We start from the raw sequence: 57,671 nt of genomic DNA, 5'->3' as shown, positions 1-57,671 counted from the left end.
ACCCTTGCGCCTTCGCCGGGTCTGGAACTGATATGCGCTTCACCGCCGCTCTGGCGGACGAACCCGTAGACCATGGCGAGGCCAAGGCCCGCACCGCCATGGTCGCCCCGCGTGGTGAAATAGGGCTCGAACGCCTTGTCCACGGCCTCCGGCGTCATGCCGATGCCCTCGTCGGTGACGGTGATCACCAGCGTATCTTTTCCAGAGGCGGCCTCGATCGAAATCAGGCCGCCATCGGGCATGGCGGCTGCGGCATTGAGGCATAGATTGAGAATGGATTGCTCGAAGAGGGCAGGGTCCAGCGGTATCGAGGGAAGATTGTCATCGGTATCAAGCGCGATCCGGCATTTGGGGCCGACGGCGATTTCCAGAATATCGGCCATGCCCCGCAGCAGGCTTGCGACATTGATGACGCTTGGGTGGATCGGCTGCTGGCTGCCGATGGTGAGCATGCTGGTGGCCAGAGACCGGCCGCGGTCTGCCGCCTTGCGGATACGGGCGATGTGCCGCTTCTGGCGATCGTTGAAACCGGCTTCCCGTTCCAGAAGGCCGAGGCTGCCGGTGATGATGCCGATCATGTTGCCCATTTCATGGCTGAGCTGGTGGGTCATGCGCATAATGCCATCAAGCCGTTGGGCCTTCACGGCTTCCGCTTCCTGACGGTCGAGAGCGGTCACATCGCGGGCGAGCAGCACGATGCCGCCATCCGGCTGGCGTGACATCGAGACTTCGATCACCCGCTGATCGTCAGTGCGATGGCGCACGACTGCGCGGTCGAGCAACTCCCCCGGCTCTGTATCGAAGGGCAGTAGAGCCGGGTCGATTTCCGGGATAGGTTCGACAAACCGGCGAAGCGGCAGTTTTCGCGACGAGCCGGAGCGTCCGACGAGTTCGATGATGCGGCGGTTCATGGTGATTGGTCTGCCAGCCGGATCGAACAGCGCTATTCCCTCATTCATGTTGCGGAAGGTCGAGCGGATGGTGCGGGCCGCCGCTTCCGCCGTGCGCCTGAGGCGCGAGACGCGATCGACGCTGTCGTGGAAGGCGCGGAATGCATCGAGCAGCCGGATCAACTCCGTCTCGGGACCCGTATAGGAGGGCGGCCCGACGTCCTTTTCCCCCTTGGCGAGGGCATTCATGCCGTTGGAGAGCGTCACGATCCCGCGCGAGACACGCATCACTGAGCGGATCGAGAAGATTGCCACGATGAGAACCAGAAGGGAGGCCACGGCGACAATGATCAGTAGCCGGTTGAGAGCATCGGAGGTCGAGATCAGGTCTTCGTTCAGGCTTCGCGCAACAGCGTCACCCTGGGTTTCGGTCACATGGGAAAGATCGCGCGAGACGGTGTGAAGCCGGGAGACAGAGGCGCGGATCGCGAACATTTCCAGAAGGTAACGGCTCTGGGCCTCGAATACCCGCTCATAGGGCCGCAGTTCGGCGACAGGCAGGCGCTCGCCCGGATAACCCTGCTGGCGCGCCGTTGTTTCCGCCACGTAGCGGCGGCGCAGTTCGCCAAGCTGGAAAAGGCTGTCGGATGCGGATGCGGCCTGCACGATGCCGTTCATTCTTCGACGCAGTTCCGGATCGAGGATGCCCTGACCGGTGGCGATTTCGCCGAGCGCTGCTGCCGCTTCCGCCTTGTGCCCCTGCGCCGCGTCGGCATCCTTTGCGAGATCCAGTGTCTGCGCCCTGATAAGCTGGAGCAGTTCAACGATACGCTCGCTCGCAAAACCGCGTGCGGCCCGTTCGCCGCTGTCTGGACCCGTCATCTGCAACAGCAGGTCGACCTGCTGGACCACGGAGCGGCTTTCGCTGGAAACGCGATAGGGCGAGGCGGCATTCATCAGAAACGGGGCGCTGGAGACGAGATCGGAGACCTGCCGCGAGACCAGTGAGGCCTTGGCGAGACTGGAAAAGGCCTGCAAGCCGTAGGCTGCCATTTCATCGCGGGCGCGCTGCAGGCCGTAAATGGCGATGGCGGAAAGGCTGAAGACGAGGATGCAGGTAAAGACGATCGCAAAGGGCAGGCGAAAGGCGATGGAGGAAAGGAAGGAGCGGCTGATCACGGGGAAAGCTCGCCCTCATCGGTATGCAGGACATAACCCTTGCCGCGTCGCGTCTTGATGTGACGTGGAAGATCCGGGTTACGCTCGATCTTGCGCCTGAGCCGCAGCACCAGCACGTCGACATTTCGGTCGATATAACGGTCGCTTTCCGAACCCAGCCTGTCGAGAATCTGGGAGCGGCTGACGGGCTGGTTGGGTGTTTCTGCGAGAATTTCCAGAAGTGCGAATTCGGCACTGGTAAGCGTGCGGCTGCGGTCAGCGAGGCAGACGGCGCGGCGCGCATCGAGATCGATCGCCCAGTCGCCGAGGCGCAGCGCTGTGCGGCCGTGGTCCCGCTCGCTGTCCTTGTCCTGTTTCAGCGACGGGATTGTTCGCCGCAGGACGGCTTTGATCCGCGCCGTGAGTTCGATCGGTTCGAAGGGTTTGACCACATAATCATCGGCGGCGGTTTCAAGACCGAGTACCCTATCGGCAGCACTGCCGGCGGCGGTGACCATGACGATACCGATGTCGATCTGGCTGCGCAGCCGCTGGGCAAAGGTGCGCCCGGATGTGCCGGGCAGATTGTGGTCGACGAGGACGAGCTCCATCCTGTCCTTTGCCAATATCTCATCCGCCTCCTCGGCGGAGCGCGCGCAGGTGGGCAGCCAGCCCTCCGCCTCGATGAGGTCCGAGATGAGCTCGGCCATATCCGGATCGTCCTCGACGATCAGAATGCGAACCTTCTGATTAAGCACTGCATATTCCTCCCGCTGTCATCATAGGCGCGACGGCGGCGATCTTCAAAGGTTCGCTGGTTATCTCCCCTGTCATAATTGTAATAACTGTAATCTTGTTCGGCGGTGCGGTGAAAGATTGGTAACCATTCTTCGATTGCGGTGCGGGCTGGATGTGACATGCTGTTGGTGGAGACTGGAACGGGGAGGTTCCAGGCAGGGAGGCTTAATTGAAAGCATTGACCGCACTTGCGGCGAGCATGGTCCTATGGCTGTGCGGCGCAGGGCATGGCATGGCCGAGCCGAAGTTGAACGTCCTGTGCGGCGTCGACGAGGCCTGGTGTTTGACCATGAAGCGGGCTTTCGAAGCCAAGGTCGGTCTCGAGATATCAATGGTGCGGAAGAGCACCGGCGAAATCCTCGATCAGATCCGCGCCGAACGATCCCATCCCACGGTTGATGTCTGGTGGGGTGGTACCGGCGACACCCATTTGCAGGCGGGTTCGGAAGGGTTGCTGGATGAATACCGGCCCGTCCATCAGCAAGATTTGCTGCCCTGGGCGCAGAATTTCTCCGTGATGTCTGGGTCTCGGTCTGCCGGAATCTATGCCGGCGCGCTGGGTTTTGCCTATAATTCGGAACTGCTTGCGAAGAACAATCTGCCGGCGCCGACCTGCTGGAAGGACTTGGCGAAGGATGTTTATCGCGGCCATATCCTGACTGGCAATCCGAACTACTCCGGTACGGCTTTCACCATGCTGGCCACTCTCGTCCAGCTGTTTGGCGAGGAGGAGGCTTTTGGTTTCATGGCAAAGCTCAACCAGAACGTCGTGAGCTATACCAAGGTTGGTGCAGCGCCGGTCAAGGCGGCGGCGCGGGGCGAGATCTTGATCGGGATTTCCTTCATGCATGATGCCGTGACCCAGAAGATCGAGGGTTTCCCGCTTGTCATCGTCGCGCCGTGCGAGGGCACCGGTTATGAAATCGGGGCCGTCAGCATCGTCAAGGGCAATCGCAATCCTGCCCTTGCGCAAAGCTTCGTGGAATTTGCGCTGAGCCCGCAAGGGCAGGCGACCGGGGCTGCGGCCGGCCAGAACCAGGTGCCTTCCAATGCCCGGGCGACATTGCCACTGACCGCACCTGACATATCGATGATCAAGATGGTGGATTACGACTTCGCCACCTTCGGCCAGCCTGAAGAGCGAAGTCGGCTATTGAGCCGCTTCGACAGCGAAATCCACCCGACCCAGTAGGGCAGAAAACCAACATCCCAAAAGACAGCGCGCGCGCCGCAAGGTGCCGCGACCGGCAGCGCCATGTCTGCGTACTGCCAAGAATTCAGACGCAAGCTACAGGAGGATAACCATGCGACTGACAATACTTTCCACCCTGCTTTTTGCCGGTACGGCGCTCAGCGCCGTATCGGCGCAGGCGGCAGGCGAACTTAACCTGATCTGCTCGGCCGATGTCGTCATCTGCGAACAGATGAAGGGCGATTTCGAAAAGTCACACGACATCAAGGTCAATATGGTGCGCCTGTCTTCGGGCGAGACCTATGCCAAGGTGCGCGCGGAAGCCCGCAACCCGAAGACCGACATCTGGTGGGCCGGCACCGGCGATCCGCACATGCAGGCGGCATCCGAGAACCTGACGCTCGAATACAAATCGCCGATGCTGGATCAGCTGCAGGACTGGGCCGTAAAACAGGCGGAAAGCACCGGTTACAGGACTGTCGGCGTTTATGCCGGCGCGCTGGGCTGGGGCTACAACACTGAAATCTTCAAGTCCAAGGGCTACAAGGAGCCGAAGTGCTGGGCCGATCTGCTGGCGCCGGAGCTGAAGGGCGAAATCCAGATCGCCAATCCGAATTCGTCTGGCACCGCCTATACGGCGCTGGCGTCGCTCGTGCAGATCATGGGCGAGGATCAGGCGATCGACTATCTGAAGAAGCTCAACGCCAATATCTCGCAATATACCAAGTCCGGTTCGGCACCGGTCAAGGCGGCGGCGCGTGGCGAAACCGCGCTCGGCATCGTCTTCATGCATGATGCGGTGGCGCAGACGGCGGAAGGCTTCCCGGTCAAATCAATCGCGCCCTGCGAAGGCACGGGTTACGAGATCGGCTCCATGTCGATCATCAAGGGCGCCCGCAATCTCGACAATGCGAAGACCTGGTACGACTGGGCGCTGAAGCCGGAAGTGCAGTCGCGCATGAAGGACGCCAAGTCCTTCCAGCTTCCCTCCAACAAGACGGCGGAAGTGCCCAAGGAAGCGCCGAAGTTCGAAGACATCAAGCTCATCGACTACGACTTCAAGACCTATGGCGATCCGGCCAAGCGCAAGGCGCTGCTGGAACGCTGGGACCGTGAGGTTGGTGCGGTCGCGAACTGATCTGAACTCCGGCGATCGGCATCCCGGCTTTTAAAGCCGGGGTGTCCGCCACTCTTTCATCGGCATGAAATAAGCGAGGTCGGCCATGACACGTGGCAATCGCAGGCTGGACATGGTCCTGGCGCTCGGGGCTTTTGCCCTGGTCTTTCTTCCCTGGTATCGCATTGAAGGCGGCTTTTTCAGCTTTCGCTGGCTATCCGGATTTTTCTCGTCGGCCAGCAATGCGCCCGGTGTGCTGCAGATATTGTCCTATGGCAAACCATGGCTTGTCGGCGTGATTGTCTTTTTCCTCGCCGCATGCCTTGTCCGGCCTATCCGTGATCCGATGCGACGTGGCAGGCTTCTTGCGATTATCGGAGCCGTCGGACTTGTTTTCCTCGCCTTGCAGGGGCTGGCCATCGGCTTTACCGGCTGGAGCTGGACGGTGAGCGAAAACCTCTTCGGCATGCTTGCCGATGGCCAACCGTCCATGGGTGCCGGCGCCGTTGTCATGTCGTTCGTCTTCGTGCTTCTTTTTGCCTTCGGCCTTGCCGAACGCGGCGTCATGAAAGGCGATGCCTTCGTCGTCGGCGCCATTTCCGTTCTGGTTTTCCTCGTCACGGTTTTTGTCTTCTATCCGATCGGCAGCATGTTGGTTGCGTCCGTTCAGGATTTCGACGGCTCCTTCAACGCCGATGGCTTCATCCGCAATATCAAGGATCCCGGCATCTGGAGCCTCGGTTGCGTCACAGGTGAAGAGCGTTGCGGTGTTGCCTGGCGCACGCTGTTCCTCGCCCTGATGACCGCCTTCGGTTCGACCGTGCTCGGCCTTGGCTTTGCATTGATCGCCACCCGCACGCGCTTTCCCTTCAAGAAGGGCCTGCGGCTTCTGACGGTTCTGCCGATCATCACGCCGCCTTTCGTCATCGGCCTTGCTTTGACGCTGCTTTTCGGTCGCGCCGGCGTCGTCACCGAATGGCTTTCCTATCTCTTCGGTATCGAACCGGGCCGCTGGCTTTATGGCATGACCGGCATCTGGATTGCGCAGGTCCTTTCCTTCACGCCCATCTCGTTTCTGGTGCTGATCGGCGTCGTCGAAGGTGTCAGCCCGTCGATGGAAGAAGCCTCGCAGACGCTGCGTGCCGACCGCTGGCGCACCTTCTGGCGGGTGTCGCTGCCGCTGATGAAGCCCGGTCTCGCCAATGCCTTCCTGATCGGCTTCATCGAGAGCATGGCGGATTTCGGCAATCCGCTGGTGCTCGGCGGCACGCATGGTGTTCTGTCGACGGAAATCTTCTTCGCCGTTGTCGGCTCACAGAATGATCCGTCCCGCGCCGCGGTTCTGGCGATCATCCTGCTGTGCTTCACGCTTTCGGCCTTCCTTGCCCAGCGTTTCTGGCTGGCAGGCAAGAATTTCGCGACGGTGACGGGGAAGGGCGACAGCGGCGCGCATATCGCGCTTCCGCGCGGGCTGTCCATCGGCGTCCACGCCGTCGTCGTGCCATGGATGATCTTCACCATCGTTGTTTATGGCATGATCCTTGTGGGCGGTTTCGTGAAGACCTGGGGTCTCGACAATTCCCTGACCTTCGACCACTACATCCGCGCCTTTTCCGTCAGCTTCTCCAATGGCTCGATCGCCTGGACCGGTGTAGCCTGGAACTCGTTCTGGACGACCATGAAGATCGCGCTGGTTTCTGCGCCATTGACCGCTGCCGTCGGTCTTTTGACCGCCTATATCATCGTGCGGCAGAAATTTGCCGGGCGGAACCTCTTCGAATTCGCGCTTATGATGAGCTTCGCCATTCCCGGCACGGTTATCGGCGTCAGCTACATCATGGCCTTCAACCTGCCACCGGTGGAAATGACGGGCTCGGCGCTGATCCTGATCGCCTGCTTCGTGTTCCGCAACATGCCGGTCGGCGTGCGCGGCGGCATTGCGGCGATGAGCCAGCTCGACAAGAGCCTCGACGAGGCTTCGTTGACGCTGCGGGCCAATAGTTTCCGCACCATCCGCAAGGTCATTCTGCCGCTGCTCAGGCCCGCGATCACGGCCGCGCTGGTCTATTCCTTCGTCCGCGCCATCACCTCGATCAGCGCCGTCATCTTCCTCGTCAGCGCCGAATACAACATGGCGACCTCCTACATCGTCGGCCTTGTCGAGAATGGCGAATATGGGGTGGCGATCGCCTATTCCTCCATGCTGATCGTGGTGATGATCACCGTCATTACCGGCTTCCAGCTCATTGTCGGCGAGCGTCGCCTGCGGCGCGAAAACCGCGTCGCCGGCCTGCCCTCCACTTCCTCCGTTCCTCTTGCCCAGGAGAAAACCGCATGATTTCCGTAAAGCCCGGTTCCGTCACCTTCCAGAATGTCCGCAAGACCTTCGGCGCTTTCACCGCCATTCCCGACCTGTCGCTCACCATCGAGCCCGGCACGCTGGTGACGTTGCTCGGCCCCTCCGGTTGCGGCAAGACGACGACGCTGCGCATGCTGGCGGGCCTCGAACATCCGACCAACGGGCGTATCCTGATCGGCGACAAGGATGTGACCATGCTGCCCGCCAATGAGCGCGATGTCTCGATGGTCTTCCAGTCCTATGCGCTTTTCCCGCACATGACGGCGCTCGATAACGTCGCCTACGGTCTGCAATCCTCCGGGCTGCGCAAGGCAGAGGCGCGGGAAAAGGCGGAAGAGGGGTTGAAGCTTGTCGGCCTTGCCGGCATGGGGCACCGTCTTCCGGCCGAACTTTCCGGCGGCCAGCAGCAGCGTGTCGCGGTCGCCCGCGCTCTGGTGCTGGAGCCGCAGGTGCTGCTGCTGGATGAACCGCTTTCCAACCTCGATGCCCGCCTTCGCCGCCAGGTCCGCACCGAAATCCGCGAATTGCAGCAGCGGCTTGGCTTTACTGCCGTCTATGTCACGCATGATCAGGATGAGGCGCTGGCTGTTTCCGACCGGATCATCGTGATGAAGGATGGCGAGATCGCTCAGTCGGGTGCGCCACGCGATCTCTACGAAGCGCCGGCCTCCGCCTTCATCGCCGATTTCATGGGTGAGGCCAATGTCGTCAGTTGCGAGGTCATCGGCGTTGAGGGCGCCGATGCGCTGATCCGTGTCGGCGGGATCGATCATCGGGTCTCGGCCCGCAATGCCCGGCCAGGCCCGGCCAAACTCGCGGTTCGTCCCGGCTCGATTTCCATTGGACAGCCGGGCGGGCAGGGGCTGGCCGGGCGGGTGTTGCACAGCGCCTATCTCGGCGGTCACGTCGAATATGAGGTGGAAACCGATATCGGTACGCTATTCATTGTCGATCATGCCGTGGAGACCAGCCTGCCGGCGGCGAGCGACGTGACGCTGGGGTTCAGGAACCGGGGTATCGCCTTGATTCAGGCTTGATGCCGCCGGTCCCGCATTCAGGATTTCATTGCGACAGAGGCAGCTTTGGTCTGCCTCTGTGTGTCGGGAACGCCAGCCTCAAATGTCCTTTGCCAGACGAAGCGCATCGTAGATTGCCGCATGGGTATTGCGCGCGGCGACCGCATCGCCGATCCGGAAGAGCCGGTAGGCGCCATCAGGATTGCGCTCGACCGTTTGGGTGGTTCCCGCAAGCAGGGCGTCGTAGGAGATTTCGCCAAGGTTCTTCGAGCCGGGCTTGAGGTCGAAATAAAGGTCATCCAGCGGGATCGTGCCGTGGTTGACGACGATCTGGTCGACGGTCCTCGATTTTGTCACGCCGCCATAATCGCTGCCGACATGGGCGACAAGCTGATTGCCGTTTCTTTCCGCGGCTTCCAGCCGGTAGGTAACGGTGAAGGTGACATCGAGCTTTTGCAGGGAGCGCATATAGGGAACGAGGTTCATGGCCATGACTTCCGGGGCGAAGGCGCGGTCAGGCGTCATGATCTCCACTTTCGCCCCGGCCTTTGCCAGACATTCGGCGGCCTGCAGGCCGGCATGGTCGCCAGCGTCGTCGAAAACCAGCACATTCGTTCCCGGCTTGACGTCGCCGGAAATGATATCCCAGGCCGAGACCACGAGATCGTTGCCTCTGGAAAGCACATCGGTATGCGGCAAGCCGCCGGTGGCGATGATGACCACCTCTGGGTTCTCCGAGAGAACCGTGTCCGCCTCCGCCCAGTTGTTGAAGTGAAAGGTGACGCCCAGTCTTTCGCACTGGCTCATGCGCCAGTCGATGATGCTGATCATCTCACGGCGGCGTTCGCTTTGCGCCGTCAGCCGGATCTGGCCGCCGGGATTGTTGGCGGCCTCGAAAACGACGACCCCATGGCCGCGCTCGGCGCAGACGCGTGCGGCCTCGAGCCCGGCCGGCCCTGCGCCGACAATCACCACCTTCCGGCGTTCCGCCGCTTTGGGTATCTCGTGCGGCATGGTTTCCTCACGGCCCGTTGCCGCATTATGGATGCAGAAGGCGAGACCGCCCTGATAGATGCGGTCGAGACAGTAATTGGCGCCAACACAGGGGCGAATATCGTCCTCCCGTTTTTCCATGATCTTGCGCACGATATGCGGATCGGTCATGTGCGCGCGGGTCATGCCCACCATGTCCACCTTGCCGGCAGCGATGGCGTGGCGGGCGGTGGCGACATCGGGGATCTTGGCGGCGTGGAATGTCGGGAAGCTGGTCGCGGCGCGGATTTCACCGGCGAAATCGAGATGCGGCGCGTTGGCCATGCCCTGAATGGGGATGACGTCGGTCAGGCCCGGGTCGGTGTCGATATGGCCCCTGATGACATTGAGATAATCGATAAGGCCGCTGTCCTTCAACCGTCTGGCGATTTCGATGCCCTCAGCCTTTCCGGTGCCGCCCTCGAGACATTCGTCGGCTGTATAACGGACACCGAGGATGAAATCGTCGCCCACGCGTTCGCGCATCGCCCTGAAAACGTCGAGACAGAAGCGCATGCGGTTTTCAAGCGGGCCGCCATAGGGGCCGTCCAGTTCGTTGGTCAGCGGCGAGACGAACTGGTCGATCAGATGGCCATAGGCTTCCAGCTCCACACCGTCCATACCACCCGCCTTCATGCGTTCCGCGGCGTCGGCGAAGTCCTTGATGATACGCTCGATATCCCAGTCCTCGATCTTCTTCGGAAAAGCCCGATGCGCCGCTTCGCGGTGATGTGACGGCGCAAGGATCGGCAGCCAGTCGCCTTTGTCCCAGCGGGTGCGGCGGCCGAGATGCGTGAGCTGGATCATGATCGCCGCGCCCTCTTCATGCACGGCGTCGGTCATTTCCCGGATCCACGGGACGATCTCATCCTTGTAGACGAGCAGATTGTTGAAGACGGGCGGGCTGTCCCTGGAGACAGCGGCGGAGCCGGCCGTCATTGTGAGCGCAACGCCGCCCTTCGCCCGCTCCACCGTGTAGGCGCGGTAACGCCCCTTCGGCATGCCGTCCTCGGGATAAGCGGGTTCGTGCGACGTGACGATGATGCGGTTGCGCAGCGTGAGGTGTTTTAGCTGGTAGGGCTGAAGAAGGGGATCACTCGACATAGCCTGCTCCAAAAGGGTTTCTGTCCCAAGGCTAAGCGCGAATGTACACTTGTGTCAATTTACAAAACACAATTGTCTTTCTTTTTGACATGAGTGTACATCCCGCTTGTCGCGCAGAGACCAATTTGCTACGAACTCGTCATGGAAGCGACATTGAACGAAACCGGTTGGCGTGGATCGCAGGAGGGGTGGCTTGAGGCCGCCTATCAGGCTTTGCTGGAATCGGGCGTGGATTCCGTCAAAATCCTGCCATTGGCGAAAAAGCTCAATCTGTCGCGCACGAGCTTCTACTGGTTTTTCAAGGACCGGGAGGAACTGCTGGCCGCACTCGTCGCCCGCTGGCGGGAAAAAAATACCGGGAACATCGTCAGGCAGTCGGAAGCCTATGCCGAGACGTTGGCCGAAGCCATGCTGAATGTTTTCGATTGCTGGCTGGATTCCTCGCTTTTCGACAGCAGATTTGAATTTGCGGTTCGAAGCTGGGCCCTTCAGTCCGACGAGATTCTTGCGGAGGTTCGCAAGGCTGACGAGATGAGAATGGCGGCGCTTTCCCGCATGTTCGTGCGGTTCGGCCACAATGAAAACACAGCGGATGTGCGTGCCCGGACCACCTATCTGGTGCAGATCGGCTACATTTCCATGCAGTCCGAGGAAGATGTGTCGGTGCGGATGCAGAGAATTCCGGACTATATCGCCATCTATACCGGCGAGGCGCCACAGCAGCGTGAGCTTGACCGGTTTTATGCGAGGCATGGGTACCGGCCGGGTTCGTGAACCTGACGCGACGACGTCGCGAAAACACACGCAATGCCGTCGGATTGTGACAGGCAAGGTGATACAAGACGAATTGTCTGCCCGTCCTCCTGCAATGTAGCTGCAACATTAACCGAACAGTGGTGGGGGATGGCAAGGATTCATCTGGGGAACGTCATTGCGAATCTTGCTTCTTGAGGATGAACCCGAAATGGCGCGCGCGCTTCTCGAAGCCCTGCGCCGGCGCGATGTGCTTGCTGATCATGTCAGCACCATCAGCGACGCTGACGCCCTTGCGCGGGACGGGTCTTACGATGTTCTGGTTCTGGATCGCCGCCTTCCCGATGGCGAGGGGCTTAACCTCGTGGCTTCGCTTCGCCGGAGCAGACATACCGTGCCCATCCTTGTTTTGACGGCGCTCGGAGGTGTCGATCATCGTGTCGATGGGCTCGATGCCGGGGCGGATGATTATCTTGCCAAACCCTTTGCGATCGAGGAGCTGCTCGCCCGCCTCAGGGCGCTCCACAGACGCGGCCCTTCTCTTTCCGACAAATATGCGCATTTCGGAAATCTGAGCATTGACCCGCGCGCCAATGAAGTCAGCATTGCCGGCTCCATCATCGAGTTGCGGCGTCGGGAATATCTTGTTCTTGAAGCGCTGATGCGGCGTCCGAACCGCATCGTCACGCGGTCGAACCTGATCGAGGCGGTCTATACGCTCGATGACGAGATCGAGTCCAACGCTCTCGATGCGCACATTTCCCGTATCAGGAAGAAACTGGCGCAGGCGGAAGCCACGGTGGAAATAAGAGCCGTGCGCAATATCGGTTACCTCATCCGGTCGAAGACATGAAGAGAGCGCCCGATCGATCCCTGCGATGGGGGCTGATGAAGCGCCTTTTCGCATTGCAGGCATTCCTGCTCGTCCTTTTCGTCATCCTTCTCATCGGCTGGATATGGGTCATTGATCCACGGCTCGAAGGTGCGAATGAAGAGGCTGCCCGCATTGTCGCGGAGAGCGTGACAAAGGATGGAGAGGGCAGGCCGCAACTGTCGGCAACGCCGGAGCTGGCGGAGCTGAAACGGCGCTATCCAAATCTCTGGTTTGTGGTGCGCGACGCCAATGACATCGTATTGCAATATGGGGTTGTCCCGCCGCCCGCCCTGTCGGCGGTGTTTCCCCCGAGTTTTGACCGCGCACGCCTGGAGGCGGCCGGAACGCTCCGCGCCACCGTGGAAAACCGCGATACAGCCGCCGGGCGGCTTCAGTTCATTGCCGGGACGGAGGAAGGAATTCCCAACGACGGGCTGAGTATCTGGATCAATGTTCAGCTGGACCTGGAAAAGGATGCCGAGGGCTCCATCCGCTGGCTCACCGTGCTGCCGGCGCTGGGCTTCATCATTCTCATCGCCGTCGTGCCCATGCTGATCCTGACGGGTATCGCGACATTGCTCGTGACCCCGCGGGCGGTCGGGCGCTCCCTGAGCGGGCTGATGGAAACGGTGAAGCAGGCGCAGTCCATTGATTTCGAGAACCGGTCCGAGCGTATCGACCGTTCGAAAGTTCCCCTTGAAATCATCCCGCTGGTCGATGCCTTCAACGTCGCGCTGTCGAGGCTTGATGACGGGTATAATCGCCGTAACCGCTTTCTCGCCGATGCGGCGCATGAGCTCAGGACGCCGATCGCAATCGTACGCACCAGAGCCGACCTCTTGCCCGATGACGCGCTGAGCCATCAGATCAGGGCCGATATCGATCGCCTCACCCGCGTTGCGCATCAGTTGCTGGAGATGCAGGCTGTGGGTGCGGTGGAACTGCCGGCGGAGCCGCGGGATCTCAATAAACTTGTCGAGCGCATCGCAACAGACCTTGCCCCGATAGCAATGGATGCCGGATATGAATTCGATTTCGAGCCAAGCGCGGATGCGGCCATCTTTACGGTGCAGGCATCGATTATCGAGATGGCGGTCGTCAACCTCCTGCGCAATGCAATCGATCATGCGGGCGGCAGAGGCGCAATCACGATCCGGGTCGACCCGGCAGGTGCGATTGAGGTCCGTGATGAAGGGCCGGGCATCCCGGTCTCCGAACGCGAGCAGGTATTCGAGCCGTTTCATCGGATCAACACCAACTCGCCTGGAGCCGGCCTTGGGTTAAATCTGGTCCAGAAGGCAGCGGAGCTTCATTGCGGCCGTGTCTTGTTCCTCGATCTCGATCCCGGCTTTTGTGTTCGGCTCGAAATTCGCTCGATCCCCTCAAAAGGCATTGCGGCTGGCACCGTTTAGCTGATGAGATTCTCGAGTGCCCGAACGAGCTCCGATGACGAAATTACTTGCGATTTGGTTAAGGAAATTCCTCTAACTTGTTTAAATAAATAAATTATTTTGAATAATGCGCGCTCCATGCAATGCAAGCGCAATTCTCGCTGGGAAAATCCCCTTATCTGCTGAACGCATCCGCACGTCATGTCGGCCGGCGCAGCAGACAAACGGGAGCCGGTTTCCGGTTCTTCAACGCGAACTGAAACTTGGCTGCGCCGGAAGAAGGCGCATCGGTTTCGTCTGGAGTTATTCATGTCGATCATCAAGAAATCGCTTGTCGCCGCGACCGTCGCTGTTGCGGTTGCAGGCAATGCCTATTCCGCCGATCTTACGAACTATAATACGCAGCAGTCCTTCGATTATGGCAGTCAGCCGGCCTTCTCCTGGGGCGGGGCCTATGTCGGTGTGCATGGTGGCGTCGCTTCCCCGAAATTCAACCCATTGGCCAGCGGCCGCGGCCTGACGGGCGGTGTTCAGGCCGGTTATAACTTCCAGTTCGGTTCGGGCGTGGTCGGCGCGGAACTCGAAGGTTCCTATCTCGGAAATGAGGCGCGTGTGCCCAACGGCCGGTTGCGGGAGCGTTTCCGCGGCGCGGCCAAGATGAAGGCCGGCGTGGCGCTTGACCAGACGCTCATTTACGGCACTGCCGGCCTGACCACGACGAAGTTCAAGGACGGCAATGGCGTGACGGGTCCCGATGGCTGGAAACAGGGCTATCTGGTCGGGGCAGGCGTCGAACAGAGCTTCGGCGGCGGCCTGTCGGCAAAGTTTGAATATAATTATGTGAGCACAGGAAATGTGGCCACGACGACTTCAAGCGGCAGGTCGAAGACCGATGTCAGCGATCATGTCATCAAGGCCGGCCTGAACTATCGTTTCTGATCGGCCCGCCCCATGACAGGCCCTGGGAGAATTTTCAAAAGAAAACCGCCGCTTTCAGCGTGAAGGCGGCGGTAGAATAGCATGGACCGCAAAACATGCGGCGCCGGATGAAATCCGGAAATGATCATTCGCATTCAAGCGAGGGCTGCCGGAAGCTTGTTACGTACCACTCGTTGCCGGAACTGCGCGTATAGAACGTATAATAGCAATCGATGCGTTCGACATAACCTGGCGTTTCCGACACTTCATATCGCTCACCGCGCCGCGTTGTCCGCACCTCGCCACTCGATGACCCGGCAACGACCTGTGTCTTTTTCTTCCGCCATTGAAAGGCCTGCTGGCCGGGACCCAGGCTGTAAATATTGTCCGGCGGCCCATAGTCCAGCATCACGCTGGTAATCGGCGCGCCGATATAGCTTTTCATGACGGTCGAGGCGCAGGCCGTGAGCAGCATAGACGCGCCGGCGATAAGGATAATTGCTGTCGGGACTGCGAGTGATGCTCTGCTGGACATGGAAATTCCTTTCAGCTGCGGGGACATACCGCAGGGATAGGAACAGCTTGTTGCAAGTACATTGCACGGGAAGATCGTTGGGCGGGCCGTGACTGCCGATCGGTCTCAGCTGGAGAGCTAGTTCGCCGGCTATCTGTGTCAGAGGCCGGCGATGTTGCGGCCGATATGGCGCAGGATGCTTTTGAAAAGTTTTGCCTCAGTGGGATCGAGACCTTCGATGGCGGTTTTTTCGAACATGGCGGCGATAGGCATGAGTTCATCGGCCAGTTCCTCACCCTTCGGGGTGAGGGTGATGCGCACGATGCGTGCATTGTCGAGAGGCCGTTCGCGGCTAACGAGGTTGCGCCGGACCATCAGCCCCACGAGCCGGGACAGTGTGGAAATTTCCACAGACACCATGTCCGAAAGCTCGGTCAGCGTCTTGCTCTCCTGCTGCCGCAGCGTCGCCAGCACGCGGTACATCGGCAGGGTGATGTCATAGGAGGCCAGTCTCACGGAAAAGCGCTCGCCAAGCCGAACGCCCACCCAGTTGAGCAGGTAGGGTACCGAGTCGGTGAATTGATAAGACACGAGCAAATCCCCGTTTGAGAACCATTTGCGCAAATGCTGATGTGCGCCTATCGGCTGTACCGGCACAATCCATCGGTTTCAATAGCTTCGCCCCACAAGACGGGGAATGCGAGGTCCTCGTTCGCTCAATAAATGACGAAAAACATTTGCATTGACAAATGTTGCAAACGCAAATAAATAAGAACGCAGGATTTGGGAGGATCTCATGACATCAGCATTGTTTGGCCTGAGCGGCCTTGCACCCGAAGGCGTCGGCCAGAATTTTCGTTCGACGATGCGCCGTTTTCCAGCCACCGTCACCGTCATTACGGCGTGTGCTTCGGGTGATCAGCGCGACCACGGCATGACGGTGACGGCTGTCACTTCAGTCTCGATGGAGCCGCCGTCTCTGCTGGTTTGCCTGAACAATCGCACCCTGCTGCATGAATTGCTGCTGTGCCGGCCTGATTTCATCGTCAATGTGCTGACGCAGGACCAGATGGCCCTGTCGGATGCCTTTAGCGGCAAGGTGCCGCCGGAAGAGCGTTTCCGCGACGGTCAATGGCAGCGCCATGACAATGGCGTTCTCTATCTGCCGACGGCCCATGCCGCAATCGCCTGCCGCCGGGTTGCTGCCATGCCCTATGGAACCCATACCGTCTTTATCGGGCAGGTGGTTTCGGCCGATGTCAGCGAGACGACGCGGCCGCTGCTTTACGAAAACGCCCAATATTGCGCCGCAAGCCCCGCGAGCCTGCCCGCCTGATCATTGCCGCTCAGACAATTCCGGCGGGATAACCGCCGGCCAGCAACGTCCGGCCAGTAACGTCCGGAAGGAGACAATCATGAACGATATGAGCCATGCGCCGCTGCCGGCGCAAACGACCCCGCGTGTCCGCCTCGCAAGCCGCGTCGCCGGCATAGCCGATCTTTTCCGGATGAGCGCCAGACAGACGGAGGAGGCCCGGCGTGTTCCCGCAAGCCATATCGAGGCGCTGCGCGGCATTGGATATTTTGATATCGTCAAGCCTCGCGCTTTCGGTGGCAAGGGTGGAGATTTCGCCGAACTGGTCGAGGCTAATATCGAGCTTTCGGCCGCCTGTGCGTCGACCGGTTGGGTTGCCGGCCTGCTGTCGGCCCATCAATGGCTGCTGGCGATGTTTCCGGAAGAGGCGCAGGCCGATGTCTGGGGTGAAAACCCCGATGCGCTTCTGTGCGGTTCCTATGCGCCGGTGAAGATGGCGGAGCTCGCCGATGGCGGTTACCGCCTGAGCGGCAAATGGGCCTTCGCCTCCGGCTGCGAAAACGCACAATGGTCGCTCTGCGCCGCTATTCTGCCGCCGCGGGGTGAAGGAAAACCGGTTCCGGCCTTCCTGCTCGTTCCTGCCGGGCAATATGTGGTTGAAGACACCTGGCATGTGGTGGGCCTGGCCGGCACGGGTTCCAAGACGCTCGTTCTCGATGATGTCTTTATTCCCGAACACCGGGTTCTGACCTTTCCCGACGCCACCAGCGGAAAGACGCCCGGCGGGCATTATTATGCGGAGGAAGGCCTGTTCAACATGCCGCTTCTGACCGGCATTCCCTCCTGTCTCGCGGCGGCTGGCGTCGGCGCGGCCAAGGGCGCGCTTGCCGCCTATGTCGATCATGTCGGCGGCCGGGTCACACGCGGCGCGGTGGCGGGCGGCAACAATCGCATGGCCGAATTCCCGACCATCCAGCTGCGCGTTGCGGAAGCTGCGGCGAGCGTCGATGCGGCCTGCGAAATCCTGCTGCGCGATGTTGCCCGGGCACAGGCACTGGCGCAGGCTCGTGTCGAAGGTCGGGCGGAATTTACGGTGGATGACCGGCTTCTCAGCCGTCGCGGCCAGTCCTTTGCGGTGTCTCTGGCACTGCGCGCCGTGCAGGCGCTCAACGATTCCACCGGCGGCGTCGGGCTCGATCTTTCCAACCCCGTGCAGCGGGCGTGGCGGGATGCGAATGCGGTCGGTCGCCATATCAGCATGAACTGGGATGCCGTGGGTACGATGATCGGCCAGAGCATGCTCGGGCTGGAACCCAAGGGTCAATATTGATCGCCTCTCGGGCGGCACATCACACAGTGAATTCGGAGGAAACTACATGCAAGGCAAGGTCGCTCTCGAGGAGCATTTCGCAATCCCGGAAACACTTCAGGATTCGGCCGGTTTCGTGCCCGGCGACTACTGGAAGGAATTGCAGCATCGCCTGCTCGACATTCAGGATACGCGCTTGAAGCTGATGGATGCGCACGGCATCGAAACCATGATCCTGTCGCTCAATGCGCCGGCGGTGCAGGCTATTCCTGACAGGAAGAAGGCAATCGAAATCGCGCGACGGGCGAATGACTTTCTCGCCGAAGAATGCGCCAAGCGGCCGGATCGCTTCCTTGCCTTCGCAGCATTGCCTTTGCAGGACCCCGATGCGGCAACCGAGGAATTACAGCGCTGCGTCAACGATCTCGGCTTCGTCGGCGCGCTCGTCAACGGCTTCAGCCAGGAGGGCGATGGCCAGACGCCGCTTTATTACGATCTGCCACAATATCGCCCGTTCTGGGGTGAAGTCGAAAAGCTCGACGTGCCTTTCTACCTGCATCCGCGCAATCCGCTGCCGCAGGATTCGCGCATCTATGACGGCCATCCCTGGCTGCTCGGCCCCACCTGGGCTTTCGCGCAGGAAACGGCGGTCCATGCGCTGCGTCTCATGGCCTCAGGCCTGTTTGACGAATATCCGCGCCTCAACATCATTCTCGGCCATATGGGCGAGGGCCTGCCTTACATGATGTGGCGCATCGACCATCGTAATGCCTGGGTGAAGCTGCCGCCGCGTTATCCGGCCAAGCGTCGTTTCGTGGATTATTTCAACGAGAATTTCCATATCACCACCTCGGGCAATTTCCGCACCCAGACGCTGATCGACGCCATTCTGGAAATCGGTGCGGATCGCATCCTGTTTTCCACCGACTGGCCCTTCGAGAATATCGACCACGCCTCCGACTGGTTTAATGCGACCACCATTGCCGAGGCCGACCGGGTGAAGATCGGCCGCACCAATGCGCGCCGCCTGTTCAAGCTCGACGGACACTGAACCATGCAGCCTTTCGTCTATACGGCCGCTCCCGCCCGCATCGTTTTCGGCGCGGGCAGCTCGGCGGGCGTGGCGGAGGAAATCCGCCGCCTTGGCCTGTCGCGGGCACTGGTGCTTTCCACGCCGCAGCAGAAGGGTGATGCGGAGGCGCTTGCGGCCCGGCTCGGCCAGCTTGCTGCCGGTGTCTTCGGTGATGCAACCATGCATACGCCGGTCGAGGTGACGAAAAACGCGGTCGAAGCCTATCGCACCGCCGGTGCGGATTGCGTCGTGGCGCTCGGTGGCGGTTCCACCACCGGTCTCGGCAAGGCCATTGCGCTGCGCACCGATGCGGCGCAGATCGTCATCCCGACCACCTATGCCGGTTCCGAGGTGACACCCATTCTCGGCCAGACGGAAAACGGGGTGAAGACCACCATGCGCGGGCCGGAAATCCTGCCGGAAGTGGTGATTTACGATGCGGAACTGATGCTTGGGTTGCCTGTCGCCATCAGCATGACGAGCGGCCTCAACGCCATGGCCCATGCGGCGGAGGCGCTCTACGCGCGGGATCGCAATCCCATCGCCAGCCTGATGGCGGTCGAGGGGCTGCGGGCGATGATCGAGGCCCTTCCCGGCGTGAAGGTCGAGCCGCGGGATATCAAGGCGCGCGAAACCACGCTTTATGGTGCGTGGCTGTGCGGTTCGGTGCTTGGCGCCGTCGGCATGTCGCTGCATCACAAGCTTTGTCACACGCTGGGCGGCAGTCTCGACCTGCCGCATGCGGAAACCCATGCGGTGCTTCTGCCACACACCATCGCCTATGTGGAACAGGCGGTGCCGGATCTGCTCGCACCGCTCGCCGCTCTTGTCGGCGGCAGGGCAGGGGCCGGGCTTTATGATTTTGCCGCCCGGCTTGGCGCGCCGGCAAGCCTTGCGGCTCTTGGGGTCCGGTCGGACGATCTCGACCCCATGGCAGCGCTGGCGACTGCCAATCCTTACTGGTGCCCGCGGCCAATCGAAAAAACTGCGATCCGCGACCTTTTGCAACGCGCCTTCGAGGGCGCGCGGCCGGAGTAATAGGAGGAGACGATGGATATGAAGATGACCAGTGATGACGGCTACTTCGTCGAGGAGCGTTCGGCTGAAACCGTGATCGCGCGGATGCGCGATTGTGACGATCCGCGTCTGATGGAAATCATGGCGGTCGTGACGCGCAAGCTGCACGAGGCGGTGAAGGAAATTGAACCGACCGAGGAGGAGTGGATGAAGGCCATTCATTTCCTCACCGAGGTCGGCCAGATCTGCAATGAATGGCGGCAGGAATGGATCCTGTTTTCCGATATTCTCGGCGTCTCCATGCTGGTCGACGCTATCAACCATCGCAAGCCGAGCGGTGCGTCGGAATCGACCGTTCTCGGCCCCTTCCATGTGGCCGATGCGCCGGAAATGCCGATGGGTGCAAACATCTGCCTTGATGGCAAGGGCGAGGACATGGTGGTCACCGGCCGTATCCTCGATACCGGGGGAGCGCCGGTCGTCGGCGCACGTATCGATGTCTGGCAGGCCAATGACGAAGGTTTTTATGACGTGCAGCAGAAGGGCATCCAGCCCGATTTCAACCTGCGCGGCGTTTTCATCACCGGCGAGGATGGGCGCTACTGGTTCCGGGCGGCGAAGCCGAAATATTATCCTATCCCGGATGATGGCCCGGTCGGGCTGCTGCTGCGGGCCATGGGGCGGCATCCTTACCGGCCGGCGCATCTGCATTATATCGTTTCGGCCGAAGGCTTTACCACGCTCGTCACGCATATTTTCGATCCCGATGACCCCTATATCCGTTCGGATGCGGTCTTCGGCGTGAAGGAAAGTCTGCTCGCCGATTTCCAGCGGGTGGAGGATGTTAAGAAGGCGCGGGATCTGGGTTTCGTCAGCGACTGGTTCTGGTCGGTGAACCATGATTTCGTGCTCGCCCGATGAGCGGCGGGAGTAATCGACCCGGGCTTTACGTGCGTTTTGCCGAGAGCGATCCCGCTGCGGCGGTTGAGCGCGCGGCGCAGTTGAGCGCTCACAAGGCTCATCTGCGCAATGGCGAAGCCATGGCCGAAGGGTTTAGAATTCTCGCTTCCGGCCCGATGAATGCCGTCGCCGGCGGCTCATCCGCTGCACTCATCATTGCCGAGGCGCTCTCGATCGAAGACGTCATCGCCTTCAGCGATGCCGATCCATTCGTCATTCACGGTGTCTATAACCGCATTCATATTTTGAGCTGGACGCCGACACTGTCGATAATTTCCGGGCTGGAACCCGACTGAATTTCGTCGGCGCGATGTGCTTGGCATTTGTTAATATTTCATTTGCAATTTTTGCAAATGCAACATTTAATCGAAGGCGGGTGATGCCGGCGATATGTGGCTTGACAGGAGCGGGACACATATCAGGGTGGAGCACGCCGGGCACTCACGGAGGATATCGCAGGGACGGGAAGACGCTTATCCATTCCGGATGGCGCGTTCATGCGTGAAAGGGAGGAACATGTCCACGAATTATCTGAGCGCCGCGTCAGTGCGGACGAAGAACCCGGCCGGCGTTATCGCGACATGCGGCCTGATGATCATGTTTGACGGTTACGATCTCGTCGTTTATGGCGCGGTCGCACCGGCGCTCTTGAAAGAAAGCGCATGGGCGCTCAACCCCGCCATGGTTGGGCGCGCAGCCGCGCTGACGCTGGTGGGCATGCTGCTAGGCGCGCTTTTTGCCGGCACCATGGCCGATCGCATCGGCCGCCGGAAGGTGGTTCTTCTCAGCCTCGCCGGTTTTTCGGCGATGATGATCGCCTCGGCCATGACGCCGAATTTTCTCGCCTTCGAAATCACGCGCTTTTTTGCCGGTCTCGGGCTGGGCGCGCTGTTGCCGACGGTTACCGCGCTGGTGCTGGAATTTTCGCCGCCGCAGCGCAGGGCGCAGGCCAATTCCCTGTCCTTCCTCGGTTATCTTATCGGCGGCATTATCTCTGGCGTCATGGGCATCCTCCTTCTGGAGACCTATGGCTGGCGGCCTTTGATGCTGATAGGCGGTCTGCCGCTTGTTCTTCTGCCGATCTTCATGCGGTTTCTGCCGGAATCGCCGGAATGGCTGGCAAGCAAGGGCCGGCAGGCGGAGGCTGACGGCATTTGCGACAGCTACGGTTTGCAACGCATCGCGCCGCATTCGAAAATTCAAAAGGGCGGTGTCGGCGCGCTGTTCTCGGAAGGCCGGCTGCTCTCTACGCTGAATGCCTGGGGCATCCACTTCTGCTCGCTGCTTCTCACCTTCGGCATGGTCAACTGGCTGCCCACCATCATGAACAGGATGGGTTATGACATCAGTTCGGCGCTCAGCTTTTCCGTCATGCTCAATGTCGGGGCCGCGATCGGTATTCTCATCGGCGGGCGATTTGCTGACAAGGGCAACGTCAAGGTGGTCGTGGCGATCCTGTTTGCCATCGGCGCCGCCTCGATCTTTGCCCTGACGGTGAACAAGGGTCCGCTTCTTTATGCCTTCGTCGCCCTTGCGGGTGCGGGCACCATCGGAACCCAGATTCTCGCCAATGTTCTGGTGGGGCGGCTTTATCCCGTCCATATTCGCGGCACGGGTCTCGGCTTTTCGCTGGCGGTCGGGCGGCTCGGCGGCATTGCCGGCCCGATGATCGGCGGCCTCGTGCTGCAGCGAGGTCTGGCGCCCGAGTGGAATTTCTACATTTTCGGGTCGGTCGCACTCGTGGGGCTGATGCTGACGGTATTGACCCTGCTTTACCGCACCTCCGGTGACGCGCGGGTTTGATGAATGAAACGGCTGGCCGCGGAGGACTGAAATCCGCGGCCGGAGCATTTCCGGCAAAGCTGCGGAGCGGTTTTACGCCCGGAGAATGCTAGAAAACTCTAACTCATCATGCCTTACGGGAAACCGGTGCGATCGTCGCCATCTGCTGCAACGTCCGTTCGTTCGTGCGTTTGGCCCGTGCCAGCGCATCGTCGCGATCTTCCGGCAGCGTATAGGTCATATAGGAAAGCGACGTTTCGAGGTCGTTATTGTTGTGTCCGAGAATGGCGGCGAAATAGCTGTTCTTGGTCACATGCGGCGGCGCGAAATTGTGAAAGGCCACCTCGGCATAGAGATGCCGAAGGCCATACGGCTTGGGAAGCTCTTCCTTCGGCCAGAGATCCTCGAACAGGTTAAAGACCGTATCCCTGAGCAGCAGGCGGGTTTCCGACGAAAAATCATCGATCGACATGCCATGCCACAATTTTCCCTGCCCGCTTTCGCGTAGGCGCTTATAGGCAGCCAGAATGGTTTCCGAGCGGGCAAGCACCGGGATTTCATAGGTCACCCCGAATTTCGTTCCCTCACCCTGCTTCGTCTTGGCCTGACCGTTGAACAGGAGGCTCCATTTGGAAACGCCCTTGCCATAGGGGGCAGGTGAAAATTCCGCCTGGGTAAAGACCTCATAGGGGCGGCGTCCGGTCATGCCGATCAGGCCGATGCCGATCATCAGGGGATCGGCCGACAGGAGTTTATCGGCGCAGATCTTCAGAACCTGCCGATAATTCTCGAAGGTAATCAGTGCGCCGTGCTTTCTGGCGATCTTCTCCATCTTCACCCGGCGCGCATCGTCATACATCGCGGCATCGCCGGTGGCGATCTTCAACATCGGGTGATCGTCGCCGAAGGCCTCGCGGATGGCGTTACGATATTTGGTGATATAGGAGATGATCGTGGTCTGGGCTCTGCCCTTCATGGTGCTGATTTCAGCATTCCACAGGGTCTGCATCTCGTCTTTCGTTCCCATGCCATTCATCGCCGAAATGAAATCCGCGATGCGCAGAAGAACGGTCGGCTTGCGGCCGGCGGTATTGAATTCCGCCCGCTCGATTTTTTCGACAATCGATGTCGCGACGCCGTTTTTCGGATAGTCGGCCCGTTCGATATAGGTTTTCAGCCGCTCGCGCAGCTTCTTCATGTTGCAGATGGCAAGCGGAGTGCTCTTTGCGCCGAATTCAGCCTTCAGGGCATAGCGGTATTTCATGATGTAGAGTTCGAGCGTCTTTTCGGTGCGGCCATTGTCGAAATGATAGCGGACCTCGGCATCCCACAGATCACGGATTTTTCTGTTTCGCAGCGTCTCATCGCTTTTCATCGCCTCCCTGACCTCACCAACGAATTGATCGATGCGTTTGACGAGGACCGGTGTTTTTGTTTTTCGTTTTAAGGCGGGCATGCGGCGGCTCCCTGAACCGGTCGGGAAATATAAAATCCATCTTTGGCGATCAACAACAGCATGGTTGCGGGAATATGATGAACATTCGCCGCAGGCCGATTTCTTTTGAATAATAGTTTGACCGATTCCGCAAGCATGGCGGTGATTTAGGAAAATATGGGAAACGGTTTCCGAGCGGCGTCGCTCGCCCAGGAAGCTGGAAAATGCTGCCGGCTTCCATGGTTCATACCGGTAAAATCCAGCGGAATTATTCGCGCGGCTTCGGAATGTCTGCCAAGCCTGCCGCGATTGGCCGGCTTACTTCGGAAGTCGGGTCTTCAGCGCTGCCACGATCTTGTTGGCAAGCGCCTCGTAATCCTCGTCGAAATGATGGCCGCCTTCGATGCCGAGCGTTTCCACGCCCTTCGCCTTCAAGCCGGGGCAGGGGTCTTCATCCTCTTCCTCCGTGCCATAGATGCACTGCACCAGTTTCGGATCGATCTTGGCGATATCATCTACGGTCTTGCCGCCCTTGCCCTCTCCGGCAACGCCGAGCCAGCCCTGAACGGAAATTTCGAAATCCACTTCCGTGGACAGGCCCATGAGAGTGAGCTGCACGACATGTGATTTCGCCCGTTCCGGCAGGAGGTTATAGGTGGCGGGAATGATGTCGGCACCGAAGGAATAGCCGATCAGCACGACGTTGCGAACCTTCCATTCCTTGCGATAGGTGTCGATGATGCGTGCAAGGTCGCCCGCCACTTCCTGCGGCTGTTTTTCTTTCCAGAAATAACGCAGCGCATCGACGCCGATCACGGGAATACCCTGCTTCTGCAATGCGCCGCCCACCTCTTCATCGAGATCGCGCCAGCCGCCGTCGCCGGAATAGATCACCGCCATGGTGTCCATGACCGGGCTGGTTTCCAGAACCTTGATCGGCAGGCCGAGCGGGCTGTCGGTGTCGCCTGCGGCGTCGATGTGGTCGGACAGGGTCTGGGTCAGAACCTCGTCCGCCTTGTCATCCACATCCGTCACGTCGATATCGGGATGCAGCTTGACGAGTGCGTTGACGTGATCGCGGCCCTTCTGGTCCGCAGCCGGCGTGAACAGCACGCTCACGGGGGCGGGCAGCGGGCCATCGGTCAGGCCATAGACCGTTTCGCCATCCGCCTTGTCCTTGGTGGCGGGGGTGCAGAGGATCTTCTCCAGCGGCAGGCCGGCCTTGGGGTCGACGGCGATGGCTTCCCGCACGGTGGAGACCGGGCTCTGCGCAATCATCGCCAGTGCCAGCGTTCCGCCCTTGCCGATGCCGGAGAGGATGGGCTGGCGATAGCTGCTGGTTCCGGCGGTGCGCTGGATCTGCTGCGACAGCGACTCGATGTCCGAGATCATATAGATGCATTCGTCTTCATCGGCCTCGAGCGCCTTCAGATATTCCCTGAAGTCGATGCCGACCACGGCGGCGCCTTTTTCCACGAGCGTCTTGGCGCGGGTCTCGTCGGCGCTCGTCCATCCATCCGCGTCGGAAATCAGGAAGACGCTGGCGAGAATTTCGCCATCCGGCACCATGATGTGCTCGGCGGGGATCATGCCAGTCTCGTAAGCGGGCTTGTCCTCAGCAAAAACTGCGGTGGAGGCAAACAGGGCGGAGGCGGCAAGGACCGCTTTCAACATGCTGGATTTTCTCATTTTCCGATCACTCCTCGGACGCCGCCGCTAATCAGAACCGTCGCGTCCATCAGCGCCAGAGCGGCGTCTGCGCCGTTCTGCACGGCAAGGTAACGCGGTTCCCATTTCGGGTGGAACTTTGCCTTGAAGGCGCGAAGTCCCTTGAAGTTGTAGAAACGTTCGCCGTGTTCGAAAAGCGTGCTGCCGATGCGGTCCCAGACGGGTGCCGCATCGCGCTTCGACATGCCGGACATCGGCGCCATGCCGAGATTGAAGCTCTCATAGCCGGCCTCGCGCAGATATTGCATGATGCTGACGAAGAGAAAATCCATCGAGCCGCGTGGCGCATCCGGCGAAAAACGCATGAGATCGACGGTGGCTTCCTTTTTCGTGGCGGTCACCATCAGATTGGCGAAAGCGGTGATCTTTCCATCCTTACGCAGCACGGCGACGGGTTGCGACAGGATGTAATCCGGCTCGAAAGCGCCGAGCGAGAAGCGCTTTTCCCGGGTATTGTGGTGGGCGAGCCAGCCGTCGGAGACCTGTTTCAGCTCATCCATAATATCCGCCACCTGCGCTTGCTCGATCACCTCGAAGGTCAGTCCGTCGCGCGCGCCGCGGCTCAGCGACTGGCGAAGATTGGCGAGCTTGCCGCCCTTCAGCTCGAATGCGGTGAGATCGACCAGCGCCAGTTCGCCCAGCTTGAAGGCGCGCAGGCCCGCATCGGCGCAATGGGAGAGGAGGAAAGGTGAAATCTGATAGAAGGCGGCGCGTGCACCGGCAGCGCGGGCGGCTTCCACAAATTGCCAGACCAGATCCGGGAAATCATCCTCATCGCCGACCGGATCGGCAAATGCGATCCAGGAGCGGCCCTGAATGCCGTACATGATGAAGGCGTTGCCGCTTTCGGAAAACATCACATGCTTGTCGCCCATGCGTACCAGATTGGCGTCGGCCGCATCCTGTGTCATGACGATGCCGGTTGCGCTCGTGACGTCGTCGGCCTTGATGGCGTCCGGCCGGAAGGCCACCGGCCGCATCAGGCTGAAGATGGCGATGGTGGAGGAGGCAAGCACGAGGCCCAAAAGGGCGCGCAATCCGCGCGGCGCTTCTCCGGAGAATTCGAACTGCCACCATAATGTCTGGCTGTAATCCGTGTCGCGGTAAACGAAGAGCAGGATTGTCGCTGCGCCGGCAATGATGACGGCCATGGCGGCGAGCCAGCTTGGGCCCAGCGCCTGTTTCACCAGCGAGGCATGACGGTTGAAGCTGCGCATATTGACGGAAAGTGCCGCAATGAAGACGCCGAGAATGGCGGCTTCGAACACGGCAATGGCCTTGAGGAGGGAGAGAACCAGCGCCAGCGAGGCGGCGACCAGCGCAATCCACCAGGCGCCATCCAGCCGCTGCCCGAGGCCGCGCGAGGCGACGACAAGCACGAGGCCGAGAATGCTGGTCAGAAAATGCGCCGCCTCAACGATCGGCAGCGGCACGAAATTGGACAGGAAATCCAGATTGCTGTCGGGTGTCGGCGTCACGCTCGAGAAGATCAGCATGGTGCCGAGGATCATCGCGAAGGTTGATAGCAGCGGCGGCGCGAGCCGCACGGCAAGCTGGCTGATATCGGAGACAACAGGCTTTGCCGCGAACTGCTTCATCTCCGAGACGAGCATGACCAGAATGGCCACCACCAGCGGCAGGACGTGATAGATCACGCGGTAGAGAACGAGGCTTCCGAGCAGCTGGTCGACGCTGATGGCATTGCCAAGCCCTGCGACCATCACGGTTTCGAAGACGCCAAGACCGGCCGGCACATGGCTGAGGACGCCGAGGCCGACCGCGGTGGCGTAGATTGCGAAGAATGTCGGCCAACCGAGATGCGTGTCGGGCAGGAGGACATAAAGCACGGAGGCGGAGGCGGCGATATCGAAGGCGGAGACGAGGAACTGGCGCGACGATGTCCGGCTGTCCGGGAGGCGCAGCCGCCATTTGCCGAGCCGGATTGCGTGCCCGTTACGCCCGACATAGGCCGCCACCACGAGAACCGCGATGATGGCGAGCGCTGCACCTCTGAGGATGACGGCATCAACGCCGATAATGGCGGCGATGCGCGGTGCAACGATGAAGGTGGAGATGGCGCTGACCGAAAGCAGGCCAAGCCCGAAGGACAGCGTGACGAAGGCGATGACGCGGGCGATTTCGCCGGGCGACAGACCCAGCCGCGAATAGGCGCGAAAGCGGATGGCGCCACCGCTCAAAGGGCCGAAACCGGCGGTATTGCCGATGGCATAGGCCGCAAAGGCTGTTGCCGCCATGGGCGGAAAGGGCAGCTTGCGGCCGATATATTCGATCGCATTGGCATCATAGAATATCAGCGCCAGAAAGCTGAGCGCGGTGAAAACGATGGCGAGCAGCACCGCCGAAGCCGAGGTCTGCGTCAGCGCATCGATGACGTCGTCATAACGGACTTCGGAGGTCAGGTGATAGATGGCGAAGGTCATCATCACGAAGACCAGCGTGATGGCAATCGCGGTCAGATAAGGACGGTTTCTGGCAAAAAAGCTTTCAACCGCGGATTCAGTAACATCGGTTTGTGTAATTTCGCTCTTGTCTGCCATTTACTTTGCCCAGCGCCCGTTCCTGTTGGCGAACCATAGGATTGTGTCGCTAATTCGTTTCTGTTGCGGAAATGTGATTAGCAGAAAAGCATGAAGTGTCGATGTGAAGTTTGTGTCCGATCATGCGCGAATTTCAACAAGTCTGGAGTGAGAAATGCAACTATGGAATGCATGGTTTGCGGGATTGTTCCGAAAGGCGGCAAATTGACCGTTGTGGTTGCTTGGTGGTGCCGTTTGATGCGATTACACGCTCCTTTCGATTGAAGGAGATGCCAATGAACATGCCCACAAGAATAGTTGTTTCACTCGTCGTCGCCCTCGTGGCCGGTGGCGGATACATGGCGGTGGACAAGATGCGCGGTGCCGAATGGGTCGTTTCGCCGCAGCAGATTGCGGAGGCCAAGGCGAAAGGGCAGATGGGTTATGAATCCCGTCCGGGCACCGTGACCGTTTTGCCGATCCGCAGCGAGACGGCGGATGTGCTGCCGATGAAATGGGCGATGATCGGTGTTGTCGCCGGGCTTCTGGCTTTCCGGGCGAGCGGCAAGAAAAAAGCGGCAAAGGCTTAAGGGCCTGCCGCTTCCTGTCTCCGGCGCTCAGCGCCGGAGATGAACTGCAATTTACGCCTCACGCGCCCCAGGTTTTTTCGAGCACGCGGATCCAGTTGCCGTGGCTGATCTTGGCAAGCGCCTCGTCGTCGTAACCACCGTTTCGCAAGGCCTGGACCAGCAATTGCAGGTCGGCTGCATCCTTCATGGCGGCGGGAATGGTGGTGCCGTCGAAATCCGAGCCGAGTGCGACATGATCGATGCCGATACGGTTGACGATGTAGTCTACATGGCGCACCAGCTCGTTCAGATCGGTATTCGGGTTCTTCACGCCGTCCTGGCGCAGGAACAGAACGCCGAAATTGATGCCGGCGAGACCGCCCGTGTCACGGATCGCGTCCAGTTGACGGTCCGTCAGGTTACGGCTGTGATTGCAGAGCGCATAGGCGTTGGAATGGGATGCCACCAGCGGCGCATCCGATATCTTGGCGATATCCCAGAAACCCTGCTCGTTCATGTGCGACAGGTCGACCATGATTTTCAGTTCGTTGCAGGTCTTTATCAGCCGCTTGCCGGCCTCCGTCAGGCCGGGGCCGATATCCGGCGTCGAGGGGAAACGGAAGGGCACGCCGTAAGCGAAGATGTTCGGGCGGCTCCAGACCGGTCCAAGCGTGCGAAGGCCCGCTTCGTAGAGAACGTAAAGCGCATCCAGATCAGCGCCGATCGCTTCCGCGCCCTCGATATGGAAGACGGAGGCGAAAGCGCCTTTCGCCATGGCATCGCGGATATCGGCGGCCGTGCGGCAGACCTTGAGCGCGCCTGCTGATTGTTTCTCGGCCCGGAACAAAAGGCCGGCCATGGCGAGCGTCGCCTTCAGCGCGTCCGCCTCGGTGGGTGTCGGATAGTCGCCGTTAGCGTCCTTGTCCATGCTGGGTGAAGGCACATAGGCGGCGCAGAGGCCGCCAGCGAGGCCGCCTTTCTTCGCGCGCGGAAGATCGATGTGGCCGACGGTATCCCCTTCGATGAGGAGCGTTTCGGGAGAGGCATTGCCCGATCGCCATAACCGCAGAAGCACGTCGTTGTGGCCGTCGAAGACGGGTACGGGTTTTTGGTCGGTCATGGTCATTCACCTTCGGATAGGGGGAGGGCGCGGGCGCGCACCTATTCAGACTTTTGGGAATTGGTAGAGGAAAGGTCAAGGCGGGAGCAAATGCAATCCGTGCATAGGCTCTGCCAAATTTGGAATTGGTCGGGCCTCGTTTGCTCGTGGTAATCGCGGGAAAACATAAAAAAAATGACTGTATTGGGGCAAACCCACACCGTTTCTGAAAAATAAGGTCCGAAAGGGGATTTTCGATGATTTCAAGACGCAACCTGCTGATTGCCGGCGCTGCCGTTCCGTTCCTGTCCTATGCGCGCATTCCGGCCTTTGCCGCAACGCCCAAGGATATTCTGGTGGTCGCCCAGCAGCTGGACAATATGACGAGCCTTGATCCGCATGAAGGTTTCGAAGCCGTGGGCGGTGAAATCATCTCCAACATGTACCAGAAGCTGGTGCGTGCAAACCGCGAAGACTCCACCAAGGTCGATCCGGTCATCGCGAAATCCTGGGAAGCCGATGCGGACAGCAAGGTCTTCACCTTCGTGATCGGTGACGAGGCAACCTTCTCGAGCGGTGCGAAAGTCACGGCGGAAGACGTTGCCTTCTCGCTGCAGCGCGCCATCAAGATGAACAAGAGCCCGGCCTTCATCATCAGCCAGTTCGGCTTCACGCCTGAGAACGCCGAGACGACCATCGTTGCCGCCGACGACAAGACGGTGAAGCTGACAACGGCAAAGCCGACCGCCATCTCCTTCCTGCTTTATTGCCTCTCCGCCAATATCGGCGCGATCGTCGAAAAGAAGGCGGTTCTCGCCAATGCTTCGGGCGAAGACCTCGGCAATGGCTGGCTGCAGAAGAACAGCGCCGGTTCCGGCGATTTCGTTCTGCAGGCCTGGAAGCCGAGCGAAAGCGTAGCGCTGACCGTCAATCCCAACGGCCCTTACAAGGGCAACATCAAGCGCGTCATCCTGCGCCACGTCACCGATCCGTCTTCCCAGCTTCTCATGCTGCAGAAGGGCGATATTGACATTGCCCGCGACCTCACCTCGGAGCAGCTGCGCAGCGCCCAGAACGACGCGAACATTGAGCTGGAGCGCAAGAGCATTGCCTCGCTGGTGCTGATCTCGCTCAATCAGGGCAATGAGAACCTTGCCAAGCCGCAGGTCTGGCAGGCGATCAAGTGGGCGCTGGACTACAAGGGTATGCAGGAAAACATCGTGCCGCTGTCCCACAAGGTTCACCAGAGCTTCGAGCCGGAAGGTTTCCCCGGCGCCGTCGACGATACGCCGTTCCAGCGCGATGTCGAAAAGGCCAAGGCGCTGATGGCGGAAGCCGGCCTTGCCGATGGCTTCGAGATCACCATGGATCATTACTCCGCCCAGCCTTACCCGGATCTGGCGCAGGCCATTCAGGCGAACCTTGCCGATATCGGCATCAAGGTGCGTCTGCAGTCTGCTGAGAACCGTCAGGTCCTGACCAAGATGCGCGCTCGCGAACACCAGATGGCGCTTTCCGCATGGGGCACGGATTATTTCGATCCGCATTCCAACGCCGATGTCTTCAACATCAACAAGGACAATGGCGACGACGCCAAGTCGAAGCCCTTCCTGTGGCGTTCGCGTTTCAAGAACGACGATTTCGCCGCCAAGGCGGAAGCCGCCCGTGACGAGAAGGACCCGGCAAAGCGCGTGGAGCTTTATGAAGCCCTGCAGCGCGAGCACATGGAAAACAGCCCCTTCGTGTTCATGTTCCAGACCACCAAGACAGCGGCCTTCCGCAAGGGCGTTTCCGGTTTCGAACTGGGCGTTCTCTCCGAGGGCAATTCCTACCACGATGCGAAGAAAGCGTGACATTGAACAAGCGCGTTAAAAGCATATCGTCGATACTGGGCAGCGTCATCCTGACGCTGTTCGGTTTGATGATCATCACCTTCATGATCGGGCGCGTGATGCCCGTCGATCCCGTCATCGCGGCGGTCGGCGACAATGCGCCCGAAGACGTCATCGTGCGGGTGCGGGCCGAAATGGGTCTCGACCAGCCGCTGGTCGTGCAGTTCTTCCATTATGTCTCGCAGGTTCTGCATGGCGATTTCGGCAATTCGATCCTGACCCGCAATCCGGTCTGGATCGACATCAAACGCGTCTTCCCCGCCACTTTCGAACTTGCCACCGCAGCTCTCATCCTTGCTGCGCTGATCGGCATTCCGCTCGGTGTCTGGGCGGCGGTTAAGCAAGGCAAGCTGACCGACCAGGTCATCCGTGTCGTCTGCCTTGCCGGTCACTCCGTGCCGGTCTTCATGCTGGCGCTGATTTCACTGCTCGTCTTTTACGCCACGCTCGGCGTCGCACCGGGACCGGGCCGGCAGGATATCATCTATGACGGCATGATCTCGCCGGTCACCGGCCTGATGACGGTCGACACGCTGCTTGCGGGTGACTGGGACGCCTTTTACGACGCCATCGCCCATATGGTGCAGCCCGTCTGCATTCTCGCCTATTTCAGCATGGCCTATATCACCCGCATGACGCGCGCCTTCATGATCGATGCGCTGAAGGGCGAATATGTCATCACCGCCCGCGCCAAGGGCTTGTCCGCCATGACCGTTATCTGGGGCCATGCCTTCCCCACGGTCGCCGTGCAGCTCATCACGGTTCTCGCGCTCACCTATGCCGGCCTTCTCGAAGGCGCCGTGGTGACGGAAACCGTGTTCAGCTGGCCGGGCCTTGGCCAATATCTCACCGTCTCGCTCATGAACGCGGACATGAACCCGGTCGTCGGAGCAACCCTGTTGATCGGCTTCATCTATGTCGCCCTCAACCTGCTCGCAGACGTGCTTTACAGAGTTATGGATCCTCGCGTTCGATGATGTTAGCTAATTTTAGAAACTGGGCTCTGGATGAGACGCCGCATTCCCGCAGCCAGGCTGCCTGGGGAAACCGGTACCGCATCTGGCTCAACCTCAAGTCCAACCCGCTGGCGGTGGTCGGTCTGACCATCATCGTCCTCTTCATCGCACTGTCGCTGCTGGCGCCATGGCTCGCGCCCTATGATCCGGCGACGCAGAACCTCGGCAACCGCCTCGCCTTTCCGAGTGCCGAGCACTGGTTCGGCACGGATGAGCTGGGTCGCGATATCCTTTCGCGTATCCTCTATGGTGGCCGCGTCACGCTCGGTATGGTCATTGCCGTCGTTGTTCTGGTCGCGCCGATCGGGCTCGCCATCGGCTGTATCGCCGGTTATTTCGGCGGTATCGTCGATACGGTGTTGATGCGGGTGACGGATGTCTTCCTGGCCTTCCCACGCCTCATCCTGGCGCTTGCCTTCGTTGCGGCGCTGAAGCCGGGCGTCGAAAGCGCCGTTCTCGCTATCGCGCTCACCGCTTGGCCGCCCTATGCGCGCCTTGCACGCGCCGAAACCATGACGGTTCGCGGCAGCGATTTCGTCGCGGCCTATCGGCTGACGGGCGCTTCCGCCTGGCGTATCATCGCCCGTCACATCGCGCCGCTCTGCGTACCGAGCCTTATCGTGCGCATCACGCTCGACATGAGCTCGATCATCATCACCGCCGCCAGCCTCGGCTTCCTCGGCATGGGCGCGCAGCCGCCGTCGCCGGAATGGGGCGCGATGATCGCCACCGCCAAGCGCTTCATCTTCGAACAATGGTGGGTCGCCACCATTCCGGGCATCGCCATCTTCCTCGTTTCGCTCGCCTTCAACTTCCTTGGCGATGGTCTGCGCGACGTGCTCGACCCGAAGGGACATTGAGCCATGCTGGTCGAAATCGAAAATCTGAAGATCGCATTCCAGACCCGTACCAGCCGTTTCGAGGCGGTGCGTGGTGTGTCGATGAAGCTCGGCACAGAAAAGCTCGGCATCGTCGGTGAATCCGGTTCCGGCAAGAGCCTCACGGCGCGCGCGCTGATGAAGCTTCTGCCCTCCAATGCCGATATCAGGGCCGACAAGCTCTCCTTCGACGGTATCGATGTGCTCTCCGCCAGCGAAAGGCAGATGCGCCAGATCCGTGGCAAGCGGGCGGGTTTTATCCTTCAGGATCCGAAATATTCGCTGAACCCGGTCAAGACCATGGGTGCACAGATCGCGGAAGCCTGGCGCGCCCACAAGGGCGGCAGCAAGCGTGCGGCCATGGAAGCGGCAATCGCCCTGCTCGATCAGGTAAAGATTCGCAATCCGCGTCAGGTCGCCTCGTCCTACGCGCATGAGGTTTCCGGCGGCATGGGCCAGCGCGTGATGATCGCCATGATGCTGGCGCCCGATCCCGAGCTTCTGATCGCCGACGAACCGACCAGCGCTCTCGACGCCACGGTGCAGGCGGAAATCCTGCGGCTGATCGAGGAGCTGGTGTCGGAACGCGGCATGGGCCTCATCCTCATCAGCCACGATCTTCCGCTCGTCTCGCATTTCTGCGACCGCGTCGCGGTGATGTATTCCGGCCGGGTGATGGAGGAGCTGAAGGCTTCCGAACTCCTGAAAGCCCAGCATCCTTACACCAAGGGTCTCCTGAACTGCATCCCCTCGCTGACGCATCCGCGCGAGCGTCTTCCCGTTCTCAACCGTGATGCAGCGTGGTCCAGCCAATGATCGACGTCGACAACCTCCGTATAAAGTTCGGCGACCGTGAAGTGGTGAAGGGCGTGTCCTTTTCTGTTGAAAAGGGCGGCAGCTTCGGCATCGTCGGCGAAAGCGGCTCGGGCAAGTCCACCATCCTGCGCGCCATGGCCGGTCTCAACGAAAGCTGGGAAGGCCGCATCGCCTTTGCCGGCAAGGATGCACCGCTGAAGCGCACGCCGGAATTCTTCCGGCAGGTGCAGATGGTGTTTCAGGACCCCTATGGCTCGCTGCATCCGCGCCAGACCATCGACCGTATTCTCAGCGAGTTGCCGCTGGTTCACGGCATGGACAATATCGAAAAACGCATCCAGCAGGCTTTGTCTGACGTGGCCCTGCCGCAGGCGGTGCGTTTCCGTTTTCCGCATCAGCTCTCCGGCGGCCAGCGCCAGCGTGTCGCCATCGCACGCGCCCTGATCGCCGATCCTGAGGTTCTGCTGCTCGATGAGCCGACTTCAGCGCTCGACGTTTCGGTGCAGGCGGAAATCCTGAACCTGTTGCAGGATTTGCGTGCGGCGCGCAATCTCACCTATATCCTCGTCAGCCACAATCTCGCGGTCATTGCGCATCTTTGCCCGCAGGTGGGCGTGATGCTGAATGGCGACATGGTTGAACAGCTGAGCGCCGGTGATCTGCGCGAGGGCCGCATCAAACATCCGCATACGGAAGAGCTGCGCAGCCTGAGCATCCGGCTGGAAGAGCCGGCCTGAGATAGGTCTTGGGGATGATGGAGAGGCAGCACAAGCTTTCCTCCGTCATCCTCGCCCCTGAAGCGAGGATTCATGCACCCGTGAGAGGTGGATCCTCGGGTCAAGCCCGAATATGCCGTGTCGGTTCCTATGTCCGTCCGGCTTTCAATGAAGACACAAGAGACCGAACAATGTCACAGCAACTCGACTGGAACGCCGCTTCAACGCTTGCCGAGAGCTTTGTCTCGCAATGGGCGGGCAACGAGCCGGGCGGGGCGGTCATCGGTTTCGATCTCGATGGCATTCGTTTCGCCCATGCGGGCGGCGTCGAGAGCCTCTCGACCTTTGCACCCTTCACGCCGAAAAGCGTGGTGCGTTATGCCTCCGTCACTAAACATGCCTTCTGCGCCATGGTGCTTGCCCATGCCGATCTGATCGGTCTTGACGATCCACTCGGCAAGCATCTGTCGGAGCTGCAATCGCCGCTCCGCGAGGTGACGGTCGGGCAGGCGCTGGATATGAGCGGCGGCCTGCCGGATACGCGGGAATGCCTCTCGCTGCTTGGCCTTTCCGTTTACACCGAAACGAAGGCCGGACCGCTTCTCGACTATCTGTCCCGGCTGACCCGACTGAATTTCGATGCCGGCAGTGAGGTGTCCTATTCCAATACCGGTTATCGTCTGGTGGAAGCGGCGCTGGAGCGTCGCGGTTTCCGTTTTGACGATTTCGTGCAGGAGCAAATTGCCGGTCCGTTCGGCGTGTTCCTGAAGGCGCCGAATGTCTGGAACGATCCGGTCGACGGCCTTGTGCCGGGTTACTGGAAGTCGGAAGACAATTGGCAGCTTTCGGCGGCCGGTCTGCATATCTCCGCTTCCGGCAGTCTTGCCGGCAGTGCCGAAGCGCTGACCCGCTGGCTGCAGGGGCTGATGCGGCGCGAGGGCAGTTTTGCGGGTGTTCTTGACAGGCTTTCGGCTGAGCGGCCACTTGCCGACGGGCGGATGAGCGAATATGGCCTCGGCCTGCGCTGGTCGCATCTGGGGGATACGCGTTTCGTCGGTCATGGCGGTTCGCATCCCGGCTACAAGACTTACTTCCTGCTCGATCCCGAAAACGGCACCGGCTTCGTCGTGGTATCCAACCGCGAGGATACCAACGGCTTCAAGATCGCGCTGGAAAGCATGGCGGCTTTGACCGGTCTGCCGCTGCCCAAGCCCGCCAGCCTGCCTGATGGTCTTTACGTGACCGAAAGCGGACCGTGGTGGCTGGAGATCAAGGGCAGCACCTCCACTTTCATCGATGGCGACGACACGCTTTATGAAGATGCCGATGGCTGGGTCTCTTCCCGCTCCGCATCCTCTCCGATGCGTCTCAGGCTTGAGGGCGATGCCATTGTCGGCGAGGCCGGTCACGCCGCCCGCTGCTTCCTGCCTGTCGCCGATCATGCCGTGCCGGATGATCTTTCGGGAACGTGGCGTTCGGATGAGGGGGCAGAATTTTCGATCAGCGGTTCGTCGCTGACGATGGGCATCGGTCCGACCCGCCGCAGTATGGCCCTGAAGGCGCTCGGTAACGGCCGTTTTCTCTTCACGCTCACAGATGGCCCCTGGACGAAGCGCGTCTGCCTCAACCGGCTGGGCGATGACCGGATCGAGCTGGTCTCCAGTCGGGCGCGGATGATCGAATATTATCGAAGCCGCTAGGTCGTCAGGCCGATCCGGCGATTGGCCGCAGCCCCGCGCCTTACAAGAGGGTTTCATTCACGCCTCATTGCACCTAATAAAGACGCTTCTGAATAACCGGAAAGATATTTTTGTTGGGAGTGTGAGCCGTGGAAGTCAAATGGCTCGAGGATTTCCTGGCGCTGGCCGGAACGCTCAATTTCTCGAAAGCGGCGGAGGAGCGGCATGTCACGCAATCCGCCTTCAGCCGGCGTATCAAGCAGCTTGAAGCCTGGGTAGGCGCGACGTTGGTCGATCGCGCCTCCTATCCGTCGCGGCTGACCGAGGCGGGCGTGAAGTTCGTGCCGGTGGCGCAGGAAACGCTGAAGCAGCTTTATCATGCGCGGCGCACCCTGCTGCAGGAAGAAGGGGCCGATGCCAGGACTGTTCGGCTGACGGCCCTGCATACCCTGTCCTTCACCTTCTTTCCCGACTGGCTGAAACGGGTGAACGAGACGGCCGGGCCGCTATTTTCAGTATTGCGCCCCGATTCCGGCAGCATGGAGGAAAACCTCAATTCGCTGGTGGACGGGCAAAGCGATTTTCTTCTGACCTATGCCCATCCCGAAGTGCCGATGCTGCTTGATGCGCAGACCTTCGAGTTCCGCGTGCTCGGCGCGGAAAACATCATTCCCGTTTCCGCGCCGGCGAAAGATGGTTCGCCGTTGCATGCGCTGGTGGAAAATGCGCGAAAACCCTTCGCCTATCTCGATTATGAAAAGGCCTCGTTCTTCGGGCCTTTGCTGCGCGATCTCCTGAGCGCGCGCCTGCCGCAATTCGAGCGGGTGCATGAAGGCAGCATGTCGGTGGGGCTGAAAGCCATGGCGATGGCCGGCTGGGGTGTCGCCTGGGTGCCGGAAAGCCTGATGCGACACGAGCTGGATGGCGGCGCGCTGGTGCGCGCTGCCGATCCCACCTTCGATATTGCGGTCGATATCAGGCTCTATCGATCGAAGGAGAACCGCCGGCCCGTTGTCGAGCGCATATGGGCGGTTCTCGAGGGTTAGAGCATTTCCAGGAAAAGTGGACCCCGGTTTTCCGTCCGGAAATGCGACAAACAAAACGCTTTTGATCAGATCGCCGTGCGGCGGGCGTTTTCGAGGTAGAGCGTGCGCAGGCGGCTCACCATCGGGCCGGGCTTGCCGTCACCCACCGGCTTGCCGTCGATCTTCGTCACGGAAACCACGAAGTTGGAGGCGCTGGTCAGGCAGGCCTCGTCTGCGTCAAGCGCTTCTTCCAGCGTGAAAGGCCGTTCTTCCAGCGTGAAGCCGGCTTCCTTGGCCAGTTGCAGGGCGGCGAGGCGGGTGCAGCCGGGCAGGGTCTTGTTGCTGTTGCCACGGGTGATGATCTTTTTATCGGCGGTGACGATGTAAGCAGTCGAGGACGCGCCTTCGGTCACGAAACCATCCTCGATCATCCACGCCTCGTCACAGCCTTCGGCCTTGGCGATGCGTTTTGCCATGACCTGCGGCAGCAGGCAGACGGTCTTGATGTCGCGGCGTTCCCAGCGCTGGTCGGGAACGGATTTGACCGCAAGGCCGACCTCTTCGACCGGGGTGCCGATCAGCTTTTTCGCCTGGGTGAACATGACAAGCGTTGGCTTCAGATCAGCGGAGAACAGGAAGTTGCGGTCTTCGGCGCCACGCGTCAGCTGCAGGTAGATCATGCCTTCAACGAGGTTGTTGTCAGCGATCAGGCGGCGTTCGGCCTCGACGATCTCTTTCGTCGTGACCGGCAGGGCCACGTCGATTTCGCGAGCGCTGCGTTCCAGCCGGGCCATGTGCAGGTCGCTGTCGATCAGCTTGCCTTCCAGAACGGAGGTGACTTCATAAATGCCGTCGCCGAACAGGAAACCGCGGTCGAAGATGGAAAGGCGGGCGTCTGCCTCGGGCAGGAATTCGCCGTTGACGTAAACAATGCGACCGGATGGGCTAGTCATGAAAACTCCGTCTGGAAAAGTCAGGCTGAAAGAAGGGTTTTAAGGGCGTCGATGGAAATGGCTTCGACCGTGGAGGCCTTGCCGGTGCCGGCATTAAAACCTGATGTCGTTGTGGCCGTGCAGAGCGAGTTGAGGATCGCCTCCTCGGTTGCCTCTATTGCGGCTTCGAAGAGCGGCGAGATCGCATCGTTGGAAAGCTCGGGATAGTCTGTGACAGCCTTGCGGCGTGCAGGCGTGCGGCGAAGGCGCTCGTTGGTGGAAAATGCCAGCGCGTAATCGCCAGATCCATTGCTCAGTGCTGCGCCCGTGCGGGCCAGCCCACCAAAGCTTCTGGCGGCCAGGCGCTTCAGATTGCGGGAAGAGAGCGGCGCATCGGTTGCGACGATGATGACGATGGAGCCATCCTTGTCTTTATGATCAGGGCTGACATAGGGCTTGCCGCAGACCAGCAGATGGCCGCCGTAATTGGACTGTACGAGAACGCCGAGCGTATAGGCCTCCCCCGCGACGGTGACGATGCGGGATGCAGTTCCGATGCCGCCCTTCATGCCGAAAGCCACCGTGCCGGTTCCGGCTCCAACGCCGCCCTCGGCCACCGGGCCTGTGGCAGCGTTTTTCAGCGCCGCCGTAATTTCCTCGACGGTCGGGCGTCCAGCGCGGATGTCATTGAGGCGGGAATCGTTGGTCTCTCCGACGACCGCGTTGATCGACACCACTTTTTCGTTACCCGGCTGCGCCAGTGTGTGGCGGTTGATCGCCTCGATTGCCCGGCCGGTGGCAAGCGTATTGGTGAGGATGACAGGCGTTTCGAGTTCGCCGAGTTCCTCGATCTGGGTCGAGCCTGCAAACTTGCCGAAACCATTATAGACGGCGAAGGCGGCGGGCACCTTGTCCTGAAAAAGATTGCCGCCATGCGGCAGGATCGCGGTTGCGCCGGTGCGGATCGTGTCGCCTTCAATCACGGTCGAATGGCCGATGATCACGCCTTCAACATCGGTGATGGCATTGAGCGGGCCGGTCTCGAAATGGCCGGGCGGCAAGCCGATATCGCGCAGTCTCGGGCGGGTCGTCTGATGCATCGGGCGATCACTTTTGCGGAATGCAGGCTTAAGGTGGAACAAGCGCTGCTTGCGAAAAGCTTTGCTCTGACTTGACGTTAGCCTAGTTCGCCGGGAAACGGCATCGCAAAAATGGAATAGTTTTATGCGGGCAATGGATGTGCTCAGGAGGCGCGTAGCGCCGGTCCCCGTTCACGCTCCCGCCATTGCCGCATCGCGTCTTCGGTCTCTTCGCGTGTGGGTGCGCCGATGCGGCCGCCGAAGACGGTGCATTTGAGCGCAGCGGCAACGGAGGAGAGCCGGATGGCGGCGCGGCTTTCCATGCCTTCGGCCATCGCCAGCGCAAAGGTGCCGTGGAAGATATCGCCTGCCGCCAGCGTATCTACCGCTTTGATCTGCATCGTTTCCTGAAAATGGACAGTCGGGTCGCCTGCTTCCGTCCAGTAGCAGCCCGCCGGTCCGGCAGTGACGGCAATAAAGGTCTGCGGATAGCGGGCGTGCAGTACCGGCAGCATGTCCTTTACCGTCTCAAGTCCCGTCAACCGGGCGGCGGCTGGTTCGGAAAAGACGATATGGGTTGCGGCAGGCGCAAGCTTCTCAAGCGTTTCGACCGGCGCGACGTCTCCATCGAGAATGGCGGGTTTGCCGAGTGCTCGCGCCACATCAAGAACATCGAGCGCCAGTTCCGGCCAGCGCACATCCACCAGAACGGCGTCGAAAGGCGCGAGGTCCTGGCTCGTGCAGGAACGCTTCTTCTCATGCAGCCTGTGATCGTAGAAAGGCACGATCAGCCGCTCGCCGCGATCATCGATGATGATTGTCGAGAGTGCGGAGCGTGCGCCGGCGGCGACCGTCATGCCTGTGGTGTCGATGCCGCTTTCGGCGAGATCGCGCAGGATACGGGTACCGGTCTCGTCGTCACCCACAGCGCCCCAGAGGCTCGCGCGGCCGCCCATGCGATGCACCGCATAGGCTGCGCTGGACGCCATGCCCTCGGCGATCTGCAGCATCTCATAGGGCAGAACCTTGCCTTCGCCCTTTGGCATCTCGTGCACGCGAAACAGGGTGTCGAGCACGGCAGCGCCCACGCACAGCACATGCCTGCGGCTCTCGTGTTGGCTCTCCATGCCCGTCACCCTTCTCAGTTCTCAGATGCGCTTGCCGCTTGCCTTGTCGAAGAGATGCACCATTTCCGGGTCGATGGCGATATGGATCGCATCGCCAAACCGTACATCCAGCCGCTCGCGGAACAGGCAGGCGATCTCGTCGCCCTTGCAGTTCAGCTTGGCATAGATTTCCGAACCCGTGCCTTCGACCAGCTCGACCCGGCCTTCGATGCCGCCGCTTGCCGCGCGGATGTGTTCCGGGCGCACGCCGTAAACGAGGTCGCGGCCGCCCAGTGCGGCGATGTCGGCGTTTGCGGGTAGCGGTAGGCTCAGACCCTTCACGGTGCGGAACACGCCTTCTTCCACCCGGCCACGAATGAAGTTCATCGCAGGCGAACCGATGAAACCGGCAACGAAGAGGTTGGCCGGGCGGTCGTAAAGCTCGAGCGGTGCGCCGATCTGCTCGATCACGCCGTCATGCAGCACGACGATCTTGTCGGCCATGGTCATGGCTTCCACCTGGTCGTGGGTGACATAGATGGTGGTGGTGCCGATGCGCTGGTGCATGGCCTTGATCTCGCCGCGCATCTGCACACGCAGCTTGGCGTCGAGGTTGGAAAGCGGCTCATCGAACAGGAAGACCTGCGGATCGCGCACCAGTGCGCGGCCCATGGCAACACGCTGGCGCTGGCCGCCGGAAAGCTGGCGCGGATAACGGTCGAGCAGCTTGTCCAGCCCCAGAATGGCGGCGGCCTTGTCGACCTTGGCCTTGGTTTCGTCGGCGCTTACCTTCTTCAGCTTCAGCGCGAAGCCCATATTGTCCTTCACCGTCATGTGCGGATAAAGGGCGTAGTTCTGGAAGACCATGGCGATATCGCGGTCGCGGGCGGGCAGGTTGCTGACCTCACGCGCGCCGATGTGGATTTCGCCGTCGCTGACTTCCTCAAGCCCCGCAATCATGCGCAGCAGGGTGGATTTGCCGCAGCCGGAAGGGCCGACCAGCACGACGAATTCGCCATCCTTGATATCGATATCGATGCCGTGGATGATGTTGACCGCGCCGAAGCGCTTCTGGACGTTTTGGATATTGACCGGTGCCATGTGGATGTTCCCGTATTTTTAATTGGTTGGTTCAGCCGCCCTTGACGGCGCCGGCGGTCAGGCCCGCCACGATCTGTTTCTGTGCGAACATGGTGAGCAGCAGCACCGGTAGCGTCACGATCAACGCGGCTGCGGCGAGCGGTCCCCAGCTCACCTGTTCGAAGGAGAGCATGTTGTAGACCGCCACCGGCAGGGTGCGCGTTTCACGGCTGGCCAGCACGATGCCGAAGACGAAGTTGTTCCACGAGAAGATGACCGCGAGGATAAAGGAGACGACGATGCCGGGCTTGGCAATCGGCAGCGCCACCAGCCGGAACACCTGCCAGGAGGATGCGCCATCAATGCTTGCAGCTTCTTCCAGTTCCTTCGGCGTGGTTTCGAAATAACCGATCATGATCCAGACCACGATAGGCACCGTCACCACCAGATGGATGATGATCTGCGGCCAGAGCGTGCCGAGCAGGTTCAGCCATTGGAACAGCAGGAACAGCGGAATGAGGAAGGAGAGACCGGGCGTCATGCGGGCGATCATGATGACGACGGCGGACTTTTCCGCCTTCAGCCGGGCGATACCGTAGCCGGCGGGCACGCCGATCACCAGCGCCAGAATGGTGGCGGCACCCGTGACGAGGACCGAGTTCCAGAAATAGAGGAAGAAATTATTTTCCTCGAACACTTTCACATAGTTCGACCAGGCGAAACGTTCGGGGATGAGGATCGGCGGATAGGCGCCGTTGTCGATCTCGTATTTCAGCGACAGCGAGATCATCCACATGAAGAACAGGATGACCGGCGAAATCATCACCAGCGCCACGAAGAAGAGGCCGATGCGGTCGAGGGTTTTACGTTTGAGCAATTGGCGGGTCATCAGCGGTCCTCCATCTCGTTCCATTGCGCACGCTGGCGCACCATCAAAAGTACGAAGGACAGCGCCACGATGATGATGAAGAAGACGACGGCCATGGCCGAGCCGTAACCGATGTCGTAATAGGAAAACGCCGTATTGTAGAGGTAGATGTTGATCGTTTCCGAGGCCGTGCCGGGTCCGCCTTGCGTCATCGCATAGATGATGTCGAAGCTTTTGACGGCATCGATGGAGCGGATGATGACGGCGATCATCAGGAACGGCGCGATCATCGGCATGGTCAGGTAACGGAACTTCTGCCAGGCGTTGGCACCGTCGATTTCGGCGCTCTCATAGGGTTCGCGGGGTACTGCGGCGAGACCACCGAGCACGATCAACATGACGAGCGGCGTCCATTGCCAGGTTTCCACCAGCACCAGCGAGGGAATGACGGTGGACTGGTTGTAAATCCATTCCAGCGGCCCGATGCCGATCAGGGACAGGAGATAGTTCAGGACGCCGAGCTGCGGGTGGAACATCATGGTCCAGACGAGCGCGATGGCGACCGGGGTCGCCATCATCGGCATCACGAAGACGCCGCGCAAAAAACCGCGCAGCGGAAACTGCGCATCGAAAACCAGCGCCGCCAAGGTTCCGAGGAACAGCGGGGCGGCGACCGACAGCACGGTATAGATGAGCGTGTGCCAGAGCGATTCCCAGAAGCGTCCGTCACTTGCGAGCCGGATGTAGTTCTCGAAACCGATAAAGCTCTGCTCCTGTCCGAGCGTCCAGCGATGCGCGCTCATCCATAGCGTAAAGACCCATGGAAAAACGATCACCGCCGAGATGACGACAAGTGCCGGTATGACGAAGGGCCAGTAGTTGGGGGCAAGCCTTGCCGGCCTGCTCCCTTCCTTGCGACTGACGCCTGTTTTGGTGTTTTCGATGCTCACGGAGGCCATTATCCCTCGCTACGCGCCAGAACGGGTGCGAACTGTTCCGTCGCCTTCTTGAGTTCGGCTGCCGGGTCTGCGCCGCCGATCATGTTGGTGAGGCCGACGCCGTAGATATCGCGGAATTCCGTCACCGGAATGATGACGGGCAGGGCAAGCTGCGAGACCTTGCCGGAACCGACGACCGCATCCAGCCAGGCGGCCGGCATCTTCACGCCTTCGCGCACCTTCTGGTCTTCGAGGATGGACTGGCGGAACGGAACGCCCGCACCGGCCTGCAAGAGACGCGCGCCCATTTCATGCGAGATCGCCCATTGGCAGAAGAGATAGGCGGCTTCCTTCTTGCTGCTGGCTTCGACAACGCCAAGACCATCGCCGAAGGTGCCGGCGGCCTGGGTTGCCGGGCCCTTCGGCATGACGCCGTAACCGACCTTGCCGACCACGCGGGACTTTTCCGGGTTCTCGATCGGCGGTGCAAAACCAACGCCGTCAAACCACATGCCGATCTTGCCCTGCAGGAAGGCCGATTGTGCTTCCGCCCAGTTGAAGCCGGAGACACCGGGAGGGGCGGCTTTGGTCATCAGGCGCTGATAGAGTTTTGCTGCCTCGACCGCTTCCTTGGATTCGGTGTCGATCTTTCCGTCCGCGCTGATCGGCTTTGCGCCGTAACCCAGCATCAGTGAGGTCCAGACCGGGGTGTTGGCGTTCTTCAGGCCGCGTGCGACGAAACCATAGGTGTTGGTTGCGGGATCGGTGATCTTTTCCGCCGCCGTCACCAGTTCCTCGAAGGTTTCGGGGTATTTCAGGCCCTTGGCTTCGAAGAGTTCCTTGTTCCAGTAGACGATCCAGTAATCCACCGAGAAGGGCAGCGAGCGCAGCACGCCGTCGCTATCCTTGGCAAACAGCATGCCGGCCTCGGCGAAATCCTTCTCGACGAGCGAAGGATCGGTCAGCGACGGGTCCTTCAGGAAGCCGCTGATATCGGCCAGCCACTTGCCCTTTTCGAACTGGCGCTTCTGAACGTGATAGCTCAGATGCACAACGTCGAAGCTCGGCTTGCCGGAGGAAAGCTCGATCACGACCTTCTGGCGCTGCTGCTGTTCCGGCGTTGCTTCGGCATTGACCTTGATGCCGGTCAGCGCTTCAAATTCGCCGAGATATTTGATCAGCGTTTCGCTGCGCGGGCTTTTGACGAGGTTGACTTCAAGGGTGGTGCCGGCGTGTTTTTTCCAGTTCACCGCCGCCGATGCCGGGCGAATGCCGAGCGCCGCGCTGCCGCCAAGCGCCGCCGTGCCTGCCAGAAAGGCGCGACGCGTGGGGTTGAGCAATGAATGCTTCATGTCAGTTCTCCTCCAGTTAGCCGGAAATTCTCCTCACCCCGGCTTGTTGCTTATTTTCTTGCAATTCCGGCGCAGGATCCTCTGTGTCCCTGCCGAAATTGCCCTACACCGCCAGCGCCCTGTCCCTTGCGTTGCGGATATGGGCGGTGAGCCGCTCCACGGCGTCTTCGACGGATCGCTTCTCGATGGCTTCGAGAATGGCGAGATGTTCCTTCATCACCGATTTGACGTGACCGGCGATGCGAAAGCGCTCCTGATTGATGAGGCGCATCTTGATGGAATTGACGCGGTAGGCATTCGAGATGATCGAATTGCCGAGCGCATCGATAAAGGCGTCGTGCATGCCCCAGTCCACCTGCTGCGCGTGCTGATCCAGTTCCGGCGATTCACCGCCTTTTTCAGCCGCTTCGGCAATATCGCGGTGCTGTTTCAACAGCTTGGCGATGGTCTCCTCCGAGGCCGAACGGGTAAAGAGCGCCACGGCCTCCTTTTCGAGAAAGATACGGAACTGGAACGCCTCGCGGATGAGGTTGATGTCGATATGGGCAACCTGCAACCCGCGCTGCGGCACGGTCTTGATCAGACCTTCCGCCTCTAGCCGTGGAATTGCTTCCCGGATCGCGCCTAGCGGCAAACCGGTCAATTCCACGAGGCGGCGTTGCGAGATGAACTGTCCCGGACGAACGTCGCGCGAGAGAAGGTGGTGCGTAAAGCTTTCATACGCCCGTTCCCGCAATGTTTGTTCGCCGGTATCGTCCATGCTCAACCTTTCAAGGTCTGTTCAGGCGGCCCGCCTGCGAAACAACGCATCAAATGCGCCTTCGATCTGCCGCCGGTCCTCCGGTGAAATGGCGACGAGCGGCGCGCGCACGTCAGACCAGATATTTTCCCCTGTCGTGTGTGATACCAGCACCTTGACGGCGGGCGTAACCGGAAACTTCAGAAGTTCCACAACAAGATCGACGATGCGTGGGTCGTCCTTGCCGTCAACGGCCATGGCGCGCACTTCCTGCGTGAGGAAATTGGCGACGCCTGATATCGCGCCCTGACCGCCGAGGCGAACGCCCTTGGCGAGATCGCGCTCATCGCCGATCAGGATGGCGAGATCACCGTGCTCCTTCAGCAGACGCTCGGTATGTGCCCAATTGCCGGAGGAATCCTTCACACCGGTGACAATCCCCGGGAAGGCCTTCTTGAGACGACCCACCAGCTCGACCGACAGTGTCACCATGGTCACGGAAGGGATGTTGTAGACGAGAATGTCGCGCGCGCCCTTGCCGATTTTTTCGAAAACCGCCGAGAACCAGGCAAACAGGCCGTCGTCGCTGACATTTTTGAAATAGGAGGGCGGGGCGAGAAGAATATTGCGGGCGCCTGCTTTCAGGGCCTCGGCCGATTGTTCCGCCGCATCCTCGATGGAGTCCACCAGAACGCCGGTGACCAGACGGGAGGGCGCAATGCCTGCCTCGATGAAGCGGGAGAGAATGACCTGCCGTTCGCGGCTGCCGACGGAGCATCCCTCGCCGGTGGTGCCGAAGAGTGTGACGCTGTCGCAGCCATTTGCAAGGCAGCGGCGGGCATGCGCGATCATGGCTTCGATATCGACGGTTCCGTCAGTTTTGAAAGGGGTCGTCAGGGCTGCCGAAAGGCCGAATTTCTGGGTCAATTAAGATGCTCCTCCAAGATGGCTGCAGATTGATGGCATACTGACATGTTAGTTGTAAAGCGGTAATTACAAGATGATTGTTCGGTAGGCTGGAATGGTGGGCGGATTGGTTCCGGAGGCTGCTTGAGGGGGTGTGTTGCATCCGGTGGGGCGTGGTATGTTTGCGGCGGTTTACGCAGATGCCATTTTTCCGCGGAACACCAAAAAAATGCGAAAATAAAATTTGACTGTTTCAGTAAAGATTTTTATCAGGCAATCTGTTTGTGGGATAAAGGGAAGTGTCATGACCGTTGTGGAGCCGTCAGCGCCTGTGGAAGAGATCGAGCAGAGCCGAGTGAAGCGCCTGAGGGCTGCGACGCGCGGCGCGCATGGCGATCTCGATACCTTCATCATGGCAGCCAAGCCGTTCGAGAGCCGGGAGAACTTCGGCAAATTCGTGGAAACGCAATATCTTTTCCATCGCGACCTCGATGCCTTCTTCTCCAACGCAACGCTCGATGGCCTGCTGCCTGATCTCAAAGGCCGCCGCCGTCTCTCCATGATCGAGCAGGACCTTGCCGATCTCGGTCACGCTATTCCCGAAACGGAAGCCCCACGCTTTACTGACGAAACGCCGTTCGATCTGCCGGAGGCCATGGGCTGGCTTTACGTGGTCGAAGGTTCCAATCTCGGTGCGGCTTTCCTCCTGAAAGATGCGGCGAAGCTTGGCCTCAGCGAAGAATTCGGCGCGCGCCATCTGGCCGGCGCTCCGGAAGGACGTGGCCTGCACTGGCGCACCTTCACCGCCGCGCTCGATGAAATTTCGCTGACGGTTGAAGAGGAAGAGCGCGTTGTCGCGGGCGCCGAGGCTGCCTTTCGGGCGGTTCATGCCTATGCGCAACAGCGTCTCGTCTGAGGTTTTGGCATAGCTCCGTGATTGAAAATGGCGGCCGGTAGGTTAGCTGAAATTTGCCGACAGAACTCGATCAGCATTCGACGTCATCCTCGGGCTTGACCCGAGGATCCATTGATTTCAGTGGGTTATGGATCCTCGGGTCAAGCCCGAGGATGACGGCGGAGAGGTTGGAGCTTTTTCGTCGCGTATATTGGGGACGGCTCGAGGGCCGTCCTTTTTCTATTTATAACTGCCGAATAAACAGGCAAATATTTTAACCAAATGATAAATTTTTTATCTTTTGGTCAAGGCTCAATGTGTCCCAAAATTTTATCCATTTGATAAAATTATTTTATTTGGTCTGGCACAGAACCTGCTACTCTTTTGTCAAGTCAGGAGACACCTGACGCCAAAAAGGGAACAGCAAAATGGAAGTTGGTGTTTTTATACCGATCGGAAACAATGGGTGGCTCCTCTCCGAAAACGCGCCGCAATACAAGCCGAGCTTCGACCTGAACAAGGCGATCACGCTGAAGGCGGAGAAATACGGTTTCGACTTCGCGCTTTCGATGATCAAGCTGCGCGGCTTCGGCGGCAAGACCGAATTCTGGGACTATAATCTGGAATCCTTCACGCTGATGGCGGGCCTCGCTGCCGTCACCTCCAAGATCAAGCTGTTCGGCACGGCCGCCACGTTGGTCATGCCGCCGGCCATCGTTGCCCGCATGGCGACAACGATCGACTCGATTTCCGGCGGCCGCTTCGGCATCAACCTGATTACCGGCTGGCAGCGTCCCGAATACAGCCAGATGGGGCTTTGGCCGGGCGATGATTATTTCGGCGACCGCTATGAATATCTCGGCGAATACACCACCGTCCTGAAAGAGCTGTTGACGGATGGGCAATCGGACCACAAGGGCAAGTTCTTCCAGATGGAGGATTGCCGCATGAAGCCAGTGCCGCAGGGTGACGTGAAGCTCATCTGCGCCGGTTCGTCCAATTCCGGCATGGCGTTTTCGGCCAAATTCGCCGATTACAGCTTCTGCTTTGGCGTTGGCGTCAACACGCCGAAGGCCTTCGCGCCCACCAATGAGCGACTTCTGGCGGCAACCGAAAAGACCGGCCGCGACGTTAAATCCGTCGTGCTGACCATGATCCTTGCCGAGGAAAAATCCGAGGATGCCTGGGCGAAGTGGGAGCACTACAAGGCGGGCGCGGATGAGGAGGCGATCAAGTGGCTCGGCCTGCAGAGTTCTGTCGACACCAAATCCGGCTCGGATACCAATGTTCGGCACATGTCCAATCCCGTCTCGGCGGTCAACATCAACATGGGAACGCTGATCGGCTCCTATGAGGAAGTGGCAGCCATGCTGGATGAAATGAGCGAGGTGCCGGGAACGGGCGGCGTGATGCTGACCTTTGACGACTTCCTCGAAGGCGTCGAAAAATTCGGCAAATATGTGCAGCCGCTGATGAAGAGCCGCAAGCATGTTCTGGCCGAACTGGAGGCTGCGGAATGAGCGAAGCCGTCGTGGCGGGTTACAAGGGACCGGAAAGCCGTTCGGAAAGCGTGACGCTTCCCGCAAGGCCCGAGCCGATTACCCTGAAGCCCAGCGAGACCGCCGTTGTCGTGGTCGATATGCAGAACGCCTATTCGACCGAGGGCGGTTATGTCGACCTTGCCGGGTTCGACATTTCCGGGGCCAAGGGCACTATCGCCAACATCAAGAAGACGCTGGATGCGGCGCGGGCGGCGGGCGTTCAGGTCATCTATTTCCAGAATGGCTGGGACAAGGATTATGTCGAGGCCGGCGGGCCGGGTTCGCCCAACTGGCACAAGTCCAACGCGCTGAAAACCATGCGCAAAAGGCCGGAATTGCAGGGCCAGCTTCTGGCCAAGGGAACGTGGGATTACGCCATTGTCGACGAGTTGCAGCCGCAGCCCGGCGATATTCTGGTGCCGAAGACGCGGTACAGCGGTTTCTTCAACACCAATATGGACAGCCTGTTGCGTGCCCGCGGCATCCGCAATCTGGTCTTCGTCGGCATCGCCACCAATGTCTGCGTCGAAAGCTCGCTGCGCGACGCTTTCCATCTCGAATATTTCGGGGTGATGCTGGAGGATGCCACGCATCATCTGGGCCCGGACTATATCCAGCAGGCGACGGTCTACAATGTCGAGAAATTTTTCGGCTGGGTGGCGACCGTCAATGATTTCTGCGGCGTCATCTCGCAGGCCGCATCCGTCACTGATTGATTGAGAAACACAAAGAGGAGAACGAAATGCCGAAAAAGATCGTCGTGCCTACCGGTACCAGCAAACCCATCGCTCCCTTTTCGCCGGGAACCCTCGCCGATGGCGTGGTTTACGTTTCCGGCACGCTGCCCTTCGACAAGGACAATAATGTCGTGCATGTGGGCGATGCCAGTGCGCAGACACGCCATGTTCTCGAAACCATCAAATCCGTTATTGAGACTGCCGGCGGCACGATGGAAGACGTGACGATGAACCACATCTTCATCACCGATTGGGCAAATTACCAGGCGGTCAACATTGTCTACGCCGAATATTTCCCCGGCGACAAGCCGGCTCGTTATTGCATCCAGTGCGGCCTCGTAAAGCCTGACGCGCTGGTGGAAATCGCCACCGTCGCCCATATCGGCAAATAGGGGCGACACGGCAAGATGATGCATTTCGAGGTTCATGGCCGCGCCGAGCCTGAGGCGCCCACTATCCTGCTGTCATCGGGACTGGGCGGGTCGGGCACCTATTGGACGCCGCAGATCGAGGCTCTTTCCGATCATTTCCGGATCGTCACCTATGACCATCGCGGAACCGGCAGGACCGGCGGCGAAGTGCCGGCGGATGGCGGTATATCGGCGATGGCGGATGATGTGCTTGACATCGTCTCGGCTCTGAAGCTCGAAAAGTTTCATTTCATGGGCCATGCGCTCGGCGGTCTGATCGGCCTCGATATCGCGCTGCGCAAGCCTGATCTGATCGACCGGCTGGTTCTTATCAATGCCTGGAGCAAGGCCGATCCGCATTCCGGGCGCTGCTTTGATGTGCGGATCGAGCTTCTGGAGAAATCCGGCGTCGAGGCCTTTGTGAAAGCACAGCCATTGTTTCTTTATCCGGCGGCCTGGATGTCGGACCATCAGGAGCGACTGGCACGCGACGATGCGCATGGTGTCGCGCATTTTCAGGGCAGGGCGAATGTGCTTCGGCGCATCGCGGCGCTCAGGGCCTTCGATATCGATACCCGTCTTGGCGAGATCGACAATCCGGTGCTGTTGGTGGCGACGAAAGACGATCTTCTGGTGCCCTATACCCGGTCGCTACGTCTTGCTGAGGGTTTGCCGCAAAGCGAACTTTGCCTCCTCGATTTCGGGGCGCATGCGGTCAATATCACTGAGACTGACCTTTTCAACGCGCGGCTTTTGCGGTTTCTGCTGCCGGCAACACGGCCATTCTGACAGGATTTTTAAGACAATGACGACAGCACTCGACGACAAGGCACTTGCAGCACTTTTCACCGCGGCACGCACCCATAATGGCTGGGCTGACAAGCCGGTCGGCGACGAGACACTGAGAGCACTTTACGATCTGACGAAGATGGGGCCGACCTCGGCCAATTGCTCGCCGGCGCGTTTCGTGTTCGTGCGCAGCCCGGAAGCCAAGGAAAAGCTGAGGCCCGCGCTTTCTTCGGGCAATCTCGAAAAGACCATGGCTGCACCGGTGACGGTGATCGCTGCTATCGATCGCGAGTTTTACGAGAAACTGCCGGTGCTGTTTCCACATGCCGACGCGCGTTCGTGGTTTACCTCCAGCCCGGCCGTCGCCGAGGAAACGGCCTTCCGCAATGCCACTTTGCAGGCGGGTTATCTCATTATTGCGGCCCGCTCGTTGGGACTGGATACCGGGGCGATGTCCGGTTTTGACAAAGGCAAGGTGGATACGGCGTTTTTCGCGGGCACGACGTGGAAGTCCAACTTCCTGATCAATCTCGGCTACGGCGATCCGTCCAAGCTCTTTGGCCGCCTGCCACGCCTTGGCTTTGAAGACGCCTGTGTACTGGCTTGATGGGCTGTTAAGGAAGGATGGGTTAGATGCGGATGATGTCTCTTGAAAAGGAAGCGGAAATGGAGACGAAGACTGCTGAGCAGCGCAGCCTGGAATACAGAAACGCCATGGCGCGGCTCGGTGCGGCGGTCAACATCGTTACCACGGACGGTGTGGCTGGACGTGCGGGTTTTGCAGCGACGGCCGTTTGCAGCGTTTCCGACAATCCGCCTACCTTGCTCGTCTGCCTCAATCGCAATGCTTCCGCCTACAAGGTGGTGAAGAGCAACGGCGTCATCTGCGTCAACACGCTTGCCTCAAAGCACGAGGCGCTGAGCACCCTGTTCGGCGGCAAGACGCCGGCGGACGAACGTTTCGCCGCCGGGCGCTGGGGCGTGCTTGAAACCGGCGCTCCGGTTCTGGAAGACGCGCTCGTTTCCTTCGATTGCCGCATCCGCGAGGCGCATGATGGCGGCACGCACGATATCCTGATCTGCGATGTCGTCGATATGAAGATTAATGAGGGCGAAGAAGCGCTGCTGTATTTCAACCGGCGTTACCGGGTGCTTTGAAGCGACCGTTTTGGCTGATTACCAGCCCGAACCCCACCGTCGTATCCTCGGGCCTGACCCGAGGATCCACAACCCGACGCGCGATGGATCCTCGGGTCAAGCCCGCGGATGACGTCAAGGTGGAATGCGTTCTCAGAATTCGAAAGGGCGTTTCCGGTCTCCCGGAAACGCCCTTTCCGTTACTTGATCAGCGGCAGAAGATCGTTGATCGACTTCTTGGCGTCGCCGTAGAACATGCGGGTATTGTCCTTGTAGAACAGCGGGTTCTCGATGCCGGAATAACCCGTTCCCTGACCGCGCTTGGAGACGATGACCAGCTTGGATTTCCACACTTCCAGAACCGGCATGCCGGCGATGGGTGAGTTCGGATCGTCCTGTGCCGCCGGGTTGACGATGTCGTTGGAGCCGATGACGATGACGACGTCGGTATTGGGGAAGTCGTCGTTGATCTCGTCCATTTCCAGCACGATGTCGTAAGGCACCTTGGCTTCGGCCAGCAGCACGTTCATGTGGCCGGGAAGGCGGCCTGCCACCGGGTGGATGGCGAAACGCACGGTCTTGCCGTCAGCACGCAGCTTGCGGGTCAGTTCGGACACCGCGCTTTGTGCCTGTGCCACCGCCATGCCGTAACCGGGCACGATGATAACGCTGTCGGCATCGTTCAGCGCCGAAGCAACGCCTTCGGCGTCGATTGCTACCTGTTCGCCATCGATTTCCATCGCCGGACCCGTCGTGCCGCCGAAGCCGCCGAGGATGACCGAGATGAAGGAGCGGTTCATCGCCTTGCACATGATGTAGGACAGGATCGCACCCGAGGAGCCGACCAGCGCACCTGTCACGATCAGGAGATCGTTGCCGAGCGTGAAGCCGATGGCCGCTGCCGCCCAGCCGGAATAGCTGTTCAGCATCGAGACGACGACAGGCATGTCGGCGCCGCCGATGCCCATGATCAGGTGGTAGCCGATGAAGAAGGCGGCAAGCGTCATCAGCACCAGCGTCCATGCACCGGCACCGTTGCAATACATGATGAGCAGAACGAGCGACAGGATCGCAGCGCTCGCATTGAGGACATGTCCGCCCGGCAGCTTCTTCGCCTTGCCATCCACCTTGCCGGCCAGCTTGCCGAAGGCGACGACCGAACCGGTGAAGGTGACAGCGCCGATGAAGACACCGAGGAAAACCTCGACCTTCATGATGGCCAGTTCCACCGGTGTCTTGTGGGCGAGAAGGGCGGAAAAGCCGGTCAGCAACGAACGCGCCGTCTCATCGAGCGAAGCGACATGCGCTTCCTCGATATGGGCATTGAAGCCGATGAAGACGGCGGCAAGACCGACGAAGGAGTGAAGGGCTGCAACAAGCTGCGGCATCTCGGTCATCTGCACGCGGTTTGCGACGAAGTAGCCGAGAACGGAGCCACCCGCCAGCATCAGAAGCACGATGAACCAGTTGCCGACATCAGGTCCGAAGACCGTGGCGACAATGGCAAGACCCATGCCTGTTATGCCGTACCAGACGGCGCGTTTGGCGCTTTCCTGTCCGGAAAGGCCGCCGAGGGAAAGGATGAAAAGAACGGCTGCGGCAACATAGGCCGCGGAAACGATACCAATGGTCATAAAGTGTCCCCTACACGGCTCAGGACTTCTGGAACATGGCGAGCATGCGCCGTGTCACGAGGAAACCGCCGACGATGTTGATCGTCGCGATCAGGACGGAAAGCGAGGCAAGGATCACCACCAGCCAGTTGCCGGAACCGATCTGCAGCAGCGCGCCGATAATGACGATGCCGGAAATCGCGTTTGTCACCGCCATCAGCGGCGTGTGCAGCGAGTGGCTGACATTCCAGATGACAGAGAAGCCGATAAAGCAGGCGAGCACGAAGACGATGAAATGGCTCATGAAGCTTACCGGCGCATAAAGTCCGACGAGAAGCAGGACCGCCGTGCCGATGACCAGCAGACCGACCTGATTTTTCGTCTGCGCCTTAAAGTCGGCCCGTTCCTTGGCGTGCTTTTCCTCGGGCGTAAGCTCTTTTGCTCTTTCCTTGGGTTTCTGCGCGGCGATGGCCTGGATCTTCGGTGGCGGTGGCGGGAAAGTGATCTCGCCCTGATAGGTGACGGTCGCACCACGGATGACGTCGTCTTCCATGTTGTGAACCGGCTTGCCGTCCTTGGCGGGCGTCAGGTCGGTCATCATGTGGCGGATGTTGGTGGAATAGAGCGTCGAGGCCTGTGTCGCCATGCGGCTCGGGAAATCCGTATAGCCGATGACGATGACGCCGTTGTCGGAGACGACGCGCTGGTCGGGAACCGTCAGGTCGCAATTGCCGCCTCGTTCTGCCGCGAGGTCGATGATAACAGAACCCGGCTTCATCATCGCTACCATATCGGCGAGCCACAGTTTCGGGGCGTCGCGGCCCGGAATGAGCGCGGTGGTGATGACGATATCGATCTGCGGAGCGAGTTCGCGGAACTTTTCGAGCTGCTTCTCGCGGAATTCCGGCGAGGAGGGGGCGGCATAACCGCCGGTGGCGGCACCATCCTGCTGTTCGGCGAAATCGAGATAGACGAATTCGGCGCCCATGGATTCGATCTGTTCGGCTACCTCAGGGCGAACGTCGAAGGCATAGGTGATGGCGCCGAGCGAGGTGGCCGTGCCGATGGCGGCAAGACCGGCAACGCCAGCGCCGATGACCAGCACCTTGGCGGGCGGCACCTTGCCAGCGGCGGTCACCTGACCGGTGAAGAAGCGGCCGAAATTATTGCCGGCCTCGATGACCGCGCGATAACCGGCGATGTTGGCCATGGAGGACAGGGCGTCCATCTTCTGGGCGCGGGAAATGCGCGGCACCATGTCCATGGCGATGACATTTGCGCCCTTTTCCTTGGCCTGCTCCAGAAGGTCCTTGTTCTGGGCGGGATAGAAGAACGAGATCAGCGTCTTGTCCGAAGACAGGCGATCAATCTCCGACGTTTCCGGCGGACGAACCTTGGCGATGATATCAGCGCCGGCGTAAAGCGCATCGGCGCTGTCGACGATTGTCACACCGGCTGCGCGATAGGCGTCGTCGGAAAATCCCGCCGCCTTGCCTGCACCGGTTTCGAGGATGCAATCATATCCGAGTTTCTGCAATGCCTGGGCGCTGTCGGGCGTCATGCCGACGCGCGCTTCGCCCTCATATAATTCCTTAGGCGTCCCGATCTTCAAAATGGCTCTCCCTCTGCCTGAAAATACAGGGGGGTCATAACCCATTCAGGGGGGCTTTGTCTCCATATTGATTTTGTCTTGCCTGCGACGGAATGACAGCCCCTGCGACAGGCTCGTTCGATATGCCGGCCCGTGGCGCAATAAAAAAACCCGGCGCCTGCGCGCCGGGTTCCGAAAATGTCCGTCAGGATGTGGCTCAATCCATGGTGTGGATGTCGCGATCCTTGGTTTCCGGCAGGAACAGCAGGCCGACGACGAGCGTGATGCCTGCGAAAACGATCGGATACCAGAGGCCGTAATAGATGTCGCCTTTCGCCGCGCTCATCGCGAAGGCGGTGGCAGGCAGAAGGCCGCCGAACCAGCCGTTGCCGATGTGATAGGGCAGCGACATGCCGGAGTAGCGGATGCGGGTCGGGAACAGTTCGACCAGCAGGGCCGCGATCGGGCCATAGACCATCGTCACATAGATGACGAGCACGGTCAGGACCGCGATGATGACGACCCAGTTCACGGCGGCCGGATCGGCCACCATGGCGAAGGCGCCACCACCGGCAATGGTGTAGACGGCCATCTCAGTCGCTCCGGCGGTCTCGGCCGGCGTCAGCAGCTTGTCCGCCACCAGCTTGTCGGTTGCAACCATCTTCTTGTCGGCGGCACGAACGGCTACCGCATTGAGGTTGAGCTCCGGGTTGGCTGCGATGAAGGCGTCCAGTTTTGCATCCGGCACCTGTGCCGCACCGCGCACCAGCGGGTAGCCGCCGTCGTGCAACGCGGTGTTGACCTGCTTCTGGAAGGCCTTGTCCTTTGCAGATGCATCCGCGCCGGCTGCGATGGCGTCGTAGCTGGCGATAGTGGCGTCGCCGATCTTGACGCTCGCCGGTTCGCCGGCCGCTCCCGCAACGACGTCATAGGGAACGGAGTTGCGCGTCAGGAACGAGGTGGCGATATCGCAGGATGTGGTGAATTTCGCCGTGCCTGTCGGGTTGAACTGGAATTTGCAGTCGCCCGGAGCTGCGGTCACGGTGGCGCGAACGCTGGCCTGCGCTTGCGCAAGTGCCGGGTTGCCCGCCCATGTGAGCGCCTTGAACAGCGGGAAGTAGGTCAGCATTGCGAGAACGAGACCGGCCATGATGATCGGCTTGCGGCCGATCTTGTCGGAAAGCCAGCCGAAGATCACGAAGAAGCTGGTGCCGAGGATGAGCGCTGCCGCGACCATGATGTTGGCCGATTGCCCGTCCACCTTCAGAATGCTCTGCAGGAAGAACAGCGCGTAGAACTGGCCGGTGTACCAGACGACGGCCTGACCGATGACGGCGCCGACGAGGGCAAGCAGGGCGATCTTGGCGTTTTTCCACTGGCCGAAGGCTTCGCTGAGCGGGGCCTTGGAGGTCTTGCCCTCTTCCTTCATCTTCTTGAAGGCGGGGGATTCGTTCATTTTCAGACGGATCCAGACGGATACGCCGAGCAGCAGAACGGAAACGAGGAAGGGAATGCGCCAGCCCCAGGCGGCGAAGGCTTCCTTGCCGAGTGCGAACTGCACACCGAGGATGACCACCAGCGAGAGGAACAGGCCGAGCGTCGCCGTCGTCTGGATCCACGAGGTGTAATAGCCCCTGCGGCCGTTGGGCGCGTGTTCGGCCACGTAGGTCGCCGCACCGCCATATTCACCGCCGAGCGCCAGACCCTGCAGCATGCGCAGAGCGATCAGGATGATCGGAGCGGCGATGCCGATCTGCGATGCGCTGGGCAGCACACCGACGAGGAAGGTCGAAACGCCCATGATCAGGATCGTGACGAGAAAGGTATATTTACGGCCGACAATGTCGCCCAAGCGGCCGAACACCAGTGCACCGAAGGGGCGCACGAGGAAGCCGGCGGCAAAGGCCAGAAGCGCAAAGATGTTGCGTGTCGTTTCCGGATATTGGCTGAAGAAGTTCGCACCGATATAGATCGCGAGCGAGCCGTATAGATAGAAG

51 protein-coding genes (2 of these 51 running past the window's edge) are annotated in these 57,671 nt (G+C 60.1%); 30 read left to right on the top strand and 21 right to left on the bottom strand.

Features of this window, described 5'->3' with window-relative positions:
* Nucleotides 1-2,069 carry the 5' portion of a PAS domain-containing sensor histidine kinase gene (locus DA915_RS12750; protein WP_107675994.1) on the bottom strand. Its footprint begins 37 nt before the window's first position, so 2,069 of the gene's 2,106 nt are visible here — the first part of the coding sequence; its start codon is at nucleotides 2,067-2,069; its stop codon lies off the left edge, out of view.
* The gene (locus DA915_RS12745; RefSeq protein WP_003503937.1) at nucleotides 2,066-2,806 is read right to left on the bottom strand and encodes a response regulator transcription factor; all 741 of its coding nucleotides are present in this window, start codon (nucleotides 2,804-2,806) and stop codon (nucleotides 2,066-2,068) included. The genes DA915_RS12750 and DA915_RS12745 overlap by 4 nt, the downstream gene beginning before the upstream one ends.
* Before the next feature lie 239 nt (nucleotides 2,807-3,045).
* Between DA915_RS12745 and DA915_RS12740 the strand changes: the two genes are divergently transcribed.
* From DA915_RS12740 to DA915_RS12725, 4 genes are all read left to right on the top strand, one after another.
* Nucleotides 3,046-4,038: an ABC transporter substrate-binding protein gene (locus DA915_RS12740; RefSeq protein ID WP_035212638.1), complete on the top strand. Its 993-nt coding sequence runs from the start codon at nucleotides 3,046-3,048 to the stop codon at nucleotides 4,036-4,038.
* Nucleotides 4,039-4,150: 112 nt separating this feature from the next.
* Nucleotides 4,151-5,176 carry an ABC transporter substrate-binding protein gene (locus tag DA915_RS12735; RefSeq protein ID WP_003503939.1) on the top strand — a complete coding sequence of 342 codons (1,026 nt, stop codon included), beginning with the start codon at nucleotides 4,151-4,153 and terminating at the stop codon, nucleotides 5,174-5,176.
* 85 nt (nucleotides 5,177-5,261) lie between these two features.
* Complete coding sequence (locus DA915_RS12730; RefSeq protein ID WP_107675993.1) at nucleotides 5,262-7,493, top strand: iron ABC transporter permease; 2,232 nt, start codon at nucleotides 5,262-5,264, stop codon at nucleotides 7,491-7,493.
* Nucleotides 7,490-8,551, top strand: a complete 1,062-nt coding sequence (locus DA915_RS12725; RefSeq protein ID WP_107675992.1) for an ABC transporter ATP-binding protein — start codon at nucleotides 7,490-7,492, stop codon at nucleotides 8,549-8,551. Before DA915_RS12730 ends, DA915_RS12725 begins: the two co-directional genes overlap by 4 nt.
* Before the next feature lie 78 nt (nucleotides 8,552-8,629).
* Here DA915_RS12725 and DA915_RS12720 read toward each other — a convergent pair whose 3' ends face one another.
* Complete coding sequence (locus DA915_RS12720) at nucleotides 8,630-10,666, bottom strand: NADH:flavin oxidoreductase (RefSeq protein ID WP_107675991.1); 2,037 nt, start codon at nucleotides 10,664-10,666, stop codon at nucleotides 8,630-8,632.
* 141 nt (nucleotides 10,667-10,807) lie between these two features.
* Between DA915_RS12720 and DA915_RS12715 the strand changes: the two genes are divergently transcribed.
* From DA915_RS12715 to DA915_RS12700, 4 genes are all read left to right on the top strand, one after another.
* Nucleotides 10,808-11,440, top strand: a complete 633-nt coding sequence (locus DA915_RS12715; RefSeq protein ID WP_162687331.1) for a TetR/AcrR family transcriptional regulator — start codon at nucleotides 10,808-10,810, stop codon at nucleotides 11,438-11,440.
* Nucleotides 11,441-11,597: 157 nt separating this feature from the next.
* Entirely contained in the window at nucleotides 11,598-12,272 is a 675-nt protein-coding gene (locus DA915_RS12710) for a response regulator transcription factor (protein ID WP_107675990.1), read from the top strand.
* Nucleotides 12,273-12,307: 35 nt separating this feature from the next.
* A complete protein-coding gene (locus tag DA915_RS12705; RefSeq protein WP_192886480.1) occupies nucleotides 12,308-13,705 on the top strand; it encodes a HAMP domain-containing sensor histidine kinase in 1,398 nt (465 codons plus the stop codon).
* A gap of 288 nt (nucleotides 13,706-13,993) precedes the next feature.
* Nucleotides 13,994-14,623 carry an outer membrane protein gene (locus DA915_RS12700; protein ID WP_003503951.1) on the top strand — a complete coding sequence of 210 codons (630 nt, stop codon included), beginning with the start codon at nucleotides 13,994-13,996 and terminating at the stop codon, nucleotides 14,621-14,623.
* 124 nt (nucleotides 14,624-14,747) lie between these two features.
* Here DA915_RS12700 and DA915_RS12695 read toward each other — a convergent pair whose 3' ends face one another.
* Nucleotides 14,748-15,137 (bottom strand): hypothetical protein, encoded by a 390-nt coding sequence (locus DA915_RS12695; protein WP_060723717.1) that lies wholly within the window; start codon nucleotides 15,135-15,137, stop codon nucleotides 14,748-14,750.
* Between the two features lie 138 nt (nucleotides 15,138-15,275).
* Nucleotides 15,276-15,707: a MarR family winged helix-turn-helix transcriptional regulator gene (locus DA915_RS12690; RefSeq protein ID WP_003503954.1), complete on the bottom strand. Its 432-nt coding sequence runs from the start codon at nucleotides 15,705-15,707 to the stop codon at nucleotides 15,276-15,278.
* Nucleotides 15,708-15,912: 205 nt separating this feature from the next.
* On the opposite strand from DA915_RS12690, the gene graD reads away from it, so the two are divergent.
* The 7 genes from graD (at nucleotide 15,913) to DA915_RS12655 (ending at nucleotide 22,592) form a co-directional block, all read left to right on the top strand.
* Entirely contained in the window at nucleotides 15,913-16,452 is a 540-nt protein-coding gene (graD, locus tag DA915_RS12685; protein ID WP_003503955.1) for an FADH(2)-dependent resorcinol hydroxylase reductase component, read from the top strand.
* Between the two features lie 79 nt (nucleotides 16,453-16,531).
* Entirely contained in the window at nucleotides 16,532-17,761 is a 1,230-nt protein-coding gene (graA, locus tag DA915_RS12680) for an FADH(2)-dependent resorcinol hydroxylase oxygenase component (protein WP_107675988.1), read from the top strand.
* Nucleotides 17,762-17,807: 46 nt separating this feature from the next.
* Nucleotides 17,808-18,791 carry a gamma-resorcylate decarboxylase gene (gene tsdA, locus DA915_RS12675; RefSeq protein WP_020810403.1) on the top strand — a complete coding sequence of 328 codons (984 nt, stop codon included), beginning with the start codon at nucleotides 17,808-17,810 and terminating at the stop codon, nucleotides 18,789-18,791.
* Between the two features lie 3 nt (nucleotides 18,792-18,794).
* Nucleotides 18,795-19,850: a maleylacetate reductase gene (gene graC / locus DA915_RS12670; protein WP_107675987.1), complete on the top strand. Its 1,056-nt coding sequence runs from the start codon at nucleotides 18,795-18,797 to the stop codon at nucleotides 19,848-19,850.
* A 12-nt stretch (nucleotides 19,851-19,862) separates the two neighbouring features.
* Complete coding sequence (gene graB, locus DA915_RS12665) at nucleotides 19,863-20,750, top strand: hydroxyquinol 1,2-dioxygenase (protein ID WP_107675986.1); 888 nt, start codon at nucleotides 19,863-19,865, stop codon at nucleotides 20,748-20,750.
* Nucleotides 20,747-21,085: a YciI family protein gene (locus tag DA915_RS12660; protein ID WP_107675985.1), complete on the top strand. Its 339-nt coding sequence runs from the start codon at nucleotides 20,747-20,749 to the stop codon at nucleotides 21,083-21,085. The genes graB and DA915_RS12660 overlap by 4 nt, the downstream gene beginning before the upstream one ends.
* A 220-nt stretch (nucleotides 21,086-21,305) precedes the next feature.
* The gene (locus tag DA915_RS12655) at nucleotides 21,306-22,592 is read left to right on the top strand and encodes an aromatic acid/H+ symport family MFS transporter (RefSeq protein WP_162722709.1); all 1,287 of its coding nucleotides are present in this window, start codon (nucleotides 21,306-21,308) and stop codon (nucleotides 22,590-22,592) included.
* A 106-nt stretch (nucleotides 22,593-22,698) separates the two neighbouring features.
* On the opposite strand, the gene DA915_RS12650 is transcribed toward DA915_RS12655, so the two are convergent.
* The 3 genes from DA915_RS12650 to mprF all read right to left on the bottom strand — a co-directional run bounded on the left by DA915_RS12650 (nucleotide 22,699) and on the right by mprF (nucleotide 28,292).
* Entirely contained in the window at nucleotides 22,699-24,027 is a 1,329-nt protein-coding gene (locus tag DA915_RS12650) for a telomere resolvase (RefSeq protein ID WP_107675983.1), read from the bottom strand.
* A gap of 297 nt (nucleotides 24,028-24,324) precedes the next feature.
* Complete coding sequence (locus DA915_RS12645) at nucleotides 24,325-25,695, bottom strand: virulence factor (protein WP_107675982.1); 1,371 nt, start codon at nucleotides 25,693-25,695, stop codon at nucleotides 24,325-24,327.
* Entirely contained in the window at nucleotides 25,692-28,292 is a 2,601-nt protein-coding gene (mprF, locus tag DA915_RS12640; RefSeq protein ID WP_087744958.1) for a bifunctional lysylphosphatidylglycerol flippase/synthetase MprF, read from the bottom strand. Before mprF ends, DA915_RS12645 begins: the two co-directional genes overlap by 4 nt.
* Before the next feature lie 275 nt (nucleotides 28,293-28,567).
* On the opposite strand from mprF, the gene DA915_RS12635 reads away from it, so the two are divergent.
* Nucleotides 28,568-28,861 (top strand): hypothetical protein, encoded by a 294-nt coding sequence (locus DA915_RS12635; RefSeq protein ID WP_003503976.1) that lies wholly within the window; start codon nucleotides 28,568-28,570, stop codon nucleotides 28,859-28,861.
* 58 nt (nucleotides 28,862-28,919) lie between these two features.
* On the opposite strand, the gene DA915_RS12630 is transcribed toward DA915_RS12635, so the two are convergent.
* Nucleotides 28,920-29,960 (bottom strand): dipeptidase, encoded by a 1,041-nt coding sequence (locus tag DA915_RS12630; RefSeq protein ID WP_107676023.1) that lies wholly within the window; start codon nucleotides 29,958-29,960, stop codon nucleotides 28,920-28,922.
* Nucleotides 29,961-30,196: 236 nt separating this feature from the next.
* On the opposite strand from DA915_RS12630, the gene DA915_RS12625 reads away from it, so the two are divergent.
* The 7 genes from DA915_RS12625 to DA915_RS12595 all read left to right on the top strand — a co-directional run bounded on the left by DA915_RS12625 (nucleotide 30,197) and on the right by DA915_RS12595 (nucleotide 37,982).
* Nucleotides 30,197-31,792 carry an ABC transporter substrate-binding protein gene (locus DA915_RS12625; RefSeq protein ID WP_003503980.1) on the top strand — a complete coding sequence of 532 codons (1,596 nt, stop codon included), beginning with the start codon at nucleotides 30,197-30,199 and terminating at the stop codon, nucleotides 31,790-31,792.
* Between the two features lie 2 nt (nucleotides 31,793-31,794).
* Complete coding sequence (locus tag DA915_RS12620; protein ID WP_003503982.1) at nucleotides 31,795-32,808, top strand: ABC transporter permease; 1,014 nt, start codon at nucleotides 31,795-31,797, stop codon at nucleotides 32,806-32,808.
* Nucleotides 32,805-33,707 carry a nickel transporter permease gene (gene nikC / locus DA915_RS12615; protein ID WP_099085871.1) on the top strand — a complete coding sequence of 301 codons (903 nt, stop codon included), beginning with the start codon at nucleotides 32,805-32,807 and terminating at the stop codon, nucleotides 33,705-33,707. The genes DA915_RS12620 and nikC overlap by 4 nt, the downstream gene beginning before the upstream one ends.
* A 3-nt stretch (nucleotides 33,708-33,710) precedes the next feature.
* On the top strand, nucleotides 33,711-34,541 hold the full coding sequence (locus DA915_RS12610) for an ABC transporter ATP-binding protein (protein WP_087744954.1): 831 nt from the start codon (nucleotides 33,711-33,713) through the stop codon (nucleotides 34,539-34,541).
* Nucleotides 34,538-35,278, top strand: coding sequence for an ABC transporter ATP-binding protein (locus DA915_RS12605; protein WP_107675981.1), 741 nt, complete (start codon nucleotides 34,538-34,540; stop codon nucleotides 35,276-35,278). The genes DA915_RS12610 and DA915_RS12605 overlap by 4 nt, the downstream gene beginning before the upstream one ends.
* A gap of 170 nt (nucleotides 35,279-35,448) precedes the next feature.
* Complete coding sequence (locus tag DA915_RS12600; RefSeq protein WP_107675980.1) at nucleotides 35,449-36,957, top strand: serine hydrolase; 1,509 nt, start codon at nucleotides 35,449-35,451, stop codon at nucleotides 36,955-36,957.
* 128 nt (nucleotides 36,958-37,085) lie between these two features.
* Entirely contained in the window at nucleotides 37,086-37,982 is an 897-nt protein-coding gene (locus DA915_RS12595) for a LysR substrate-binding domain-containing protein (protein ID WP_107675979.1), read from the top strand.
* A gap of 65 nt (nucleotides 37,983-38,047) precedes the next feature.
* Here DA915_RS12595 and DA915_RS12590 read toward each other — a convergent pair whose 3' ends face one another.
* From DA915_RS12590 to DA915_RS12550, 9 genes are all read right to left on the bottom strand, one after another.
* A complete protein-coding gene (locus tag DA915_RS12590) occupies nucleotides 38,048-38,914 on the bottom strand; it encodes a D-amino-acid transaminase (protein WP_107675978.1) in 867 nt (288 codons plus the stop codon).
* A gap of 20 nt (nucleotides 38,915-38,934) precedes the next feature.
* Nucleotides 38,935-39,993 (bottom strand): P1 family peptidase, encoded by a 1,059-nt coding sequence (locus DA915_RS12585; RefSeq protein WP_107675977.1) that lies wholly within the window; start codon nucleotides 39,991-39,993, stop codon nucleotides 38,935-38,937.
* Between the two features lie 143 nt (nucleotides 39,994-40,136).
* Complete coding sequence (locus DA915_RS12580; protein WP_107675976.1) at nucleotides 40,137-41,099, bottom strand: sugar kinase; 963 nt, start codon at nucleotides 41,097-41,099, stop codon at nucleotides 40,137-40,139.
* 21 nt (nucleotides 41,100-41,120) lie between these two features.
* Entirely contained in the window at nucleotides 41,121-42,179 is a 1,059-nt protein-coding gene (locus DA915_RS12575) for an ABC transporter ATP-binding protein (protein WP_107675975.1), read from the bottom strand.
* A gap of 31 nt (nucleotides 42,180-42,210) precedes the next feature.
* The gene (locus DA915_RS12570; RefSeq protein ID WP_020810416.1) at nucleotides 42,211-43,047 is read right to left on the bottom strand and encodes a carbohydrate ABC transporter permease; all 837 of its coding nucleotides are present in this window, start codon (nucleotides 43,045-43,047) and stop codon (nucleotides 42,211-42,213) included.
* Complete coding sequence (locus DA915_RS12565) at nucleotides 43,047-43,985, bottom strand: carbohydrate ABC transporter permease (protein ID WP_107675974.1); 939 nt, start codon at nucleotides 43,983-43,985, stop codon at nucleotides 43,047-43,049. Before DA915_RS12565 ends, DA915_RS12570 begins: the two co-directional genes overlap by 1 nt.
* Nucleotides 43,985-45,316 carry an ABC transporter substrate-binding protein gene (locus DA915_RS12560; protein ID WP_107675973.1) on the bottom strand — a complete coding sequence of 444 codons (1,332 nt, stop codon included), beginning with the start codon at nucleotides 45,314-45,316 and terminating at the stop codon, nucleotides 43,985-43,987. Before DA915_RS12560 ends, DA915_RS12565 begins: the two co-directional genes overlap by 1 nt.
* Before the next feature lie 103 nt (nucleotides 45,317-45,419).
* Entirely contained in the window at nucleotides 45,420-46,076 is a 657-nt protein-coding gene (locus DA915_RS12555) for a GntR family transcriptional regulator (RefSeq protein WP_107675972.1), read from the bottom strand.
* 21 nt (nucleotides 46,077-46,097) lie between these two features.
* Nucleotides 46,098-46,982 (bottom strand): dihydrodipicolinate synthase family protein, encoded by an 885-nt coding sequence (locus DA915_RS12550; protein WP_107675971.1) that lies wholly within the window; start codon nucleotides 46,980-46,982, stop codon nucleotides 46,098-46,100.
* Nucleotides 46,983-47,265: 283 nt separating this feature from the next.
* On the opposite strand from DA915_RS12550, the gene DA915_RS12545 reads away from it, so the two are divergent.
* The 7 genes from DA915_RS12545 to rutF all read left to right on the top strand — a co-directional run bounded on the left by DA915_RS12545 (nucleotide 47,266) and on the right by rutF (nucleotide 52,491).
* Nucleotides 47,266-47,877 (top strand): biliverdin-producing heme oxygenase, encoded by a 612-nt coding sequence (locus tag DA915_RS12545; protein WP_107675970.1) that lies wholly within the window; start codon nucleotides 47,266-47,268, stop codon nucleotides 47,875-47,877.
* A 407-nt stretch (nucleotides 47,878-48,284) separates the two neighbouring features.
* Entirely contained in the window at nucleotides 48,285-49,376 is a 1,092-nt protein-coding gene (rutA, locus tag DA915_RS12540) for a pyrimidine utilization protein A (protein ID WP_107675969.1), read from the top strand.
* Nucleotides 49,373-50,113: a pyrimidine utilization protein B gene (gene rutB / locus DA915_RS12535; RefSeq protein ID WP_107675968.1), complete on the top strand. Its 741-nt coding sequence runs from the start codon at nucleotides 49,373-49,375 to the stop codon at nucleotides 50,111-50,113. Before rutA ends, rutB begins: the two co-directional genes overlap by 4 nt.
* A 26-nt stretch (nucleotides 50,114-50,139) precedes the next feature.
* Nucleotides 50,140-50,526, top strand: a complete 387-nt coding sequence (rutC, locus tag DA915_RS12530) for a pyrimidine utilization protein C (RefSeq protein WP_107675967.1) — start codon at nucleotides 50,140-50,142, stop codon at nucleotides 50,524-50,526.
* 15 nt (nucleotides 50,527-50,541) lie between these two features.
* Nucleotides 50,542-51,333 carry a pyrimidine utilization protein D gene (gene rutD, locus DA915_RS12525; protein WP_192886479.1) on the top strand — a complete coding sequence of 264 codons (792 nt, stop codon included), beginning with the start codon at nucleotides 50,542-50,544 and terminating at the stop codon, nucleotides 51,331-51,333.
* 16 nt (nucleotides 51,334-51,349) lie between these two features.
* The gene (locus DA915_RS12520) at nucleotides 51,350-51,940 is read left to right on the top strand and encodes a malonic semialdehyde reductase (RefSeq protein WP_107675966.1); all 591 of its coding nucleotides are present in this window, start codon (nucleotides 51,350-51,352) and stop codon (nucleotides 51,938-51,940) included.
* Between the two features lie 26 nt (nucleotides 51,941-51,966).
* On the top strand, nucleotides 51,967-52,491 hold the full coding sequence (gene rutF, locus DA915_RS12515) for an NADH-dependent FMN reductase RutF (protein WP_087744934.1): 525 nt from the start codon (nucleotides 51,967-51,969) through the stop codon (nucleotides 52,489-52,491).
* A 179-nt stretch (nucleotides 52,492-52,670) separates the two neighbouring features.
* Here the strand turns inward: rutF and DA915_RS12510 are convergent, their stop codons facing one another.
* The 3 genes from DA915_RS12510 to DA915_RS12500 all read right to left on the bottom strand — a co-directional run.
* Entirely contained in the window at nucleotides 52,671-54,104 is a 1,434-nt protein-coding gene (locus tag DA915_RS12510; RefSeq protein WP_003504029.1) for an NAD(P)(+) transhydrogenase (Re/Si-specific) subunit beta, read from the bottom strand.
* A 19-nt stretch (nucleotides 54,105-54,123) separates the two neighbouring features.
* Nucleotides 54,124-55,695 (bottom strand): Re/Si-specific NAD(P)(+) transhydrogenase subunit alpha, encoded by a 1,572-nt coding sequence (locus tag DA915_RS12505; RefSeq protein ID WP_107675965.1) that lies wholly within the window; start codon nucleotides 55,693-55,695, stop codon nucleotides 54,124-54,126.
* 196 nt (nucleotides 55,696-55,891) lie between these two features.
* Nucleotides 55,892-57,671 carry the 3' portion of an MFS transporter gene (locus tag DA915_RS12500; protein ID WP_162709086.1) on the bottom strand. 104 nt of this gene lie beyond the right edge of the window, so the window shows 1,780 of its 1,884 coding nt (coding positions 105-1,884); the start codon falls outside the window, past its right edge; the stop codon is at nucleotides 55,892-55,894.

The sequence above is a fragment of the Agrobacterium sp. LAD9 genome (genome assembly GCF_003031125.1).
Taxonomy (GTDB): Bacteria; Pseudomonadota; Alphaproteobacteria; order Rhizobiales; family Rhizobiaceae; genus Agrobacterium; species Agrobacterium radiobacter.
Note: the sequence above shows the minus strand (reverse complement) of the source record. Positions and strands in the feature narration are given on the sequence as shown.

Bases quoted from the DNA above. Each gene is read 5' to 3' on its own strand.
- DA915_RS12735 (WP_003503939.1), top strand. From the start codon at position 4,151: ATGCGACTGACAATACTTTCCACCCTGCTTTTTGCCGGTACGGCGCTC.
- DA915_RS12590 (WP_107675978.1), bottom strand. From the start codon at position 38,914: ATGACTAGCCCATCCGGTCGCATTGTTTACGTCAACGGCGAATTCCTG.
- rutD (WP_192886479.1), top strand. From the start codon at position 50,542: ATGATGCATTTCGAGGTTCATGGCCGCGCCGAGCCTGAGGCGCCCACT.
- DA915_RS12545 (WP_107675970.1), top strand. From the start codon at position 47,266: ATGACCGTTGTGGAGCCGTCAGCGCCTGTGGAAGAGATCGAGCAGAGC.
- DA915_RS12725 (WP_107675992.1), top strand. From the start codon at position 7,490: ATGATTTCCGTAAAGCCCGGTTCCGTCACCTTCCAGAATGTCCGCAAG.
- DA915_RS12720 (WP_107675991.1), bottom strand. From the start codon at position 10,666: ATGTCGAGTGATCCCCTTCTTCAGCCCTACCAGCTAAAACACCTCACG.
- rutB (WP_107675968.1), top strand. From the start codon at position 49,373: ATGAGCGAAGCCGTCGTGGCGGGTTACAAGGGACCGGAAAGCCGTTCG.
- graB (WP_107675986.1), top strand. From the start codon at position 19,863: ATGGATATGAAGATGACCAGTGATGACGGCTACTTCGTCGAGGAGCGT.
- graC (WP_107675987.1), top strand. From the start codon at position 18,795: ATGCAGCCTTTCGTCTATACGGCCGCTCCCGCCCGCATCGTTTTCGGC.
- rutC (WP_107675967.1), top strand. From the start codon at position 50,140: ATGCCGAAAAAGATCGTCGTGCCTACCGGTACCAGCAAACCCATCGCT.
- DA915_RS12655 (WP_162722709.1), top strand. From the start codon at position 21,306: ATGTCCACGAATTATCTGAGCGCCGCGTCAGTGCGGACGAAGAACCCG.
- DA915_RS12635 (WP_003503976.1), top strand. From the start codon at position 28,568: ATGAACATGCCCACAAGAATAGTTGTTTCACTCGTCGTCGCCCTCGTG.
- DA915_RS12625 (WP_003503980.1), top strand. From the start codon at position 30,197: ATGATTTCAAGACGCAACCTGCTGATTGCCGGCGCTGCCGTTCCGTTC.
- DA915_RS12695 (WP_060723717.1), bottom strand. From the start codon at position 15,137: ATGTCCAGCAGAGCATCACTCGCAGTCCCGACAGCAATTATCCTTATC.
- DA915_RS12555 (WP_107675972.1), bottom strand. From the start codon at position 46,076: ATGGACGATACCGGCGAACAAACATTGCGGGAACGGGCGTATGAAAGC.
- DA915_RS12715 (WP_162687331.1), top strand. From the start codon at position 10,808: ATGGAAGCGACATTGAACGAAACCGGTTGGCGTGGATCGCAGGAGGGG.
- DA915_RS12730 (WP_107675993.1), top strand. From the start codon at position 5,262: ATGACACGTGGCAATCGCAGGCTGGACATGGTCCTGGCGCTCGGGGCT.
- DA915_RS12565 (WP_107675974.1), bottom strand. From the start codon at position 43,985: ATGGCCTCCGTGAGCATCGAAAACACCAAAACAGGCGTCAGTCGCAAG.
- DA915_RS12585 (WP_107675977.1), bottom strand. From the start codon at position 39,993: ATGCATCAGACGACCCGCCCGAGACTGCGCGATATCGGCTTGCCGCCC.
- DA915_RS12700 (WP_003503951.1), top strand. From the start codon at position 13,994: ATGTCGATCATCAAGAAATCGCTTGTCGCCGCGACCGTCGCTGTTGCG.
- graD (WP_003503955.1), top strand. From the start codon at position 15,913: ATGACATCAGCATTGTTTGGCCTGAGCGGCCTTGCACCCGAAGGCGTC.
- DA915_RS12510 (WP_003504029.1), bottom strand. From the start codon at position 54,104: ATGACCATTGGTATCGTTTCCGCGGCCTATGTTGCCGCAGCCGTTCTT.
- DA915_RS12575 (WP_107675975.1), bottom strand. From the start codon at position 42,179: ATGGCACCGGTCAATATCCAAAACGTCCAGAAGCGCTTCGGCGCGGTC.
- graA (WP_107675988.1), top strand. From the start codon at position 16,532: ATGAACGATATGAGCCATGCGCCGCTGCCGGCGCAAACGACCCCGCGT.
- DA915_RS12740 (WP_035212638.1), top strand. From the start codon at position 3,046: ATGGTCCTATGGCTGTGCGGCGCAGGGCATGGCATGGCCGAGCCGAAG.
- tsdA (WP_020810403.1), top strand. From the start codon at position 17,808: ATGCAAGGCAAGGTCGCTCTCGAGGAGCATTTCGCAATCCCGGAAACA.
- rutA (WP_107675969.1), top strand. From the start codon at position 48,285: ATGGAAGTTGGTGTTTTTATACCGATCGGAAACAATGGGTGGCTCCTC.
- DA915_RS12570 (WP_020810416.1), bottom strand. From the start codon at position 43,047: ATGACCCGCCAATTGCTCAAACGTAAAACCCTCGACCGCATCGGCCTC.
- DA915_RS12520 (WP_107675966.1), top strand. From the start codon at position 51,350: ATGACGACAGCACTCGACGACAAGGCACTTGCAGCACTTTTCACCGCG.
- DA915_RS12605 (WP_107675981.1), top strand. From the start codon at position 34,538: ATGATCGACGTCGACAACCTCCGTATAAAGTTCGGCGACCGTGAAGTG.
- DA915_RS12645 (WP_107675982.1), bottom strand. From the start codon at position 25,695: ATGAGAAAATCCAGCATGTTGAAAGCGGTCCTTGCCGCCTCCGCCCTG.
- DA915_RS12580 (WP_107675976.1), bottom strand. From the start codon at position 41,099: ATGGAGAGCCAACACGAGAGCCGCAGGCATGTGCTGTGCGTGGGCGCT.
- DA915_RS12630 (WP_107676023.1), bottom strand. From the start codon at position 29,960: ATGACCGACCAAAAACCCGTACCCGTCTTCGACGGCCACAACGACGTG.
- DA915_RS12650 (WP_107675983.1), bottom strand. From the start codon at position 24,027: ATGCCCGCCTTAAAACGAAAAACAAAAACACCGGTCCTCGTCAAACGC.
- nikC (WP_099085871.1), top strand. From the start codon at position 32,805: ATGATGTTAGCTAATTTTAGAAACTGGGCTCTGGATGAGACGCCGCAT.
- DA915_RS12560 (WP_107675973.1), bottom strand. From the start codon at position 45,316: ATGAAGCATTCATTGCTCAACCCCACGCGTCGCGCCTTTCTGGCAGGC.
- DA915_RS12610 (WP_087744954.1), top strand. From the start codon at position 33,711: ATGCTGGTCGAAATCGAAAATCTGAAGATCGCATTCCAGACCCGTACC.
- DA915_RS12705 (WP_192886480.1), top strand. From the start codon at position 12,308: ATGAAGCGCCTTTTCGCATTGCAGGCATTCCTGCTCGTCCTTTTCGTC.
- DA915_RS12600 (WP_107675980.1), top strand. From the start codon at position 35,449: ATGTCACAGCAACTCGACTGGAACGCCGCTTCAACGCTTGCCGAGAGC.
- mprF (WP_087744958.1), bottom strand. From the start codon at position 28,292: ATGGCAGACAAGAGCGAAATTACACAAACCGATGTTACTGAATCCGCG.
- DA915_RS12660 (WP_107675985.1), top strand. From the start codon at position 20,747: ATGAGCGGCGGGAGTAATCGACCCGGGCTTTACGTGCGTTTTGCCGAG.
- rutF (WP_087744934.1), top strand. From the start codon at position 51,967: ATGCGGATGATGTCTCTTGAAAAGGAAGCGGAAATGGAGACGAAGACT.